The following is a 55,834-nucleotide window of genomic DNA, read 5'->3' on the forward strand; positions in this document are numbered from 1 at the left end:
GTTTCGCCAGTTCGACGTCGATGCGGACGACGATGGGCATCAGATCACCGCTTCCATGTCGGTGCGCAGCATCGTGGCCTGCCGCAGCAGGGCACGCATCACCACCATCAGGAGCCCCAGCACGGCGACACCCACCAACATCAGGAACAGCAGGAGGGGCAGCCCGGGATCTGTCGCTCCGAAACCGACGTAGAGAAAGACGCCCAACAGCACCACCCAGGCGGCGGCGATCGCCCACACGATCGCGTTCACCCACCCCATGGCGGCGTCGCTGAAGATGCGGTCGTTCCTGACCAGAGTGAGCAACTTCCAGGTCGACACGATCACCACCTGAATGCACAGCACCCAGAACACCGTGACGGCGGTCATCGGCCACCTGAGGTAGGCGAGGTCCGGGGACTCCTTGGCCATGTGCGCGAACTGGCCGGGCAGCGACATGGTCTGGAACAGGACCAGGATCCCGAACAGCAACACGAGGAAGACTCTGAGCGGGGCCACCGCTCGATGCTCGGTGAACATGCATCGACTATCGCTCGTAACCTATCGATTGTCAATCGGTTGCCCGCTGGCTGAGGTAGGTCAAGCGCGGGCGGCTGGCTCGGCGGGCGCGGCGGTGGGGCCGTCACCCGATCCGCCGCCGGGTGACTCGGAATGCGGGCCCCGCCACGTCGTACGGGTGGACGCGCGCAGCCGGCGGCTGATCACGGCGGCGTCCTGGCCGACCCAGCCGAGCAACGCGGATCCCCTGTTGCGCTGGAACGGCAGGCCGACGTAATACAGGCCGGGCACCGGGCTCACGCCGTCGACGTGGACGGGCAGCCCGTCTGCCGGGTCGACGGCGCCGGGCACCCGCAGCCAGCCGAAGTCGGCGCGGAAGCCCGTCGCCCAGACCACGACGGAAGGCGTCAGCTCCTGTCCGTCGGCCGTCCGCAGTGTTCGGCCCTGCGCGCCGGTCACGCGACCGACGACCCGGACACCCCGTCGGCGCAGGGCGCGCGGACCGGTCCCGATCAGGGGGTCCCGCGCCCGGATCCGCCGTCCCAGCCAGCCCTCGGCGGGGGCCCGTACCGCCCCGAGGACGTCCAGCCAGGTGAAGATGTCGACGCCGAAGGGGCGCTGCGGAAGGGCCGGCTGCCGCGTCCCGAGCGACAACGTGACGGACCGCGACGCCGCCAGCTCGGCGGCGATCTGCATGCCGGAGTTGCCGCCGCCCACCACCAGGACGGCGCCATCGGGAAGGTCGGCGGGGCGCTGGTACTGGACGCTGTGCAACTGGACCAGCTCCGCGGCCAGGCCATCGCTCAGCGCCGGGACATGGGGGACCTGGAAGGGACCGGTCGCCACGACCACGGCACGCGCCGTGCGGACTCCGTTGGCCGTGACAGCCTCGAAGGCACCCTCGGAGGTCCGACGCAGCAGCCGTACGGCCGCGCCGTGCTCGACGGGCAGGGCGTGGTGTTCGGCATAGGCCGCCAGGTAGTCCGCCACCTCGTCCTTGCTGGGGTAGTGGCCGGGCGGAGCGGGAAAGGGCAGCCCGGGCAGGGCGCTGTGCCGCGCCGGGGTGAACAGCCGCAGCGAGTCCCAACGGTTTCGCCACGCGTCCCCGACCCGCGTGCCCGCGTCCAGCAGAAGGACGTCGAATCCGGCGCGGCGCAACTCGTACCCCGCGGCGAGACCGGCCTGGCCCGCACCGATGATGAGAATTTCTGTCACGACATCCACGATTCCCCGGCGCCGCGTCCAAGGCTTGGACGAACCTGCTGACCCTCCCACCGCACCCCGCGCAGCAGCTCGGACGGCGCCAACCCGAACATGCTCCGGAACACCCTGGTCAGGTGGGAGGAGTCGGCGAAGCCGGCCTCGTGCGCGGCCTGCGTCAGGGACCCGCCCGACGACAACAGCAGCAGGGCCGCGCGCAGCCGTTCCCACCGCACGTAGGCACGGAACGGCAGCCCCAGCTCCTGCCGGAACAGGTGCGACAGCCTGCTCTCCGACAGGTGCACGGCTCGCGCCACCTCGCCGAGCCCCACCCTGCCGGGCAGCAGGGTAGGAACAAGATCCACCGCCTCGGCCACGGCGGCGTGTCGCGGGCGCGCGGTCGGGATCTCGCCCCTCACCACGGACCGGATCACGGCGTCGATCGCCTCCGCCGACGAGACGTCGCCGGCCGGGGGTGGTGGATGCGGATCCAGCCGCCACCGCGCGGCCGAAGCGGATCCCGATTCGCCGCGGTTGAGCAGCCGGCCGAGACTGGACACCGGGTCGATCAACGCGAGCAGGCCGTCCGCCGCACCCTGGACGACGGCGTGCGCGGTGTTCGCCGGAATCAGCGCCGCACGGCAGGAATGGTCGATGCCGTCGGCGCCCCGGAGCACCAGGACGGTGTCGCGGGCGACGAGCAGTTGCACCGCGTGGTGCGAATGCGTCCCGGCCGCACCGATCTCGCCGCGGTAGTAGATCCGGCCCGGCGCCAGCCCCACCCACCCCCGCCACGTGGCGTTCAACTCACCTGCTCCTTGCGCGTCGCCGGCACGGGACCACGGGTGCCGGCGCCTCGTCAACGCAGCGAGCGTACGCTCGGCCGCCGACCCCTGACGGTCACGTTCATCTGACCGGGCCGCAGAACCGGCTCGGCGTGAAGGGGCTGCCGGGTGCCGCGGTGGGCCGCCACACCGGATTCAACTCGATGGCGAGGGCGGGTGCGTGCCAGGCGGCCCCCAGCCGCTGGAGCAGACCGAACTCGCGGCGGCGGCGGTTGACGTCCTCGCCGGCGAGGAAGTCGGTCAGGTCGTCGGTGGCGTCCGCCCGGTCGATGATCTTGCCGTGGAAGGCCGACACCTCGACGACCGGGATATGGATCAACTGACCCGGTGGGGCCTCGGCAGCGGTCACCGTCGGCAGGAAGGCGATCACTCGTACGCCCTGGACGGGACACAACGTCTGGTACCGGTAGAAGGGCGCCTCGTCGAGCAGCGAGCGGATGAACGGCTCGTCCGGCGTGCTGGGTGCCGCGCTGCCGATGGTCGTCACATGGAACAGCGCCCGCAGCACCCACCCGGTCGCCAGCCCCCAGCCGGTGCTGGCGTCCGGCGGTGGATAGTACGTCCGCCCGGTGCGGACCAGCGGGCTGAACATCGCCAGCGCCCGCACCGGAGAGTCGGGCAGGTCCCGCAGGTAGGTGCGGGCCACCATCACTCCCTCGCTCTGCGCGACCAGGGCGATCGGCCGTCCGGTGCGCCGGTGTACCGCCTCGACCTGGAGGGCGAGCAAGTGGGAGCTGGACGTCAGTGACCGATGGGTGGCCCTCGGACCGTACGGCAGCGGATGCCCGCCCGCGCCCAGGCCGACGTAGGAGAACCGCTCCACGTTCGGATCCGTCGCAGGTCGGCCGTCGTAGGCGGAGTTGTGGCCGGCGAGCAGGATCACCGCGTACGGCACCCGCTCGGGCAGCAACCGGTCGAAGATCGGCGGTGTGAAGGGGGCCGCCTGCCGGCGGGGCTCGAAGAGCGCCTGCGCTGTCAGCGGGATGGCCAGGGCCAGCACCACCACGATCGGCACCACCGGCACCCGCCGCCACCGCACCTGTTTCTGGAGGACGGCTGCCCGCACCGTCCGGTTCCACAGCAGGCCGTTGACCGCGCCGGCGACCGCGGCAACGAGCGGCGTCAGGGCCTGCGGAGCGCTCCCCACCAGCCCGCCGGCCACGCTGATCACCACGAAGTCGAGCAGCGACCAGGCCACCAACTCGGCCGAGGGCAACCCGCGCCACAGGCCCCGGCCCACCGACATCCGCTGCAGGAAGGGAGCGAGCAGCACCATCGGGACCAGCGAGGCGAACAGGAACCAGGACAGCGAGGCCACCGACGCCGCGACCGAGTACGCGGCGAACGGCAGGACGAGGACCGCGCCCAACGCCGCCACTTCGAGGTTGCGCCGCAACAGCGCCCGGTACGGCGGCCGTGGGACGCGTGCCGGCCAGGCGAGGCCGACCAGCGTCGCGGACAGCACCCCACGCAGCAGGATCGCGCCCAGCAGTCCGGCCCAGAACGTCAGCCAGGAGTTGTGGTAGACCAGCAGCCAGCGCATGTCGTGGTAGGAGTCGTACGGCCAGACCGCCGAGATCTGTGGGGCGAGCCCCTTTGCCGTGACGAACCCGCTCGGCATGAGCACGAGCACCTCGGCCAGCGGGACCACCGCGGCGATCCCGAGGAGCGCCGCCAGCCGGCGCTGGGTCGATCGCACCAGTCCCCCTTCGGCACGCAACTCTTCGCCGACTTTCCCGCGTCGTGGCGCCAAGGGGGCGGTTTCGGAGGAATCGGTCCGTTCCCGGGCGTGGGTATTCGGGTCTGACGGCTCAGTGCGCGGGCGTTCCCGCGGCGGACTTGCCCTTGCGTCTGGTGCGTGCGGCGTACGCCCGGCGCATCTTGACGTAGTTGCCGCAGCCGGCCATGGAGCACCAGCGGCGGGCCTGGTTCCGGGAGGCGTCGTAGTACGCCCAGCGGCAGGTGTCGCGGGCGCACACCTTCAACCTCGTCCAGCTCTGCTCCGCACCGCATTGCCGGACGGCGTCCAGCAAGGCGGCCAGGGCCTGGTCGAGGGCGGTGTCGCGGGCGGCGACGAGGCGGTGTCCGCAGTCGGTGAAGGTCATCCGCACCGGCACGCCGGCCAGTGCCCGGTCGAGTCGTTCCAGCGCGGTGGCGTCGGCGGGATGGCCGGCGTGGCCGAGCAGCACCGCGCGCAGGCCCTCGCGGACGGTCACGGCGACGGCGAGGTCGGCCGCCCGCAACCGGGCGTCGGGTCGGAGCAGCCGACGTTGCGCGAACCAGTCCCGGAGCCGGTCGGGGGCGGTGAGCGACTCCTCGTCGACCTGCGGCTCGAAGGTGTTGACGAAGTCCCGGACCAGACGGGCGGCGGGCGGGATCACGTCCTCCTCGCTCATCGCACCCCCCTCGGTTCACACCAGCGTAGTGCCTTGACAGGTGTCACCACGTCTGTACACCATCAAAGTGTTTTTGCTGGTGTAGCAGGGACGCGACGAAGGCGGGGAAGGCCCGATGCCCACCACGCTCCGCGACGTGGCGCAGTTGGCCCAGGTGTCGGTGAAGACGGTCTCCAACGTGGTGAACGGTTACCCGCACGTCAGCGCCGGGATGCGCCGCCGCGTCGAGGCTGCCGTCGAGGCACTCGACTACCGTCCGAACCGCTCCGCCCGGACCCTGCGAACCGGGCGGACCGGAATGCTCGCCCTGATCGTGTCGGCGGCGGATCTGCCCGGGATCGGCGGGCTCGCGCGGGCGGTCGTCCGCGCCGCGGCAGGGCGCGGCTACCGCGTCGTCGTCAACCCGGTCGACTCCGACCCCGCACGCGCCGCCATCGCGAACCCTCCGCTACCTGTCGACGGCTGCCTCCTGCTCGCCGACCTTCCGGCCGCGCCGGGCGTCGGCGGGCTGCCCCTCGTCCGGCTCGGCCGGCCCGCCCCCGGCGGTCACGTGGACCGGGTCGGCATCGACCACGCCCGGGCCAGCCGGGACGCCACCGCACACCTGCTGGGCGCCGGCCGGCGGCGCATCGCCGCCATCGACGCCGGACCGGGCGAGCCGTCACCGACACCGCCGGGCATCCAGGGGTACGCCGACGCCCTCCGCGCCGCGGGCCTCGCCCCGCTCCCCGGCCACCTCCTACGGGCGCCGTCCCACCAGCGCGCCGACGGCTACCGGGCCGCCCGTACGCTGCTGGCCCAGCACCTGCGCCCGGACGCCGTCGTCTGCGCCTCGGACGCCCTGGCGGTCGGCACCCTGTGCGCCGCGTTCGACGCCGGCGTGCGCGTCCCGGAAGACCTCGCGGTCATCGGCGTCGGCGGCAGCGAGGAGGGGCGTTGGACTCGGCCGGCGCTCAGCACCGTCTCCGCCGACACCGGGTTCATCGCCCGCCAGGCCGTGGCCCGGATCGTCGCCCGCATCGCCGAGCCGCACGCCGCCCCGGTCGACGTGGTGGCGCCCCACACCCTGCTGCTTCGGGCGAGTACGCGGAGGGCCGACCGGTCCGGGATGCTCCACGCCTCGCGCTGATCCCGGTGTCAGGGCTGCCGTCGCCGCACGGCGGCCCCGTGCACCTCCTCACGGAACCGACGGCGGTACGTGGTCGGGGTGACGCCGACGACCCTCAGGAAGGCACGACGCATCGTCTCGGCCGAGCCGAAACCGCAGAGACGCGCGACGGAGGTGACGCCGGCATCTCCGGTTTCGAGGAGTTCCCGGGCCGCGTGCACCCGGATCAGCTCGACGTACCGGGCCGGGGTGGTGCCGAGCTCGCGGCGGAACAGTCGGGTCAGCTGGCGCTCGCTGACCGCCGCGCGGGCCGCCATGGTGGCGAGGCTGTGTTCGGCCGACGGTCGCGCCTCGACCGCGTCGAGCACCCGGCGCAGCACCGGCCCCCTCGCGGGCCCGGGGCCGGGCAGGTCACGCTGCGCCTGGCCACCGGGCCGGTGGAGAAACACGACCAGGTGTCCGGCAACGGTGCGCGCCCGGTCGACACCGAGGTCCTCGGCCACGAGGGCGAGCGCGAGGTCGATGCCCGCGGTCATCCCCGCCCAGGTCAGGTACGGGCCGTCGCGGACACAGGTGACACCGGGCCGCACCGCTACGCGGGGAAACCGGGCCGCCAGGTCGCCGCAGGCGGCCCAGTGGGTTGTGGCCCGCCGGCCCTCCAGCAGACCCGCCTCGGCCAACACCAACGCGCCCGTACAGACCGACGCCACCCGCCGTGCCGACCGACCGATCCGCCGTACCTGCTCGACCACGGTGGCGGGTGGACGGTTGCCGGCCGTCGTCGGACAGCCCGCGACCATCAGCGTGTCGACCGGAGTACGGACCTCGGGCAGGGCCAGGTCGACCCCCATCCACACGCCGACGTCGGTACGCACCGGCCGCCCGTCGGGCGATACGAGCCGCGTCCGGTAGCCGCCGGAGCCGCTCAGGACCTGGAGCGGCCCCGCCACGTCCAGCAGGACCGCACCGTCGTACACGACGAGGAACACCTCACGCCCGTCATCTGCCGCCATACCTACAGGTCCGATGCGCCGGCCGGCTGGTTCCCCGGGACAGCTTCATTTCGCCGTCCGGTGGGTCGGCGTCGGCCGGCAACGGCACCGGACCGCCTGATGCGGACCGGATCCCCTCGGATCCGGACCAGCCGCACCGGCCCGGGAACCACGGCGGTGGCCGGGCCGACCAGTGCGACATGCACGGACATCAACCGAAGAACCGCTCGACCGTTCCATGTCGAACCACCAGGAGGTCATGAATGTCGGCGATGGACGTCAACCGGCGGACGGTGCTGCGGGCCGCGGCCGCTGGCGGGGCGGGCGTGGGCCTGGCCGGCACCGGCCTGGCCGCCCCGGCCTCGGCCGGGCAGCGCACCGACTCCAGCGGGCCGGCCCGGAAGCTGCGCATCGCGATCCTGCTCTTCGACGGGGTCACGGCGGTGGACGCGATCGGCCCGTACGAGGTGCTGTGCCGGATCCCGGGCGCCGACGTGATGACCGTCGGCAGGCAGGCCGGCCGGGTGCGGACGGACACCGGGGTGCTCACGCTCGGCGTCGACCACACGCTGAGCCAGGTAGGCAGGGCCGACGTGCTGCTGGTGCCCGGGGGAAACGTTCGCGACGTGCAGGCGGACCCCGAGACGATCCGATGGATCCAACGGCTCCACCGGCACACCACGTGGACCGTCTCGGTCTGTACCGGATCCCTGGTGCTGGGCGCGGCCGGCCTGTTGCGCGGGCTGCCGGCCACCACGTACTGGGGTCTCAAGGCCGAACTCGCTCAGTTCGGCGCGACGTTCGTGCCGGGCCGCTTCGTCGAGGCAGGTCGGATCATCACCGCGGCCGGCATGTCCGCCGGGATCGACATGTCCCTGCATCTCGCCGCGAAGCTCGCCGGCGACCGGATCGCACAGGCCCTGCAACTGGTCGTGGAGTACGACCCCCAACCACCGTTCGACACGGGCAGCCCCGACAAGGCCGGTCCGGAGCTGACCCGCCTGGCACTGCGGCTGCTCAGGAACTCCGGCGCCCGCTGACCCGGGGTCTGGGGAAGCGGGCCGGTCAGGGCGCCGGATCGCGCTGTTCGAACCGGACACTGCGCAGGATCGAGACCATCGTCTGGCAGTACTCCGCCCAGTCGGCGAGGCTCAGGCTGGTCAGGCGTAGGACCAGGGGGTACGGCGCGTCGGGCAGGGGCACGACCGCCTGGACGTGGGCGACCGGGACGACGGCCGGTTCCGGCTGCGCGCCGAGCCGCGTGGGGATCGGCGTGCTGGAACCAGCCAGCACGACCACCGCCGGACCGCACGGCAGGACCCGTCGCTCCACCCGCTGGTACGGGCCCGCCTCGCGCCGTCGACCGCCAGCCTTCTCCTGCTGTACGGCGTCGTCCTCGCCCCCGCCCAGGCTCCACGCCCGCTCCATCCTCGTTCGACTGCCGCGACATGGTACGGCCACCGCTACGGCAGTCCGGTTAAGGATCATGACCGGCGTGCGAGGTCGAGACACCGCCAACAGCGAGGCTCGAACGGTGGTGCGGTGGCGGACCCGCAAGATCATCATAATATGATCTTGGGCTTGATTCACGTCGGTGGGCGCACGGCGGGCATGCCCGCGTCCCCGCATCGTCAAGCACTACGAAGGAGAGCCCCTCTTGCGTCTTCGCGTTGCAAAGGTCGCGCTGCCGCTCGTCGCCGTCGCGCTGCTGTCCGCCTGCGGCGGTGGCCAGGCCGAAACTGGTGACGACAGTGGCACCGGCATCCCGAAGTCCCCGGAAGATTCGTACGCGGCGATCATGAAGGCCATCTACGCCGCCGACGGGCCTCGGGTGTGCTCACTGATGACTCCCGACGCCGCCGACAAGTTCATCAGGGAGATGAGGCGGTGGAAGGACGCCGAGGGCACGACCTGCGAGGGGGTGGTGGACTCCTTCGCCAGCCAGCAGTCGGGTCCGCCGCCGAAGGAGTGGGGGCCCACGATGTACGGCAAGGTCGAGTACCCCAACCAGTTCTTCGCCATGCTGGAGAACTGCCCGACGGACGCGAACGGCGACTTCCAGCCGAACTTCGCCGCGGTGACCTGGAAGAAGCAGGACGGCGGCTGGATCATCACAGAGTTCGACATCAGCACCGGCTGCGGAGGCTGAGGCCGCCGGCCGGTGTCCGGCCTGGACCGGTCCGAGGCCGACCAGGACGTCAGGTAGGAGCGCCGGCTCTCTCGTGCGAGCGGGCCGGCGCTCCTACCGTCCCTGGACACGCTCGTCCATCGGCCCGGCGGGCGCGGAAGCCAGGGCCGGTGATGCCGCACGGCTCCCCCGGCACATCACCATGCCGGACAGCGCCGACCGTCCCGCCGCAGGGCGAACCGTCACGCCCGCATGACAACCCGATCCGCCTCCTTCCCCCGGCGGCACGCTGGGCGGGGGTGGCGGACGAAGGGTCTGGACGGCCCGGCGGGGTCAGGGCAATACTGGCTGGCCGGTCCTTACGTGGCCGGCGCCCGGAGGGCGGGGGCGGGAAGTGGGATGAGAATGCTGCGTGGGCTCGGGATCGGCGAGCAGGACGAAGCGGTCTACGTGGAGCTGCTGCGCCGCCGCCGGGCGACCGTCGCGGATCTCACGGAGGCGGTGCAGATGGCGGCGCCGGCGGTGACAGCCGCGATGGCGCGACTGGTCGCGCTCGGCCTGGTCACCGGTGACGACGGCGGCCTGCACACCGTCGTACCGCCCGACGTCGGGCTCGGCACCCTCATCGTCCAGCGTCAGGCCGCACTGCAACAGGTCCAGGGCCGGCTGGGGGAACTGGTGCAGGTGTACCGGACCGGGGCGACCTCCACGGTGGGTGAGGTGGAGGCGCTCACCACCCCGGAGGAGCTCGCCACCTGGATCGACAACATGGAGCGGGGCGCCAAACGGGAGATCATGGCGTTCTTCCGGCCTCCGTACGTGCTGGACGGCGACCTCGATGTCTCCACCGACGTGCCCGCCTACCGTTACGTGTACGAGCGCGCCGCCCTCGACGATCCGCGTACCCCCGCCGAGATCGGCAGGTTCCTCAAGAGCGGGTACGAGATCAGGATCGCTGCCGAGCTGCCCAGCAAGATGATCATCGTGGACCGGGAGACGGTGCTGCTGCCGATGCTGCCCGACCAGACGAGCGTCCATCCCGGATTCCTCCTTGTGCGGGGTCAGGCACTGGTGCACCTGCTGGTGGCGCTCTTCGAGCGGGTCTGGCAGGCGGCCACGCCGTTGCGGCTCACCGCCACGGGTCTCGCCGAGGGGTCTCCCGCGTGGGACGACGTCGACGTCGCGCTGCTGACGTACCTGCTCTCCGGGATGCCGGACAAAACGGTGGCCAGCCGGCTCGGGACCAGCGAACGCACGGTGCAGCGCCGGATCCAGCGGCTGATGAAGCTGGCCGGGACCGACAGCCGCATGCAGTTGGCCTGGTACGCCGCCCGGTCGGGGCTCATCTCGCCCTGACCGGGAATGCCGGTCGTCCCCGCCCGCGCCGCGGGCGGGGACGACCGTGGGACGGTTATCCCCGCAGCTTGTAGGCGCGGGTCACGGTCTGCTCGACGGTGTTGCCGTCAGCGTCGGTGGCCTGCACCCGCAGGGAGACGAAACCGTTGGTGTCGGCCAGCGCCGGGCTCTTGACGGTGCCCTTGACGGTGGCGCCGCCCGCGGCGGTGACGGTCACCTGCTGCCAGGTGGCGCCGTCGTCGTAGGAGGCCCACAGCTTCGCCTCACGGATCCGCGGGCCGGCCAGGCCCTTCGGGTACCAGAAGTCGAGGCTGATGTCGGTCGTCGACTGCGCCTGCACGCTGTTGTCGAGATCGACGTCGACGTCGTAACCGACCGACAGCACCGGCAGAAGCGCCCGGTCGCCGTCCCGCTGGGAGTGGAACGTCCAGGCGGTCTTCACCGTGGTGGAGGTCGTCCACCACGGCTGGTCCCGCCGTACGTCTGTCACCACGCGGTACTCGGCACGCTCCGGCGTCATCGGGAAGGCCACCGCCGCGGCCGGAGCGGACCCGAGCAACTGGCCGTCGCGGTACACGGCGGTCAGTACCTTGTCGGTGTTGTTGGGGACCGTCCACAACTGGCCGGTCGCCGCGTCCAGGAGGCCGGTGTTCAGCACGACGCCCACGTCGCCGATCCGGGCGGCTCCCTCCGGGTGGTCGGCGGGTATGGCGGACCGGACGACCGGCTTGTTCCATGCCCGGGTCAGCCGCTGCCTGGGCTCGAACACCGACGGGAGCGTCTGCTGGAAGCCGGGGATCGACTCCCACACGCCGGCCGGTGCCATGATCTCCCACGTCGGCCGGCCGGCGGTGACGTATTCGGTGAGGGACCTCGGCATGGTCGTCCGGATGAAGGTCATGACGATGAAGGGCTGCAGCGGCGAGGTGAGGAGCCGCGCGTATCCGGCTTCGGTGCCGGGCGTCGAGGCGTGGAAGGACGTGTCGACCGTGGCAAGTTCCTCGGCGCTGACCTGGTAGCGCTGGTCGGCCGAGATGCCGTGCTGGTACTTGAGCAGCTCGTAGGAGTACGGGCTCACCGCCGTCCCCTTGAGCTGGATCATGACGTCGCCTCGGCGGGCGAGACCGGCCAGTCGAGCGCCCTGCTCGCCGGAGAGGGTCATGGCCGGGATGGCGGTCGGCGCCGTCCGGTAGACGTCGGTACCCCACTGGGCGGGGACGTCGTTGTAGATGATGATCATGCCAGCGCCGGCCGCCGCCGCGTTCGCGATCTGCTGCGACGGGGTGACGTCGTCGCTGCGCCGTACCAGCGCCAACGTGCCCTTGACGGACTTGCCCGCGTAGTCCTGCGGTCGTCCGATGCCGGCGTCCACCACGCGCAGGACCTGTGTGCCGTCGAAGCGGGCGGAGCCGACCCAGCCGCCGACGTACTCCGGCGTGATCGGGAAGGCTCCGGGACCGACCAGCTGCGCCTCCAACGACGGTGCGGTCAGCGTCCAGGCCAGCCGGTGCTCGAGGTTTTCGTCCTTGAGCTGCGACGGGATGGCGTGCAGCTTCGTGTGGCCGTTGAATTCGGTCTGGAGCCCGTACATGCGCGACTTGTCGTCCTTCAGCAGCGACATCCCCAACCGGACCCGCTGCGGCTGGCTCGGCTTGGGCGTCTGGATGCCGACCTGGCTCGACTTGCTTCCGTCAAAGGTGATGGTGCGGTCGGAGTCGACGAGCACGCCCGATTCCGCGCCGTAGACGTGGTCCCGGACCTGCTGGTAGTCGGGGGTGAACCGGTAGGTCCCCGACGCGAAGGCGTACTCGCCGCGGGGCAGCCTCAGCTCCAGGGTGCCCTCGGCGCCGAGGATGAAGTGGATGTCGACGGGCCCGGGATTGTCGAGATCGAAGACCCAGATGCTGCTGTAGGTGGACGCCGGCGCCTTGCCGTCCAGGTCCGTCAGCTTCACGCTCACGTTGAAGCGCTCCGGGTCCCGGACGAAGCCGACCGCCGTCGTCACGACCGTCCCGCCGTCGGCGGAGGCGGCAGTGACGTGCGCGCCGTACGTCCCGACCGGCACCACGCCGCTGTTGGCGGTGACCGTCACGTCGGCCGTGCCGCGGGCCGGCACGGTCACCGTGTCGGCGCCCAAGGTCAGCGCTCCGGCCGGCAACTGCCCGACGCCCTTGGTCGTCAGCGCGAGGGTGACCGGCTGGTCGCCGTCGTTGACGTAGGTGATCTGCTTGGCGACCGGGGCGGTCGACTCCCACGCCTGCAGGCCGAAGTCGACCACGCCGGGCCCGGACACGGTCTGCCGCACGGCGCGGCTCACGTCGGTGCGGCCGGCGCCCTAGGCGTACACCGAGGTGTCCGCCGTGGTCTTCGCCGTGCTGACCAGCTGGCCCTTCAGCCGCGCCGGAGTCCAGTCCGGGTGCTGCTGGGCCAGGATCGCGGCCGCACCCGCCACGTGCGGGGTGGCCATGGAGGTGCCGCTGGCGGCGGTGTAGTGGTCGCCCGCAGGGGTGCCCATGCTGGTGCCGGCCGCCCGGGCGGCGACGATGTTCGAGCCGGGGGCGGTGATCTCCGGCTTGAGGGCGCCGCTGGCGAGCGGGCCACGGCTGGAGAAGGAGGTGACCGCGTCGGTGCGGTCCACGGCGCCGACGGTCAGCGCCGACGCGGCGATGCCGGGCGAGCCGACAGTCGTCGCCCCGGGCCCGGAGTTCCCGGACGCGATGGTGAACAGCACGCCCGTCTCGGCCGTCAGCTGGTCGACCGCCTCGGCCATCGGGTCGGCTCCGTCGCCGGCCGTGCCGCCCAGGCTCATCGAGACGACCTTCGCACCCGAGTGGGCCGCCCAGTCCATCCCGGCGATGATCCACGACTCCTCGCCGCCGCCCGCGTCGCTGAGCACCTTGCCGACGAGGAGTTGCGCGCCGGGCGCGACGCCCTTGTATCTGCCGCCGGAGGCCGCGCCCGTGCCGGCGATCGTGGCGGCGACGTGGGTGCCGTGTCCGTGCCCGTCCTGGACGGACTCACCCGGCACGAAGCTCTGGCTCTCAGCGATCTTGCCAGCCAGGTCCGGGTGGTTCAGGTCCGCGCCGGTGTCCAGCACGGCGACCTTCACGCCGGTGCCGTCGTATCCGGCGGCCCACGCGGCCGGCGCGCCGATCTGCGGCACGCTCTCGTCGAGCAGGGCGTGCACCTTGCCGTCCAGCCAGAGCCGCTCGATGCCCCCGGCGAGCCGGGCCCTGGGGGTACGGGCCTTGGCGGTGTCGTCGTCGACCGCCTCCCAGAAGGTGGCGGCCTGCTTCTTGTCAGCGGCGATGGCGGCGCCCCGGACGCTGGGCAGGCTCCGCTTCATCCGGCTGCCGGCGGGGGCCGACCGTACGGCTGCCTTGGCCGTCCCGGCGGGGTACCGCACGATCAGCGGGATCGCCGTGGCGTGCGCGTCGTCGTAGCCCTGCGCGATCAGGCCCGTGACGTTGAACAGGCGCCTGTCCACCTGGCCGGACGCGATGAGCGGCTCGACCGCCAACGGTACGACGTAGACGTCGGTGCCGACCGAGTAGGTGCGGAAGTTGCCGACCGGGCCGTCGTGCGGGGTGACGGTGATCGCCGGCTTGCCGCCCTGCGTCGTCACCGTGACCACGTCACCGGTGACGAGGGTGACCCGTGCCGCCTTCGACGACGGAGGTACGGCGGCGGTTACCTCGCCGGCAGGCGCCGGCGGCTTGCCGTGCGCGCCTGCGCCGACGGTCGCGACGAGTGTCGCGGCGAGCGCGACGCCGAGCAGCGTCGATCTTCTGGTTCGCATTGACCTGGCCCCTCCTTCTGCCGGTACCTGAGGTCCGTACCGGTGGGGCAAAGCTTCGTGAAGGCGGGGCGACCGCGCTACGGCTGCGCCTGGCGAACACTGGACATGTCAGGTCGCCGCCACAGCTGATCGGAGGGTGCGCATACATCGCTACCGCCCCGTGACCACCGTCGGCTGGCGCGCCGACGACCGGCGCGGCGGGGCGCTAAGGGCGTGGATCCCGTCCGCGGGGCGGCGGTGGCGGGGTCGGTTCGCTGGGGCGGACCCGCCAGGAGACGGCGTCCGTCGCGGCGATCCCGGCGAGGATGACGACGGCCACCACGGCGATCAGGATCGGCGGAAGGAACGCGACCACGGGCGCCAGCGCGACCAGCAGGAGCAGTCCGATCACCCGGGACAGGGCGACCCGGCTGAAGGACAGGTAGTCGAGTCGGGCCCGGCCGGCCAGGTAGATCGCCGGTCCGCAGAGGATGACGGCGGACCAGGCGAGGTTGGGCCCGGCGAACGGGTGGGTGATGATGATTTCGTCGCCGACCGAGCTGAGCACGATGCCGCCGGCCATGAGCAGGTGGGCGTACGAGGCGGACCGGCTGAACACCGCCGGCGTGGTGCTCGCCGCGATCACGGCCGGGAGCAGCAGCCCGGCCCGGTAGAAGTAGATCCGCCACAGCAGCGTGGTGATGGCGAACGTCAGGATGAACGCGATCACCCGGTCCCGCTCGAAGCCGAGCCCGGCGAACTGTCCGCCCGCCGCCAGGATCGACTCACCGAACGCGACGATCATGATCTGCTGGTAGCGCTCGGCGAGATGCTCCGCGGAGACCGCCTGCGTGGTGATCCGGGCCGGACCGAGCTTGGGCAGCCGGAAGTCCAGCCGACTCATGACGTACCCGAGGACGGCGGCGACGAGCCAGATGACCACCCGGGCGTTGCCGTCGGTGAGCGCGCCCGCGATCCACAGCACTCCGGAGATGCAGGACCAGATGAACTGCTGCAGGGAGCCGATCGTCACTTCCTGGCCGTGCATCGCGACCGTGACGAACAGGGTGCGGCCGACCTGGATGAGGACGTAGGCGGCGGCGAAGATCATGCCGTCCTCGGCGAACGCCTCGGGCACCGCGCCCGCCATGATCAGGGTGCCGAGCATGATCGGGATGATCACGAGTTGGATCGCGGGCTGGGCGGGGTTGAGGCGGTTGGTGGTCCAGGCGGTGAAGACCCAGACCCACCAGAACGCGGCGAGCAGGATCCCGGTGTGCAGCGCGCCGAGCCAGGTGAGGTCGCTGAACAGGGTGTGGGACAGCCGGGTCAGCGCGAAGACGAAGATCACGTCGAAGAAGAGCTCGACGTAGGTGGCGCGCTGGGGCTCGGCGTGATCCCTCCTGAGGTCGCGCGGGTTGCCGGCGGTCATCGGCACGCCCGTTCCGTCGGTTCTGCGCAGCCTGCCATCAGTCGTACCGTGCGCCGCGCCGCCGTCGGCCTGGCTCACGCCGACGCATGTCGAACACCCGCGCCTCCCGCTCTCCGCAACCACTGCGGCGACATGCATGCCGGGTGGGTTGGCCTGTCCGGTCCTGTGCCGCGCGTCGACGGCCGAGTCCGGCGCGCCGGTCGAGGGGAAGTGCAGGTCACCCGGGGCAGGTCAGAAGGGTGTGACGTCCGACCGGAGGGCCTGCCGGTCAGGGTACATCGGACGGATCGGCCGGCACGGCGCGATTGACAGCATCCGATGGCTCAGCGTCGGGGAGGGTGGGAGCGTCGGTGGGGTAGAGGCCGGCGACGAAGCCGTACACCTGGTCGCCGGACCGGGGGATCTGGGCGAACCGGCGGGCGAGTTCCTGGACCTGCGCCCAGAAGTTGCGTACCTCCTCGACGGGAATACGGGCGTGCACGAGGGTGCACCGCAGGTCGTCGGCCGCGTGGGCGGCGGCCGACTCGGCGGTCGCCTGCGCGAGCCCGTTGATGGCGGCCACGACCTGCTTGTCCTCACTGCGGCTGAGCGCGCCGACGTAGAACGTACGGGCGACCCGGCCGTAGTACCGCTCCTCGATCGCCCGCACGCGGCGGGTGCGGACCACGCGCAGGAGACCGACGTCGACGAGCAGGTTCACGTGGTAGGCGACGCTGCTCTTGGGGCGGTCGACCGCCCGGGCCATCTCGGTGACCGTGGCGGCGCGCTCGAGGAGCAGCTCCAGGAGGGTGTCGCGCAGCGGGTCGGCCAGCGCACGCAGCTGCTCGGGCGCGGTGACCACGAGCATCTCGTCGAGGTCGTAGTCCGGGATCCGCTCATTGACCGACATTTCTCGACCGTTCTAAAATTGTGGATCGTTTGATCCTCGCCGTCCGATGTCAGGAGTGTAGAGATGGCCGAAGTCGTGCTGTTCCACCACGTGCAGGGGCTCACCGACGGGATGCGCGCGTTCGCCGAGCAGTTGCGCGCCGGCGGCCACACGGTGCACACGCCGGACCTGTTCGACGGCGAACGACCGGCGACCCTCGAGGACGGGCTCGCGCTGACCCGGCGCATCGGGGGTGAGGTGCTCGACGAGCGCGCCGACCGAGCCGTGGCCGACCTCCCCGGGACGCTGGTCTATGCCGGCTTCTCCTTCGGTGCCGCCACGGCCCAGCGGATGGCCCAGACCCGGCCCGGCGCGCGCGGCGCGCTGCTCTACGAAGCCTGCCTTCCGATCACCGGCGAGTGGGCCGTCGGGCCGTGGCCCACCGGGGTCCCGGTGCAGATCCACGGCATGGACAAGGACCCGTTCTTCGCGCTGGAGGGCGACATCGACGCCGCACGCGAACTGGTCGCGACGGTCGGAGCCGACCTGGGCGAGCTGTGCGTCTACCCGGGCGACCAGCACCTGTTCGCCGACAGCTCGCTGCCGTCGTACGACGCGGAGGCGACGGCGCTGGTGGTGCGGCGATCGCGGCAGTTCCTCGACCGGGTGGGCTGACCCGCGGGGGGCTCAGCCCTGCCCGCCCCGGCACAGGGTCGACGGGCCGTCGGGCGCGCTGTCCCGGTACGCCTCCGAGTCTAGGACCGGCGCGTAACCCAGGTCGCGCCGGGCCGCGTCGAGGTCGAAGACCGCCCGGGTGTTCGCCGAGGTGATCGTGTACGCCCCGAAGCCGACGTCGGCCCGCAGCGCGCGGCGTACCGCCTGGCCCAGGTCCGCCGGGCCGAGCCAGGTGTCGAACCAGCCCTGCGTCGGCGGCACGGGACGGCAGCCGCCGAGGCGCAGACAGACCACGGAGAGGGCACCCGAGTCCGCGTACACCCGGGCGGCGGCCTCGCCGAAGACCTTGGTGGCGCCGTAGCGGCAGCACGGGTGGGGTGGCCACGAGTCGCGTATCGGACCGGCCGCGGGCCGGGCGGCCGGTGGGTGGTAGCCGCCGAGGACGTGGACGGAGCTGGCGAGCACCACCCGGCGTACGCCCGCCTCCGCCGCCGCCGCCAGGACCCGGGTCGGCACCTCGACGTTGGGGCCGTGCAGCCGGTCCCAGTCCTCGCCCGGCCGCGGGTTCCCGGCCAGGTGCACGACCGCGTCCACCCCGGCGCAGAGCCGCTCGGCGAACCCCCGGTCGGCGAGGTCGCCGGGCAGCACCTCCGCCGGCCCGACCGGCTGCGGGGCGCGCAGGTCGGTCAGCCGCAGCTCGTGTTCCCCGGCGAGTTCGGGCACGAGCAGCCCGGCCACCCCGCCGGCCGCGCCGGTCACCAGTACCCGCATCCCGGTCACCAGTTCGCGAAGGAGCCGTCGCGGCGGTGGTAGACCGGCAGCGGGGCCGGACCGCGGTGGTCGAGCCGGCGGGCGGCGGCGAGGTCGAGCTCGATGCCGAGGCCGGGCCGCTCCGCCGGCGTGATCCGGCCGGCAGTCAGCACGGGACCGGCGGTCAGCACCGGCGAGGGCGGGAACTCGGGCCACGGCTGCTCCTGGACGGAGACGTTGGGCAGGACCAGGTTCAGGTGGGCGGAGGCGGCGGCGGTGACCGGGCCGAGCGGGTTGTGGGTGGCCAGGTTGATGTGGTGGACCTCGGCCATCGCCGCGATCTTGCGGGCCTCCGTGAGCCCCGTGTTGGCCACGTCGACGCGGGCGTGGTCGATCAGCTCACCCTCGATCAGCGGCCGGAACTCCCACTTCGTGCCGAGCTGTTCACCCGCCGCGAGCGGGACCGCGCTGCGTTGGCGCAGCATCCGGTAGCCGTCGAGGTGTTCGCTGCGCAGCGGGTCCTCGATGAAGTACGGCCGCAACGGCTCCAACTCCCGGCACAGCGTCACGGCCTGCGGGGGCTCCAACCGGGTGTGTACGTCGAGCAGCAGCTCGACGTCGTCGCCCAGCGCGGCGCGGAGCCGTTCCATGGTGGCGACGGTGTGCCGCAGGGCGCTCCGCTGGTCGTACTCGCCGCCGGCGTCCGGGCTGTTCGCCGGCACCCGCAGGTGGCGCCATCCGGCCGCCACGAGCCGCTCGGCCTCGGCCACCGTCGCGGCCGGGTCCCTGGCCTCGCCGACGCGGACGTGCACATAGCATTCGACGTGGTCCCGGGAGGCGCCGCCGAGCAGTTGGTGGAGCGGGACGCCGAGCGTCTTGCCCCGCAGGTCCCACAGCGCCACGTCGATCGCGGCGAGCACGGAGGCGAGCACGCCGGTCGCCGGGAAGAACCCCGACCGGGAGAGGAACTGCCAGAGGTGTTCGATCCGGCTCGGATCGGCGCCCTCCAGTTGTTCGGCGAAGTCCTCGACCGCGCCGCGGACGGCCCGCCAGCGGGAGCGCATGCCGACCTCGCCGACGCCGTACTCGCCGGAGTCGGTGTGCACAACCACCAGCAGCATGGCGCTCGTGTCCTGCGGCACGGTCAGCAGCTCCAGGTGGGTGATCTTCACTTCGTCCCCCAGGTGTTCGTCGGCGGCCCGTCGATCCCGACCTCGACGGCGAAGATCCGGCCGCTGTCCGGCGCCGCCCGCCGGGTCGCCTCGTCCAGCCCGAGCCAGGCCGTGGTCACCACGAGGGTGCCGGCGACCAGGCAGACGGCGGTCGGCCGGGGCACCGGCAGCCGCACCCGGGCCAGCGGGGTGCCGTCCGGGGCGAAGCGGCGGACGCACCAGCCGTCCCACATGGCCACCCAGAGGCAGCCCTCGGCGTCGACGCAGAGCCCGTCGGGGGTGGCGTCGTCGCAGTCGACGAGGATCCGCGGGTCGCCGGCCTCGCCGGTTGCCGGGTCGTAGCGGTAGCCGGTGAGTCGCCGACGCCGGCTGTCCACGTGGTACAGCGTCTCCCCTGCCGGGTCGAACCCGAGCCCGTTCGCGCAGCCGATGCCGTCCAGCACCGTCGCCACCGAGCCGTCCGGCTCCAGCCGGTAGAGCGCGCCGGACCAGGGGTCCGCGCCGCCCAGGATCTGGCTGCCGGCGAGGAACCGGCCGTACGGGTCGCAGCCGCCGTCGTTCATCTGGGTGCGCGGCGCGGCGACGTCACCACCGAGCGGGCGCACCGTGCCGTCGGCCGAGACGTGCCGGAACCCCCGCCCGGCCGCCACGACCCAGCCCTTGCCGGCGGCGGCGAGCGGCGCCACGGCCCCGGTCGCCGCCCCGACGTCGTACCCGGCCAGCACCTCGATCCGGTCGCCGCCGAACCGCCCCCGCCACAGCCGACCGGCGCGGATGTCCACCCAGAGCAGTTCACCGGTGCGCGGATCCAGCCGCGGCCCCTCGCCGAGTTCGTAGCGCTCGGCGGACACCGGGTGTGCGAGCAGGGTGTCAGGACTTGACGGCACCGGCGATCCCCTCCACGAACGTACGCTGCAGGAACAGGAAGATCGCGATGATCGGCAGCAGGCTGATGGTCGCCGCGGCGGCCAGTCCGCCCCAGTCGGTGGCCTCCTGACCGAAGAAGCTGTACATGCCGACGCCGAGCGTGCGCAGCTCCGGCCGGCCCAGGGTGAACACCAGCGGGATGAAGAAGGCGTTCCACGCCGCCATGAAGTTGAACAGCGCCACGGTGCCGATCACCGGCTTGGCCAGCGGCAACATGATCCGGAAGAAGATGCGCGGGTAGCCGGCGCCGTCGATCCGGGCCGCGTCCTCCAACTCCTGCGGCATGCCGGCGAAGTACCCCATGAACAGCAGGATGGGTACGACGTGCGCCGGCCCGGCGGTGGCCAGCACCGCGCCGAGCAGCCCGTTGCTCAGCCCGAGCCCGTCGACCAGCTTGAAGATCGGAATGATCGTGTAGCCGTGCGGGATGAACATGGTGGCGATGAGCAGCCCGACGATCACCTTCTTGCCGGGCAGGTCGCCGCGGCCGAGGGCGTAGCCGGAGGTGGCGGAGACCAGCAGGACGATGGCCACGGTCGTGAGGGAGAAGACGACCGTGTTGGACAGGTAGGTGCCGAAGTGCGCCGTGTCCCAGGCCCGACTGAAGTTGTCGAAACTCCACTCCTTCGGCAGCACCGAGAGCCCGCCGAGGAAGACCTCCCGCTCCGACTTGAAGGCCGTGGAGACCATCCAGACGAAGGGGTAGATCCAGATCAGGCAGAGCGGCACCAGCAGCAGGTGCCAGAGGTGCATCCGACGCATCAGCGGCTCCCCTTCAGGTACTGCCGGCGCAGCAGCGGTGCCTGCAGCGCCGTCATCACCAGCGTGATGACCCCGAAGACCACGCCGGCGGCGCAGGCGAAGCCGTAGCGGGGCGCGTTGAGTTCGGGGTTGAAGGCGTACCGGTAGATGTAGGTGGCGACCACGTCGGTGGCGTAGTTGGGGCCGGCCTGCGTCATCGCCTGCACCAGGTCGAACGGGTTCATGCTCTTCTGGAAGGTGAGCAGCAGGATCACCACGCCGATCGGGGCGATCACCGGGAGGGTGACGTGCCGCAGCGTCTGGCGCCCGTTCGCACCGTCGACCTTCGCCGCCTCGTACAGGTCCTCGGGGACGGTCTGCAGCGCGGCGAGCCAGTAGACGAGGGTGATGCCGAAGCCCTTCCACACGTCGACCGCCATGACCGTCGGCAGGGCCGACGACTCGGACAGGAAGGTCACCGGCGAGTCGACGATCCCGGCGGAGCGCAGCACCTCGTTGACGAACCCGCCGGCCGGGTCCAGCAGGACCGCGAAGACGATGCCGACCACCGCCGTGGTGGTCACCACCGGCAGGAACAGGAACAACCGGTAGAGGTTTCGCCCGCGCAGCCGGCGGCTGTTGAGCAGGATCGCCACGAGCAGCGCCAGCGGCATCTCGACGCAGATCGCGGCCAGGGAGAAGAGGAACGAGTTGCGGAAGGCGTGCCAGAAACGCTCGTTGCCGAGCACCTCGGTGAAGTTGGCGAAGCCGACCCACTCGGTGGCCGGGCCCACCCCGTCCCAGTCGAAGAACGAGTACCACCAGCTCGCGACCATCGGCCAGAGTGTGAAGGCCACGAAGAGCAGCAGCATCGGGGCGAGGAAGACGTACTGCCAGGCGTGTCGGCGCAGCTTGCCGGGGCGGCGGCGCCGGGCGGCGGCGGGAGCGCGCCGGGGTGGCGCCGCCGCCGGTTCGGCGGCGCCACCCGGGGCGACGGTGGGGGTGCTGGTCACTTCTGGCTCGGGGTGAACGGCTGCAGCGGGTCCCAACCCGGGAAGGTGAGGTCGGCGCGCGAGGCCTGCACTCCCTTGCCCGCCAGGGTCTTGATCTGCTCGTCGATGAAGGCGTCGAGCTTGCCGTTGAGGTTCGCGGCGGCCGGACCGAAGGGCTGGTTGCGCAGGATGGCCGGCAGGGCGATCTCGGACCACTGGAGATCCTGCTTGCCGCGGATGGCCGCCATCAGCTGCGCGCCGCCCTTGCTGGCGAGGACCGGGTTGGGGATGAGCCGCACGGTCTGCGCGGCGACGTCCATGATCGCCTTCTGGTCCGCGTTGTTCGCCGCCTTGTCCTGCCAGGCGCTCTCCAGCGCGGTGAGGGTGCCGAACTTCTCGTAGTACGCCCGGTGGAACTCCTTGGAGGCGAGGAAGTCCATCACCTTCCACGCCTGCTCGGGGTGCTTGGACTGGGCCGACATGGACCACAGCGGGCTGAAGCTCGCCGTCTGTCCCGAGTAGCCGCCACGCCCGGCCGCCGGCACGGGCACGGCCGCGATGGTCATGTCGAGCTGCGGGTTCAGCTTGCGGACCTCGTTGATCTGGAACGGAGAGGCGAGGAACATCGCCAGCTCGCCCTTGGCGAACGCGGTGTGCACCTTGCCCGCGTCCGTCCAGGTCTCCCAGCCCGGGGTCATGCTCTTCGCGGCGTGCATCCGCCTGAGCAGGTCGACCGCCGCGGCGAGCGACGGGTGGGTGACGGCCGCCCGGCCGGTGCGCAGGTCGATGCCGTTGTCGATCGAGGCCGGTCCGGCGGTGTGCTGGAGCATGCGGGCCAGGACGCTCTTGCTCCACGGGCCCGCGAAGCCGAACGTCCTGCCCCCGCCGGCGCGGGTGATCGCGGCGGCGGCCTGCTCCAACTCCTCCCACGTCTTCGGGGCGGCGGTGACCCCGCCCGTCTTCGCGGCGGTGTTGTTCACCAGGAGGAACCGCACCACGGACCACTTTCCCCAGACCAGCGGCAGCGTGTAGAGCTTGCCGTCGCGGTGCAGTCCGGACGTGGCGGGGTCGAGGCTGCCCTCGGGGAACCGGGCCTTGAACTCGTCGGTGACGTACTGGTCGAGCGGCGCGATCCAGCCGCGTTCGAAGATGCGGTCGAAGCCCTGGTCCTGGGCGCGGAAGACGTCCGGCGCGTTGCCCTGCTGGAAGCTGAGCTCGATGGCGTTGATCTGCTGGTCGCTCGGGTTCTCGATGACCTGGACCTTGATACCCGGGTTCTTCTCCTCGAACAGGTCGAACTGTTCGCGATAGAACTGGGAGGCGCCGGAGGGGTCGGGCACCAGCATGACCTTGATCGTCACCGTGTCCCCGCTGGACCCGTCGCCACTGCCGACCAGGTTGCACGCGGTGGTCAGCCCGCCCGCCGCGGTCGCGGCCGCACCCACGCCCAGGATCCGCAGCAAGGACCGGCGGGTGAGCTCTGGTTGCTTCATGTCCTACTCCTGTTCGATCACCGGTTGGCGGAGCCGCTCGGCCAACGAGGGCGAGGCTTCGGTCTGTGTTTCGTCGCGGTGAAGAGCGTGTTGAGGACAGTAGCTTCACCCACCACCTTGTGCAATAGGCATCCGCCATGTGGGTCAGCAACGCATGAAGGCCGGGAGCTGCCCAGGACGAGGGCGCGGTCCGCCCGGCCGAAACCGCGGCGACGTGCCGGATCCGCTCGACCTTCCGCCGGACGTCGCCGCCCTCGCGGCCGTCGCGCGACCACACCCGGACTCCCTCGGGCCAGGAGCGCTCCTGCAGGGGCTCCAAGGGGGCCGAGCATGCATACTCCCGCCAACAGACACCCTTGACACCGGAATTGATTGCATTAACTATCCATTTCATGGATGTGAAGCCCACAGTATCGAGGCGGCATCGTTCTTTACTCACCCTCTTCCTCGTCCTCGCGGCCCTGGTGCTGCCCTCCGGGGCGGCCGTCGCGGCGCCGACCACCCAGGACCAGGCTCCGTTCGCCACCCCGTTGCGCGAGACCGACAAGCCCGACCTGCGGATCCGGCAGGTGGCCACCATCGAGGGCGACCACCACCGGATGATCTTCCACCACGCCACCTGGCGCGGCGGGCAGACGTACCTGCGGGACATCCGGGTCCGCACCCCCGGCGGCTGGCTGCCCGTCACCGACACCGAGCGACGCTTCGACGAGCAGTGGCTCGTGCTCAGCGGAGCCGACGGCACCCCGACCGACTACTACAGCTCCATGAACCCCGGCTGGGTCGGCTTCACCGGACTCCGCACCGTCGACAGTCGCACCGTCGAGCTGCGGACCGGGGCGCCCGGGGCGTACGAACTGACCGTCCGCTGGTCGGTCGCGGGCGACAACCCCGAGGCGTCGTGGACCCTGACCGCCCGCCGCGCCGACAACTTCGTCGTCGGCTACCAGTCCCTCGACGTCACCTCCTTCGGCGACGTCGACGAGGTGCTCTGCGGCAGCCGTCAGCACGCCCGGGTCGTCTACGGCGCGGAGGCGCTCAGCGCGTGGGAGCTGATGACCCCGGCCTGCCTGATGGAACGCACCGTCGCCGGGCAGCAGGTGACCAGCGGGGTCTACGCACCGGCCGAGGTGATCCCCTTCGAGCACCAGCGCGAGGCCGGCGCGGACGGGCAACCGTTCGGGATGAGCCTGCGCAACGAGAACGGCGGCATCCAGCCGGTCGCCTTCGCGCCGCAGGTCGGCCGGCTCTCGCCACTTGAGACCGGGCAGCAGCACCGGTTCACGTTTGGCGTCTACGCTCGGCCCACGACGATGTACCAGGCGTACACGCAGTTGACGCGCGACGAGTACGACTACTCCGCCTACCGGCGCAACATCTACGACACCTCGCTGACCGAGACGGTGCACAACCTGGTCGACCTGACCATGCGGGACACCGAGGCCGACGACAGCGAGACCTACCAGCGTTCCCTGTCGGGCTGGTGGGACCGGGCGAAGGGCTTCGTGGACACGGAGAACGACCGGGCGGTGCGCACCGCCACCAGCGGCGTCCTGCTCGGCGCCTACTACCTGACCGGTGACCGGGAGCTCTACGACAAACGGGCGCGACCGTCACTGGAGTACCAGGTGTCCCGTAACGGGATCGGCTGGACCCCGATCAAGCAGAACCCGGTGTACGGCGACACCAACGCCTGGCGCGTCGGCAGCGTGGCCGGGGATGCCTCCACCCTCGTGCCGCTCTACCAGCAGACCCGCGGCCAGGTGGCCGGCCTGCACGAACTGGCCCTGAAGTCGATCGAGGAGCGCGTCCGCAAGGACAGCCGGACGCCGGTCAGCACCCCGCTCGCGGCGTGGCGACTCACCGGCAACCCGGCGTACCTGGCCGAGGCGAAGGCCGAGGCGGACCGCTACATCACCGCCCAGATCGACCCGCCGTACACGACGAACATCGCCGAGAACGGCTTCCAGTTCAACTACTCCAAGGGCTGGATCGAGTTGCTGGAACTGTACGAGGAGACCGGCGACAAGCGTTACCTGAACGCCGCCTACACCGAGGCGAAGCGGTTCGTCACGCAGACGATGGTGCGCCCGGTGCCCGAGGGCACCATCACCGTCAACGCCGACGGCTGGATCGACGCGCAGGTGGACCGCTGGAACCCCGCCGTGACCTACGACTACCCGAAGAAGGACGTGCCGGCCGAGGAGGTGCCGGCCTGGATGGTCTCCACCAACGGCATGACCTTCGAACAGCTCAGCACCTACAAGATCGCAGCGGGTCGGGAGAACCCCGGCGGCGGCCTGGTGATGAACCCGATCTGGGCGCCGTTCCTGCTGCGGCTCGCCGCGCACACCGACGACCGGCTGCTCGCCGACGTGGCGCACAACCTCGTCGTCGGCCGCTTCACCAACTACCCCGGCTACTACTACCGTGAGTTCACCGCGGCCCAGATGCGCCCGGACTTCCCGCTGACCGGCCCCGCCGGACTCACCTCCATCTACTACCACCACATCCCGGCACAGCTCGGGCTGGCCATGGACTACCTGATCTCCGAGCAGACGTACCGTTCGCGCGGCAAGATCAGCTTCCCGGCCGTGTTCGAGACCAACTACGTCTACTTCAAGTCCCACGTCTACGGCCACCAGCCCGGCACGTTCTACGGAGAGGACGGCGTCTGGCCGTACCTGCCGAAGGGCATCGTCGACGTCGCCGACCCGCAGCTCAACTGGGTCACCGGGCACGGCAACAAGAGCCTCTACCTCAGCCTGACCAACGAGGCGACGGGCACCTCCCGCAGCGTCGTGCGCTTCGACCCGAAGGTCAGCGGGGTGCGGCCGGACCGGGCGTACAAGGTCGAGGTGATCCGGGACAACGGCTCCCGGACCGTCACCACGATGCACGGGGCGACCCTGCCGGTCACCGTCTCCGGTCGGGGCATCACCGCGCTGGTCGTCCGCGACGTATCGGTGCCGGACGTCGCCCACCAGGTCGGCGGCGGGCAGCCCGACGCCGGACCGGACAGCTACCACTTCGACGACGCGAGCCCGATCGGGACCGCCCGGGGGATGCTGCTCCCCCGGCCGGACGGCACCGGCTACGACGCCTACCTGCAGGCGGCGACCGAGGCGCCGACGACCCTGCACTGGTCGACCGACGGCGGCGCCACCTGGCACGAGCAGGCCGACCGGATCTACCCGAACGAGTGGACGATCCCGGTCGAGGACCTCGACACGCCATTCACCTATCGGATCAGCACCGCCGCGGCGGGAACCGACGAGGCGACGCTGCGCCTGCCGCCCGCGGTGACCGGCCGCTGCACGGCCGCGGCGCCGGTCTGCGGCGCGGTGACCCCCGCCTCGCCCGACACCACGCCCGGCGACACCGTGGGGCTCACGGTGACCGTCCGCAACGACGGTTCCGCCGCCCTCCCGGACCCGGTCGTCGCGCTGGACCTGCCGGCCGGCTGGTCGGCCCGGCCGACGGGGGCGCAGCCATCCACCGTGCCGGCCGGGGCCACGACGACCTGGCGCTACGAACTCTCCGCCCCGCCCGACGCCGCCGGCACCGTGGCGCTCAAGGGGACGGTGAAATGGAGCGGCGGCGAGGTGACGCTCGCGGCCGGACGGCTCACCGTCCGGCCGCCGACCAGGGTGAGTGCCCTCGTCGCGGCACCGGCGGAACTCGCCGAGCCGGGTGACGCGACCACGGTCACCGCCAGCGTGCTCAACGTCGGCCCGGCCACCGCCCGGGGCACGCTGCGCCTGACGCCGCCGGCCGGCTGGACGATCTCGCCGGCGAGCGTGCCGTACGAGGTCGCCGCCCGCGGAGAACGCGCGTACACCTTCACCCTCACCTCACCGTCCAGCGCGGAACGCGACCGGGCGTACCAGGTGACCGCGGCGATCGACGGCGGCGCCGCGACCACGGCGCAGGTACGGATCGCCAGCGAGGACGTCATCGTCACCACGCAGGACATCCGTCCCCGGTACACGGAGACCGGTGAGTGGCTCGCCAGCGGCCTGGCCGGATACAAGGGGCTCCCGTCGCGCTTCAGCGCGGAGGGCAAGCTCGGCGGCACCGCCACCTGGCGGCCGGCCCTGACCGAGGCCGGGTGGTACGAGGTCGCCGTCTGGTACCCGTCCAACGCCGACACCACCAGGGAGGCCGACTACCTGGTGCGGCACCGCGACGGGGAGACGCCGGTGCGGGTCGACCAGCAGCAGGACGCGCGCACCTGGCGGGTCCTCGGGACCTTCCCGTTCGCCGCCGGCGAGGACGGCTTCGTCCGGATCACCGTCGACGACCCGGCCTTCCACCGGGTCAGCGCCGTCCGGTTCCGCCCGGTGGATCCGGCCGTGGTGCAGCCCCGGATCACCGGGCTCTCCGCCGACGCGGTGGCGGCACCGGGGGGCAGCACCACGGTCACGGCCACCATCACCGCGACCGCGATGGCGGGCGCGAGCGGCTGCGCCGCCCTCGGCCTGCCGGAGGGTTGGACCAGCACCCCGGCGTCCATCCCGGTCGCGCTGGCACCGAACGCCGCACAACAGGTGAACTTCACGATCACGGCTCCGCCCGGCGCCAGGGTCGGCGCGCTGCACGAGGTGGCCCTGCACGTGGCCGGGGCGGTCGGGCGGACGGCGGTACCCGTCGGGACGCCGGACCCGGCGGCGGCGGTCGTCGTCGACGACGGCCAGGACGGCTACACCGAAACGGGCGGCTGGACCGCCAGCACGCTCAAGGGGTACGCCGACAGCACCACCCGCGTCGCCGGCGGCGGCACGGGCGCCGTCGCCACCTGGCGGCCCAGGCTGTCGGCCGGCGCCTACCGGGTCAGCGTGTGGTATCCGACGAACTCCACCACCACCACCGCGGCCACCTACCGGGTGGTGCACACCGCCGGCACCGACGCCCGGACGGTCGACCAGACCAAGGACGCCGGGCAGTGGCGGGTGCTGGGCGCGTGGCACCTCGACCCGGCGACCGCCACGGTGAGCCTGTCGGCGCAGCAGGTCGGCCATCACCGGGCCGACGCCGTCCGGTTCGAACCGGTCGTCCCGGCGCGGACGCCCGGCTGCTGACCAGGGTGCGGGCCGCCGGTCGTGACGGTCGGCGGCCCGCACGCCACGCGATGTATGATCCGTAATCTGGATTACACTCCTACGCTTTGAGGGATGGGCAGAATGCCACGCTCCACCACCCGCGAGGTCGGCGGCGGCACGCAGAGTGTCGAGCGCGCGCTGTCGCTGCTGTGCGCGTTCACCGAGGAGCACCCGGAGCGGCGCGTCTCCGAACTGGTCCAGCTCACCGGGCTGGGCCAGTCGACGGTCTCCCGGCTGGTCGGGACGCTGGAGGCGCTCGGGTTCGTCACCCACGACCAGCGCAGCGGGCTCTACCGGATCGGGCCGACGGTGGTGGGGCTGGCGGGCGTCGCGCTCAACCAGTCGGCGGTGCACCGCCAGTCCCGGCAGATCACCCAGGACCTCGCCGGCGAGTTGGGTCTCGGTGCGAACATCGCCGAGCGCCACGGCAGCGAGCTGTTCTACCTCTGCAACTTCGAAGGCCGGCTCGCCCCCCGCTCGTTCACCCTGGTCGGCCGCCGGGCCCCGCTGCACGCGACCGCCCTGGGCAAGGCGCTCCTGTCGGACCTCACCGCCGAGGAGATCGAGTCCCTGATCGGGACGCGCTATCCGGCGTACACCCCGAAGACCGTCGCCGACCTCGACGGGCTGCTCGCCGCGATCGGCGAGGGGCGACGGCGCGGCTACGCCACCGAACTGGAGGAACTTGCCTTCGGCCGGGCCTGCCTGGCCGCGCCGATCCGGGACCGCTCGGGCAAGGCCGTGGCGGCCCTGTCGGTCTCCGGCCCGCTCTCGGCGATGGACCTACCGAGGCGCCAGGACGAACTGGCCATGAAGGTCATCGAACAGGCCGACCAGATCTCCACCGGACTCGGCTACCACGCCAGCGCCGCCCCGCTCTCCGCCGTCGTCTGACGGCGGGAGCCCGTCCACACGGCGACGGTGGAACCCTCTCACCGGGGTTCGGCGCCGCCGACGGCCGGCGGCAACGAGGCGAAGCCTCGCGCGGCGACCAGGGCGACCAGCGCCGCCGGGGCGCTGGGCAGGAAGAAGGGGATGGCGACGGGTACGGCGACGAGCATCGCCAGGACCAGCAACGCCACCGTCGCACCCAGGCCGAGCGTCCACAGCGGAGTGCGCGCCGCCGTCAGGGCGGCGAGCCGCCAGGCGGTGGTGGCCGGCACGTCGAAGTGCGCCAGCACCGGGGGCAGGTACGCCAGCACCACCAGATACACCAGCCCGAGCACGGCCACCGCGCCGGCGAGCGGCGTGCCCCGCACGGCGAACAGATAGAACACGAACACCCACACGGTCAGCAGCGGCAGGCCCAGCCGGACCTGCGAGCGCCCGAACTCCGCCCGCCAGTGCCGCCAGAAGTCGCGCCACAGCCGCGGATGCCCGCCCCGCTGGTAGTCCCGCAACAACGCGAAGAGCGCCACGGTGGCCGGTGACAGGCCGGCGACCACCCCGCCGGCGAGCACCCCGGCCAGCCACAGCAGGTTCAGCCCGGCCAGCCTCGGCGGCCAGTCGAGCAGCCGGTAGAGGCGGGCGTACCGCCCGCCGACCGGCACGGGCGGAGTGGTCACGGCGCCAACTCGGCCAGGCGCTGCCGCAGGTCGGCCCGGGCGTAGGCGGCGGGCGACGCGATCGACAGTCCGCCGTCGACTGGCAGCACCACCCCGGTGATGCCGCTGGCGGCGTCGGAGGCGAGGAAGTGCACCGCCGCGGCGACCTCCTCGGGGCGCAGCGTCCGCCCGATCGGGTAACCCCCGGCGGCGTCGGGCAGCCACTCGGCACCGACGATGCCCGGCGCCACCGCGTTGACCCGGATCCCACGGGCGCCGTAGTCCAGCGCGACCTGGCGCACCAGGGCCTCCACCGCGCCCTTGGCCGCGGCGTAGGCGGCCACCCAGGGGGCGGCCAGGAACGCGTTCACCGAGGAGACGGCGACCACCGCCCCGCCGGCCGGCAGCAGCGGCAACGCCGCGCGCAGCGGGAAGAAGAGCGTGTCCAGGCAGCCCGTCAGGGCGGCCCGCCACTGCTCGTCGCTGGTGCGGTGGGCCGGCGCGACGGGCATCGCCCCGGCGGCGGCGACCAGCACGTCCAGCCCACCCAACCGCTCCCGCGCCGCCTCGACGGCGGCGGCGGCCCCGTCGGCGGTGGAACAGTCGCCGGTGAGGTCGGCGACCAGGCTCGGTTCGCCCGCCGGCTCCAGGCCGTAGCCGACGACCCGGTCACCGGCGGCGGCGAAGCGCGCCGCGATGGCCCGGCCGATCGGGGTCGACGCGCCGACCAGCAGTACGCGCCTCACCGCGAGCCCCACGTGCTGTGTCGGGCGACCGCCTCGGCGTCCACCGAGACCCCCAGCCCGGGGCCGGTGGGCAGTGGGATCGCGGTCGGCGTCGGCTCGATCGGCACGGTGAGGATGTCGTTGACCCGGTCGAAGAGGGTCGGGTGCCACTCGAAGGCGACCAGGTTCACGCAGGCGGCGGCGACGTGCAGACCCGCGGCGAGGGCCAGCCCGAGCCCGGCCGAGTGGTGCGGGGCCACCGGCAGGTGGTGGGTCTCGGCGTACTGGGCGATCGCCAGCCCCTCGGTGATCCCGGTCCGTCCGATGTCCGGTTGCAGCAGGCCCGCGGCCCGGGCCGTCACGAACGGCTGGAACTCCCAGCGGTGCCGCAGGCTCTCCCCCAGCGCCACCGGCACGTCGACGCGGGCGGCCAGGTCGGCGTGGCCGGCGACGTCCTCGAAGGCCAGTGGCATCTCCAGGAACCAGCCGTCCCGGTCGGCCAGGCCACGGCCGAGCCGGACCGCGTCGGCCAGGCCGTAGACACCGTGGACGTCCACGGCGACCTGCAGGTCGGGGTGGACCTGGCGCAGCGCCGCCACGGTCGCCAGGTCGGCGTCCACGCCGTACCCGAGACCGAGCTTGACCCGCCGGACCCCCTGCCCGACCCAGTCCCGGGCCTGCGCGACCCGGTCGGCGTCGGTGCGGCCGGGCAGCCCGGAGACGTACGTCGGGACCGCGTCGTGGAACGCGCCACCGAGCAGCTCGACGACGGGGCGGCCGGCCAGCTTGCCGGCGAGGTCCCACAACGCGATGTCCACGGCCGCGATCGCGTCGGCCTGGTGGCCGCCGAGGTGCCCCCGCTCGCGCATCAGCTCGCCGAGCCGGTGCCGCAGCGGGCGCACCCGACGCGGATCCGCGCCGAGCAGCACCGGCGCCAGGAGCCGGCGGACGATCTCGCCGGGCACCTCGGGGGCGACCGGGGCGAGTGCCTCCCCCCAGCCGGTCGTGCCGTCGTCGGCGGTCAGCCGGACCACGAGGGTCTCCCGCTGGTTGCCGTAGACGCTGGGCCAGGGCGGTCGCGTGGCGTAGGCGCGGGGCGCGCCGTCCGGGCGGCCCAGCGCCAGGGGGTAGACGTCCACCGAAACGATCTTCGTCATGGCGATCAGCCTCTCACGGCCGCCAGGCCGGTAGCGGGGCGTGCCGCAGTATCGCGTCGAGCGCGGCGCGGCTGCCGGCGTCCAGCGGCACGGCGGGGTCGCGCACGAAGGCGGACTCGATGATGCCCCGGCGCACCAGCACCTCCTTGTGCACCGCCCAGGCCAGGCGGGGCTGCATGCCGAAGCGGACCAGCGGCAGCAGCCTGTTGAACGCGGCGTGGGCCGCCTCCTGCCGGCCGGCCCGCCAGTCGGCCAGGATCGGCGCGAGCACGTCGGTGAACTCGCAGGCCGGCATCGTGCCGACGGCGCCGCGGGCGTACTCCTCGAGCACGAAGAAGGCGTTCTGGCCGCCGAGCACGTCGAACTCGCCGTCGGTCGCGGTCACCACCTCCCCCACCTTCGGCGCGGTGGGCGGGGTCTCCACCTTCACCGACTCGACGCCGGGCAGCTTGCTCAGCTCCACGACCAGGGCGACCGGCATCGTCACTCCGGTCGCCGCCGGCGCGTCCTGCACCATCACGTGCAACCCGCTCGCCTCGGCGACGCCGCCATAGAAATCGACGAGTTGCCCGCCCGCGGGCTTGGCCAGGTACGGGGGCAGGACCATCAGGGCGTCCGCACCCCCGTCCCGCGCCGCCAACGCCAGTTCGACGGCGGTGGCCGTGCTGGTGCCGTTGATCCCGGCGACCAGCGGCACGTCCGGGCCCGCGACCGCCCGGGTCTCGGTCAGGATCGTGGCCCGCTCGGCAGCGGTGAGCGCGAACCCTTCGCTGGCCATGCCGAAGACGGCGAGCCCGTCCGCGCCGGCAGCGAGTTGGAACTCCACCAGCCGGCGCAGGCCCGGCACGTCCAGTGCGCCGGCGTCGTCGAACGGGGTGGCGAGGATGGGGACCAGCCCGCGTACGCGGGCCCGGGGCTCGAGGGTGCTCAACTTTCCTCCGCGAGGGCGCTGACAGTGGAAACGTCCACCTCGACGCCGAGACCGGGTCCGGCCGGTACGGCGAACCCGTCCGGCCCGCCCGGCAGCGGTGCGGTGAGGATCCGCTGCCCGACGTCGGTCGTGGTGGGTTGGTACTCGAAACAGCTGAGGTTCTCCGCGGCGGCGCTGACGTGCAGGCCGGCGGCGAGCGCGACACCGAGCCCCACCGAGTGGTGCGGCGCGGTCGGTACGTGGTGCGCCGCGGCCAGCTCGGCGATCGCCATCGCCTCGGTGATGCCGGTGCGGGCGACGTCCGGCTGGACCAGGCCGACGGCCCGCTCCCGCAGCCAGGGCAGGAACTCGTACCGGTGACGCATCGCCTCGCCGACGGCGACCGGCAGGTCCGTGCGGCGGGCGAGGTCGGCGTGGCCGGCCAGGTCCTCCGGCGCCAGGGGCGCCTCCAGGAACTCGACCCCGCCGATGGCGGTCAGTCCGCGCGCCAACCGGATCGCGGCGGCCAGGTCGTACGTCCAGTGCGCGTCCACCGCGAACCGCACCTGCGGCGCGGCGGCCCGCACCGCCGCCACGCTGGCCAGGTCGGCCGCCACCCCCTTGCCGAGGTGCAGCTTGATCCGCTCGACGCCCTTCGCCGCCCACTCGGCGGCCAGCGCCGCTCGGCCCGGGTCGTCCCGCTTGGGCAGCCCGGAGACGTACGTCGGGACGTGCTCGCGGAACGCGCCGCCGAGCAGCTCGTGCACGGGCAGCCCGGCCAGCCGCCCCGTCAGGTCCCAGAGCGCGATGTCGACGGCGGCGAGCGCGTCGCCCTGGTGCCCGCCGAGGTGTCCCCGCTCCCGCATCAGATCGCGCAGCCGCGCGCTGAGCGGTCGCACCCGTCGCGGGTCGGCCCCGACGAGCGTCGGCGCCAGGAGCCGGCGCACCACCTCCGCGGGGACCTCCGGGGCGACCGGCGCGAGGGCCTCGCCCCAGCCGCTGACACCCGACTCGGTGGTGAGCCGGACCAGCAGCGTCTCGAAGCGGGGCGAGTAGAGGCTGCGCCACGGGGGGCGCACCGCGTACCCGGGAGGGTCCGGGTCGGAGGATTCGTCGGTGGGGCCGAGATACCGCTCGGGGTTCGGGAGTTTGAGGACGAAACAGTCCACCGCTGCGATCCGTGGCCGAGTCATCGCCACTCCACCCCTCACCCTTGTCTGCCACATTACGGAAGTAGATTCCACACTACGGGTTGCATGTTCGTCAAACCCCCGTCCGGATGCTCGGAATGGTCGAGGCAAGGCCCGGCCCAGCGGCATCAGCCGCGAGCGTCCGGCGCAGCAGTTCGGCCGCGGCCATGCGGTCCGGAAGGCCGGCGGTGTCGCCGGCCCGGGCCACCACACCGGCGGCGAGGGCGCTGCCCAACCCGGCCGCGGCGGCCGGCGAGGCGCCGCGCAGCCGGCCGGCCAGGTAGCCGCCGGCGAAGGCGTCGCCGGCCCCGACCGGATCCACCACCGTGGTCGCCGCACTCGGCAGGTGCACCGGGGCTCCGGTCGGACCGGCGTGGTGGCAACCGTCCGCGCCGGCCTTGAGCACCGTCTCGCCGACGCCCGCGGCGGCCGCGGCGGCGAAGACCTCCTCCGCGTCGTCCGGGTCGCGTACGCCCAGGACCGGCCCGGCCTCGTCGGTGCCGAGCAGCAGGACATCCACGTACCGCAGCAGCGCCCGCACCGCACCGGCCTGCCGGTCGACGTCGCCGAGAGCGGGACGCAGGTTGGGGTCGAGCGCCACCGCGACGCCCCGACCCCGGGCGGGGTGCAGCACCGCCTCGACCGCCGCCCGGGGAGCCGCACCGAGGGCGAGGGTGATCCCCGAGACGGCGACGAGCCGCGGCCGGGCGGCGAGCAGCCTCGCCGCGTCGGACGCGTCGAGGTGCGCAGCCGCCGATCCGCCCCGGTAGTAGTAGACCCGTCGACGCCCGTCCGGCCGGGCGTCCTTGAGGTACAGGCCGGTCGGGTGCCCCGGGTCGACGGTCACCAGCGAGGTGTCCACGCCGGCGGCCGCTGCCGCCGTGAGCACCCGGGTGCCGAGCGGGTCCGCGCCGACCCGGCTGCAGAAGGCCGCACGGACGCCGAGCCGTGCGGCGGCCGTGCAGAGGTTCAGTTCGGCTCCCGCGACGTGCACTTCGAGGGTCGCGGTGTCGGCGAGCGGTTGGCCGGGTGGCGGCTGGAACAGGGCCATCGCCTCGCCCAACCCGACGATCTCCAGCCCGGGCGCCGAGGCCGAAGACTGATTCCCGGCGGCCACCGGGCCGCTGCGTTCCGAGGCCGCCCCAGCGGCACTATGGCTATCGTAATGCATAATGCGGGATACGTTGCCACATCCCGGGAGACGCTTCCAGAGAGAAGAGGATCGGCATGGCATCAGGGCACGAGACGCGGGACGCCATCCCTCTCGGCCGGGTGATCGCCATCATCCGGCTGTCCGAGCCCGACGCGGCGGTCCGCGCCGGCCGGGAACTGGCCGAGGTGGGCCTGGACAGCGTCGAGGTCACGCTCACCACACCCCGGGCGCTCGACGCCGTCGCGACGCTCCGGGGGGAGTTGGCCGGCTCGTGCCGGGTCGGCGTCGGCAGCGTGCGTACCCCCGCCGAGGTGAGCGCGGCCACGGAGGCCGGCGCGGAGTTCCTCGTCACGCCCACCACCCGGGCCGAGGTGCTCGCGCAGGCGAAGGCGGCCGGGACACCGGTGGTCTGCGGCGCGTTCACCCCGACCGAGGTCGACGTCGCCTGGTCGTCGGGTGCCGCCCTGGTCAAGCTCTTCCCGGCCGGCGTCGCCGGCCCGCCGTACGTCCGGGAGCTGCTCGCCCCGCTGCCCGACGTGCCTCTCGTACCGACCGGCGGCGTGACGCCGGACTCGGTGGCCGAGTGGGCGGCGGCCGGAGCGGTCGCCGTCGGTGCGGGCGGGGCCCTGGTCAACGCCGCCGAGGTCGCCGCCGGCGACTGGGCGGCGTTGCGGCGCCGCGCCCGGGCGTTCCTCGCCGCCGCCACGGCCGCGCACTGGCCCGACAGGTAGGGCGGCGGCCGTCGAAGGTGATCAGGCGGCGGGCGGGGCGACCGCGGGGTAGCCGTACAGGTCGAGCAGCCGGCCCCGGGCCGCGTGCAGCCGGTCCACCACCACGCTCATGAAGCGGGTGGTGAGCTGCCGGCCGAGCGCGTCGTCGGACTCCATCAGCCGGCGCACCCCCGGGGCGGTGAACTCCACCGCCGTGCTGCGCTGCGCCGCCACCGCCCCGAACTGCCAGCGGTACGGCGGGAACAGCCACGACCAGCCGAGCACCCCGCCCGGTCCGATCGTCTCGATCTCCACGTCGCCCCGGCCGGGCACCGGGAAGTCGAGCGCCACCTGGCCGGCGCGGACCAGCCAGAAACGCTCCGCCGGTTGATCGGCCCGGAACAGCCGGTGTCCGGGGTGCCACACCACCGGCCGGGCGTATCCGGCCAGCCGGGGCAGCCACGGCTCGGGCAGGCCGGCGAGGAACGGGTGCGCGCGGAGCACGTCGAGTGTCGTCATGCGGGTGCCCCTTTCGTCGGGAGGACGCGGCGGTGGCGCGGTCCCTGCGACGGTCGGTCGTCCTGCCTCCCAGTACACCGCGCCGTGTCCCTTGGCGACAGGGCCGTTGGTCCCGGCCCGCGCGGACGAACCGCCCTGGTCGGCCCGTCCCCGACGGAGCGAGGGTGGAACCGGGACGATGCGCCGGAACGGCGCCGCGGCAGGGCGGAGGGGTGACGTGGGAACGTCCGGGGAACGGCGAGGACGGGGGCCCAGCGGTGGCCGTTGACACCTCGACCAGGCCGGCGACCGGGCTCAGTTCGGCGGAGGCCGCCGCCCGCCTGCGGGCCGACGGCCCGAACGCGGCGGTCGCCCCGCCCCGCCGGCACCTGGCCACCCGGGTCCTGCACCAGCTCACCGACCCGCTGGTGGCGCTGCTGCTGGCCGCCGCCGTGGTCACCACCGTGCTGCGGGACTACCCGGACACCGCCGTGATCGTGCTGGTCGTGCTGGTGAACACCGCCATCGGCGTGGTGCAGGGGGTCCGCGCCGACCGGGCGATCGCCGCGCTGGACCAGCTCGCGGCGCCCACCGCCCGGGTCGTCCGCGACGGGCGGGACCTGGTCCTGCCCGCCGCCGACCTGGTCCGGGGCGACCTGGTGCGGGTCGAGGCCGGCGACGTGGTCCCCGCCGACCTGCTCCTGGCCGAGGCCGCCCGGCTGACCCTCGACGAGTCGGCGCTGACCGGCGAGTCGGTGCCGGTGGGCCGGGCCGCCGGCGAGGAGGCCAGCGCGGGAACGGTGGTCACCACCGGGCGGGCCACCGGCACGGTGGTGCGCACCGGCGCCGCGAGCGCGCTCGGCCGGATCACGGCCCTGGTGGCGTCCACCCGGCCCGCCGCCACCCCGTTGCAGCGCCGTCTCGCCGGGCTCGGCCGGATCCTCGGCTTCGCCGCGGTGGTGCTCTCCGGGCTGGTGTTCGTCGTGGGCGTGGTCGGCGGGCGGCCGGTGGTCGACATGGCGGTCACCGCGGTGAGCCTCGTGGTGGCGGCCGTGCCCGAGTCGCTGCCGGCGGTCGTCACCCTCGCCCTGGCCCTCGGCGCCCGCCGGATGGCCGGGGCGCGGGCGATCCCCCGGCGGCTGCACGCGGTGGAGACGCTCGGCTCCGTCACCGTGATCGCCTCCGACAAGACCGGCACCCTCACCGAGGGCAGGATGGCGGTGCAGCACGCCGTCACGGCCGACGGCTCCCGCTACGGCGTCACCGGCACCGGCTACGCGCCCCGGGGGGCCGTGCACCACGGGGGCGAGCCGGTGGCCGTACCGGACGAGCTGCGCCGCCTGGCGCGGGCCGGGCTGCTCTGCAACGACGCCACGCTGGCGCCGCCCACCGACGAGCGGCCGGAGTGGGCCGCGGTGGGCGACCCGCTGGAGGCGGCGCTGGTCACGTTCGCCGCCCGCTGCGGGCTGGAGCCGGAGACCACCCGCGCCGCCTGGCCCCGGGTCGCCGAGCACCCCTTCGACCAGGAGCTGCGCCGGATGACCACGGTGCACCGCTCCTGCGACCGCCGGTACCTGGTGGTGTGCAAGGGCGCGCCGGAGAACGTGCTGGTCGCGCCGCTGGTTGACGCCTCCGCCGAGGAGATCGCCGAGCTGTCGGCCGCCGCGCACCGGCTGGCCGCCGAGGGGCTGCGGGTGCTCGCGGTCGCGTCCGCCGTGGCCGACGCGCCGCCGGCGGACCCCGCCCGGCCGACCGGGCTGCGGCCGGTGGGGCTGGTCGCCGTCGGCGACCCGCTGCGCGCGGGGGCGGCCGACATCGCCGGCAGCTTCGACGACGCCGGGGTCCGGCTGGTGCTGGTCACCGGCGACCACCCCGCGACCGCCGCGGCCATCGGCGGCCAGCTCGGGCTGTGGCGCGAGGGCGACCCGCTGGTACGCGGGGACGACGGCGACCCGGCGCGGGCGCACCCGCAGGCGCGGGTGTTCGCGCGTACGCAGCCGGACCAGAAGCTCGACATCATCGCCGGGCTGCAGTCCCAGGGCCACGTGGTGGCGATGACCGGCGACGGGGTGAACGACGCTCCGGCACTGCGCCGCGCCGACATCGGCGTGGCGATGGGCGGCGGCACGGAGGTCGCCCGGCAGGCCGCCGACCTGGTGCTCGTCGACGACGACCTGTCCACCGTGGCCGCGGCGATCGGCGAGGGCCGCCGCATCTACGACAACATCCGGCGGTTCCTGCGCTACGCCCTCTCCGGGGGCGTCGCCGAGATCGCGGTGATGCTGCTCGGGCCGCTGTTCGGGCTGGCCGTGCCGCTGCTGCCGGCCCAGATCCTCTGGGTGAACCTGCTCACCCACGGCGTGCCGGGTGTGGCGCTGGGCGCGGAGCCGGCGGAGCCGGGCACGCTGCGCCGGGCGCCCCGCTCCCCCTCCGAGTCGGTGCTCGGGGCCGGCCTGGGCCGGGACGTGCTGGTCACCGGCGCCCTGATCGCCGCCGTGGTGCTCGGCGCCGGCGTGGCCGCCGCGCACGCGGACCGGCCGTGGCAGTCGGTGGTCTTCGTGGTCCTCGGCCTGGCCCAGCTCGGGGTGGCGCTCGCGGTCCGGGCACCCCGGGCGGGCGGCGCCCGGCGTGGCAACCGCGCGCTGCCGGTCGCGGTGGCGGTCTCGGCGCTGCTCCAGATCGCCGGGGTGCTGCTGCCCCCGCTGCGGGAACTGCTCGGCACGGAGCCGCTCGGCGCGGTGGAGCTGCTGGCCTGCGCCGCTGTCAGCGTGCTGCCCGGGCTGGTGCTGCGGCTGGCCCGCCGACCGGTCGACCCCGCCACCGGGTCGTCGCGCACCGAGCCGCACGGCGCGGTCACACCAGCCGTGGTGGGCGGGCCCGGCCAGGGCACGCGGGCGGCGGGCGACCCGGCCGTGACCGTCGGAGCGGCGGATCGGGACCAAGGTCCCGACGGCCGGGACGGGCGCCTCTGACCGGTAGCGTTCGGGCAGAGCAGGATGAAGGTGAACAAGGAGGAATCATGACCAGCAACACCGGTGCCCCCGTCGTGGTGGGTGTGGACGGTTCGGCCGCCGCACTCGACGCGGTCCGGGCGGCGGCGCGGGAGGCGGCGCAGCGGCAGCGCCCGCTGCGCGTGGTGCACGCCTTCATCTGGCCGTTGACCCGCGTCCCGGTCGACCCGGTGCCGGGCGCGCCGACCGGTGCCGGCCTGCGCAACCAGGCCGAGCGGTACGTCGCCGAGGCGGTCGCCGAGGCCGGCAAGGCCGCCCCCGAGGTGGCGGTCACCGGCGCGGTGGTCGACGGCGCGGCGACCCCGGTCCTGCTCGACGAGTCCCGGGACGCCGCGCTGGTGGTGCTCGGGCACCGCGGTCTGGGCGGCTTCGCCGGGCTGCTGATCGGCTCGGTGACCGTGCAGGTCTCCGCCCACGCGCTGTGCCCGGTCCTCGTGGTGCGCGGCGAGCCGCGCGCCGACGGTCCGGTGGTGGTGGGCGTCGACGGCTCCGCGAACTCCACCGAGGCCGTCGCGTTCGCCTTCGAGGAGGCGTCCCGCCGGGGCGCCCCGCTGCTCGCGGTGCAGGCCTGGCTCTTCCCCTCACCGGTCGGTCCGGGCGACATCCTGCCCCTGGTGTACGACCTGGACGCCTACGCCGCGGAGGAGGAGCGCGTGCTCGCCGAGTCCGTCGCCGGCTTCGCCGAGCGCTACCCGGACGTGCCGGTGCGGCACCGGCTGGTCCGGGGCTCCCCGGCCCGGGTGCTGGTCGACGAGTCGAAGGCGGCCCAGCTGGTGGTCGTCGGGGCGCGCGGGCGGGGCCCACTGAGCGGGCTGCTGCTCGGCTCCGTCAGCCACGCCGTGCTGCACCACGCGCACTCCCCGCTGGCGATCGTGCGGCACCCGAAGCGGGCCGACGCGTCCTGACCTTCCCGGCCACCCCCCTTCCCGTCGCGTCGGCCGCTCCCCCGGCCGCCGCGACGGGACCCGGTGGAAGGCCGGTGCGCCGGCGCAGCGTCGACAGCCGACGCGCCGGGCGCGCCGGGTGGTCGGCGGGCGCGGTGACAGGTCCGGTTCGGCGGGTGGCGCGTCGGGGAAATCCGGGTGCGCCGGTGGAGCCGCGTCGACAATGACCTGATCGACCTCTGGGAGAGCTGATGAATCGACCCGTCGTGGTGGGTGTGGACGGATCGCCGTCGAGCCTGGTGGCGGCGGAGCAGGCCGCCCGGGCCGCCGTGCTGCGGTCCCGCCCCCTGCACCTGGTGCACGGCTACCTGCATCCGCTCGGCTACGGCGTGCCGGTCAACCCGTACGACCTGGGGTTGCCGGCGCCGACCGAGCAGGGGCAGAAGATGCTGGAGCAGACGGCCGCCGACCTCGTGGAACGCTGGCCGGGGCTGGCCGTGGAGGTACGCCAGGTCGCCGGCGGGCCGGGCGCGACGCTCGTCGAGGAGTCCCGGCGGGCGGAGCTGGTGGTGGTGGGCAGCCGCGGCCTGGGCGGTTTCACGGGGCTGCTGCTCGGCTCGGTCGGTACGCAGGTGGCCGCGCACGCACACTGCCCGGTGCTGGTGGTCCGCCCGGCCGAGGATCCGATCCCGGTCGACGGGCCGGTGCTGGTCGGGGTGGACGGCTCGGAGCCCGCCGAACTGGCCGTCGGGTACGCCGCCGACGAGGCGACCCGGCGCGGGGTCGGGCTGGTGCTGGCGCACGTCCGGCCGCCGGGCGGGGAGCACCGGGTGCCGGACGAGGTGGCCGGGACGCAGGCCGCCACGCACGCGGAGTCCGCCGAGCTGCTGGCCACCGCCGGGGCGGCGGTGCGCGGCAGCCACCCCGGGCTGGCCGTCGAGGAGCGGGTGCTCCGGGCGGAGAAGCCGGAGCAGGCGCTGATCGAGGCGAGCGGCGAGGCGGCGCTGGTGGTGGTCGGCTCGCGGGGCCGGGGCGGGTTCGCCGGGATGCTGCTCGGCTCGGTCAGCCAGGCCCTGGTGCAGCACGCGCACTGCCCGGTGCTGGTCGCCCACCCGTACGGCCACGCCCGCTGAGCCGGCGCGGACCCGCCGGCCCACGACGGGCCGGCGGGTCGGCGGGTCGGCGGCGGTCAGTGGTCCCGGCCCCCGAGCAGTTCCTCGAAGCTGGTGGTGAGGGCGAACGGGTCGGCGGGGCCGGCGGCCGGCGGGCGTCGGTGGATCTGGTCGGCCAGCTCACCCCCGGCGCGGGCGATCCGCGCGCGCAGCGCACCGTCGGCGCCGCCGTCGGACCAGTCCTCGGGCGCGGCGAAGACCGCCGTGGGCACCACGACCGACCGCAGGTAGGCGAACATCGGCCGCAGGGCGTGCTCCAGGGCGAGCGAGTGCCGGGCGGTGCCGCCGGTGGCGCCGACCAGCACCGGCCGGTCCGCCAGCGCGCCCGAGTCGACCAGGTCGAAGAAGGACTTGAACAGCCCGTTGTACGACGCGTTGAAGATCGGCGTGACGGCGATCAGCCCGTCCGCGCCGGTGACCGTGTCGAGCACCTCCCGCAGGGCGGGCGGCGGGAAGCCGGTGAGCAGGTGGTTGACGATGTCGTGGGCGTGCTCGCGCAGCTCGACGGGGCGCACGTCCACGTCGTCGCCCCGCCGCGCCAGCTCGTCGCGGGTGGCCGCGGCGAGCTGGTCGGCGAGCAGTCGCGTCGACGAGGGCTGACCGAGCCCGGCCGACACCACGGCGAGGGTGCGGCGGGTCATCGGCCGGCCTCCGTGCCCGCCCCGGCCTGCTCGGCGGCGGCCCGCAGCGACGCGTGCGTCGGCGCCTCGGGCACGTGCGCCGGGCGCAGCGAGTCGAACTCCTTGCGCAGCACCGGGACGACCTCCTCGCCGAGCAGGTCGAGCTGCTCCAGCACGGTCTTCAGCGGCAGGCCGGCGTGGTCCATGAGGAACAGCTGGCGCTGGTAGTCGCCGACGTAGTCGCGGAAGCCCAGCGTACGGTCGATGACCTGCTGCGGGCTGCCCACGGTCAGCGGGGTCTGCGCGCTGAACTCCTCGAGCGACGGGCCGTGGCCGTAGACGGGGGCGTTGTCGAAGTACGGCCGGAACTCCCGCACGGCGTCCTGCGAGTTGCGCCGCATGAACACCTGCCCGCCCAGCCCGACGATGGCCTGGTCGGCGGAGCCGTGGCCGTAGTGCGCGAACCGCTCCCGGTAGAGCCCGACCATCCGCTGGGTGTGCTCCTTCGGCCAGAAGATGTGGTTGGCGAAGAAGCCGTCGCCGTAGTAGGCCGCCTGCTCGGCGATCTCCGGGCTGCGGATCGAGCCGTGCCAGACGAACGGCGGCACGCCGTCGAGCGGGCGCGGCGTCGAGGTGAACGACTGCAGCGGGGTGCGGAAGCGGCCCTTCCAGTCGACCACGTCCTCGCGCCAGAGCCGGCGCAGCAGGTCGTAGTTCTCGATGGCGAGCGGGATGCCGTTGCGGATGTCCTGGCCGAACCACGGGTAGACGGGCCCGGTGTTGCCGCGCCCCATCATCAGGTCCACCCGGCCGTCGGCGAGATGCTGGAGCATCGCGTAGTCCTCGGCGATCTTCACCGGGTCGTTGGTGGTGATCAGTGTGGTCGAGGTGGACAGCAGCAGGCGCTCGGTGCGGGCCGCGATGTGTCCCAGCATGGTGGTGGGCGACGACGGCACGAACGGCGGGTTGTGGTGCTCGCCGGTGGCGAAGACGTCCAGGCCGACCTCCTCGGCCTTCAGCGCGATGGTGACCATCGCCTTGATCCGCTCATGCTCGGTCGGCTCGCGACCGTTGGTCGGGTCGACCGTGACGTCGCCGACGGTGAAGACTCCGAACTGCATGACCAGCTCCTCGCGTTGTTCCGGCCGGGGCCGGTGCGTTCCCGTTTCGCACCGCACAACATATTTGACGAGTCAACTATTCCACGCGCGAAGGCGACCGTGGTGGGCGCCGTCACGCCGGCAGGCGGGGCGAGCGGAGGCTCAGCGGCTGCGCGGGACGTGCCGGCGGTAGGCGCTCACCGTGGGGTCGCCGGCGATCCAGAACCGCCAGGGGACGTCGTGTGCCCCCGTCACGCCCACCCTGGGGCCGGCGGCCACCGACTCCGCCGGCACCGGCCGGTCGGCCGGGCGCAGCCGGACGGGGCCGTCGCCGAGCAGGTAGCGGCCGTAGACGCCCTTGTCGATGCCCAGCGCCGCGCAGAGCCGGGCGGGCCCCCGCGCGAGGTCGACGTCCCGCCGCACGGCAGTGCGCCGGGCCCGGGCGACGTCGAGCCCGTCGACCACCCCGCCGGCGCGCAGCAGCACGGCCGACGCCTCCCCGTCCGGCCCGGTGACCACGTTCATGCACCAGTGCATGCCGTAGGTGAAGTAGACGTAGGCGTGCCCGGCCGGCCCGAACATCACCGCGTTGCGCGGGGTGCGGCCCCGGTGGGCGTGCGACGCGGGGTCGCCGGCCGTGCCGGCGTACGCCTCGACCTCGGTGATCCGGACGGTGACGCCGCCGGCGGCGAGCAGGCAGCCGAGCAGGCCGCGCGCGGCCGGCACCACGGGCCCGGAGAGCAGGTCGGCCAGCCCCGCGAGGTCGGCGGGACGGCGGTCGGAGGACGCCACCACGGACCCGACCCTATCCGGCCCCGGCACCGCTTCGTTCCGACGCTCAACGGCTCGGCATTTCAACTATCCGTTGACAACCAATCGTTGACATGATGGGGTCGGGCCATGACCGACTCCTTCACCACGCCCGACGCCGGCCGGGCCCGGGCGCACCGCACGTACGACGCGCTGCACCGCATCACCGAGCGGCACGCCGGCACCGAGACGCGCCGCCGCCGCCACACCAACCCCTACGTCCCGGACACCTACGAGGCGGTCGCGCTGGTCACGGCGCTCGCCGCCGGCGGGGCGGAGGTGGAGCCCGGGGAGGAGCGGGTCGACGACGCGGACCTCGTCGCGGCCCTCACCCTCGTGCCGCACCTGCGCGCCGAGGTCGACGCCATGGAGGCGGGGCTGCTGACGCTGGCCCGCGGCCGCGGGCTGACCTGGCAGCAGATCGCGTACGGACTCGGGCTGGGCAGCGCGCAGGCCGCCAAGCAGCGCTTCGAGCGCCTCTCCGCCCGCACCGCCGCCACCGACTGACGCCCCCGATGGGCCAGACTGGGCGCGGGATCGGTGTCGAGGAGGACGCGATGACGCGCGAGGAGATGCTGGCGTACTGCCTGGGCAAGCCGGGCGCCTGGCTGGACCAGCCGTGGGAGGGCGACGAGGTGGTGAAGGTCGGCAGCCGGATCTTCGCCTTCCTCGGCTCTGCCGGCGGCGACGACCCGACGGTCGGGGTGAAGTGCGGCCCGACCCGGGAGATCGCCGACGAGTGGCTGCACCGGCACCCGGGCGACGCGCGAGCCTCACCGTACATCGGGCGCTCCGGCTGGAACACGCTGCGCCTTGCCGGCGGGATCGACGACGAGGAGCTGACCGAGGCGGTCGACGCGTCGTACGACGCGGTGGTGGCGAAGCTGCCGAAGCGGGAGCGGCCGACGGCGTGAGCCCCGCGCGGCGCCGGTCGCGCCGCGCGGGGTCACGCACTCAGCGCGGCACGACCCGCTCGGCGGCCCACTCCCGCCAGCCGGCCAGCTTGTCCGCGGCGGCGGCGAGCTGGTCGGCAACCGGGCCGGGGCCGGTCGAGCCGGGGGTGGTCCGGGCGGCGAGCGCCGACCGGACCGAGAGCACGTCCCGCACGGACGGGTCGAGGTGCTCGCTGACCGCCGCGAGGTCGGCGTCGGAGACCTCGTCGAGGGCGCAGTCCCGGGCCACGCAGAGCGCCACCAGCTTCCCGGTGATCTCGTGCGCGTCGCGGAACGGCACGCCCCGGCGGACGAGCCAGTCGGCCACCTCGGTGGCCAGCGAGAAGCCCACCGGCGCCGCGGCGACGAGGCGGTCCACCCGGACCGTCATCGTGGAGATCATCCCAGCCAGGGCCGGCAGCAGCAGCTCCAGGGTGTCGACCGCGTCGAAGGCCGGCTCCTTGTCCTCCTGCATGTCCCGGTCGTAGGTCATCGGCAGGCCCTTGAGCATGGTGAGCACGCTCATCAGCCCGCCGACGAGGCGGCCGGACTTGCCCCGGGCCAGCTCGGCGATGTCCGCGTTCTTCTTCTGCGGCATGATCGACGAGCCGGTGGCGAAGGCGTCGTCCAGCTCCACCCAGCCGAACTCCTGCGACGTCCAGAGCACCACCTCCTCGCCGAGGCGGGACAGGTGCACCCCGACCATCGCGGTGACGAAGAGGAACTCGGCGACGAAGTCCCGGTCGGCCACGGCGTCCATGGAGTTGGCGAAGGACGTGCGGAAGCCCAACTCCTTGGAGACGGCCACCGGGTCCAGCGGCAGGCCGGAACCGGCCAGCGCGCCCGCGCCGAGCGGGCTGATCGCCGTGCGGTGGTCCCAGTCGCGCAGCCGTTCCAGGTCGCGCAGCAGCGGCTGCACGTGGGCGAGCAGCCAGTGCCCGAAGGTGACCGGCTGGGCGTGCTGGAGGTGGGTCATCCCCGGCGCGGCGGTGTCCACGTGCCGCCCGGCCTGCTCGACCAGCGCCTCGGCCAGCTCGACCAGGCGCGACGCCACGCCCCGGGCGTGGTCGCGCAGGTAGAGCCGCAGGTCGGTGGCGACCTGGTCGTTGCGGGACCGGCCGGCGCGCAGCTTGCCGCCGAGGCTGCCGAGGCGCTCCAGCAGCCCGCGCTCCAGCGCGGTGTGCACGTCCTCGTCGTCGACGGTGGGGCGGAACTGCCCGGAGGCGCAGGCGGCCTCCAGGTCGTCCAGGGCGGCGAGGATGCGGCCCAGCTCCTCCGGGTCGAGCAGGCCCGCGCCCGCGAGGACCCGGGCGTGCGCCCGGGAACCCGCGATGTCGTACGGGGCGAGGCGCCAGTCGAACTGCACGCTCACCGACAGCCGTGCCAGGGCCTCTGCGGGGCCGCCGGCGAACCGGCCGCCCCAGAGGCTGGTGCGGTTGGTGGCGGCGCTGTTCTCGGTCAGGCTCTTGTCGTCCACGCCGCCCATTGTGGTGCCCACGATCTTCAGCCGCCCAGCCGGGCGTCCCGCGCGGCGGCCATCTTGCTCGGCAGGCCCCAGAGCTGGACGAAGCCCTTGGCCAGGGACTGGTCGAACGTGTCGCCGGTGTCGTAGGTGGCCATGCCGAAGTCGTAGAGGCTGGCCTCGGAGCGCCGGCCGGTGACGGTGGCCCGCCCGCCGTGCAGGACGAGCCGCACCTCGCCGCTGACGTGCCGCTGCGCGTCGTCGATGAACGCGTCCAGGCTGTTCTTCAGCGGGGAGAACCAGAGGCCGTCGTAGACCAGCTCGCCCCAGCGCTGGTCGACGCCGCGCTTGAACCGGGCCAGGTCCCGCTCCACGGTCACCGCCTCCAGCTCCTGGTGGGCGGTGATCAGCGCGATCGCGCCCGGCGCCTCGTACACCTCGCGGCTCTTGATACCGACGAGGCGGTCCTCGACCATGTCGAGCCGGCCGACGCCCTGGGCGCCGGCGCGCCGGTTGAGCTCCAGGATCGCCTGGTACGGGGTGACGGTCTCGCCGTCGATCGCCACCGGGACGCCGGCGTCGAAGGTGATCACGACCTCGTCGGCGTCGCGCTCCTGCGCCGGGTCGGCGGTGTACGAGTACAGGTCCTCGACGGGTGCGTTCCAGATGTCCTCCAGGAAGCCCGTCTCGACGGCGCGCCCGAACAGGTTCTGGTCGATGGAGTACGGCGACTTCGCCGACACGTCGATCGGCAGCCCCTTCTCCTCGGCGAAGGCGATCGCCTTGTCCCGCGTCCAGGCGAAGTCCCGGGCCGGCGCGATGATCTTCAGGTCGGGCGCGAGCGCGCCCAGGCCGACCTCGAAGCGGACCTGGTCGTTGCCCTTGCCGGTGCAGCCGTGCGACACGATGGTGCCGCCGTGCTTGCGGGCCGCGGCCACCAGGTGCTTGACGATCAGCGGCCGGGACAGCGCGGAGACCAGCGGGTAGCGGTCCATGTAGAGCGCGTTGGCGCGGATGGCCGGCAGGCAGTACTCGGCGGCGAACTCGTCGCGCGCGTCGACCACCTCGGACTCGACCGCGCCGCAGTCCAGGGCGCGCTGCCGGATGGCGTCGAGGTCCTCGCCGCCCTGCCCGACGTCGACCGCGACCGCGATCACCTCGGCGCCGGTCTGCTCGGCGAGGTACGGGATGGCGACGGAGGTGTCGAGCCCTCCGGAGTAGGCAAGTACGACCCGCTCGGTCATGGTGTGGTGCTCCCTTCAACGTTCTCTTCCCGGCGGGCCCAGCCGGCGAGCTTGTCGCCGAGCGCGGCCCCGCCGACGGCCTCGCGGGCCACGACGAGGATGGTGTCGTCGCCGGCGATGGTGCCGACGACCTCGGGCAGGCCCGCTCGGTCCAACGCGCTGGCCAGGTAGTGGGCTGCGCCCGGCGGGGTGCGCAGCACGGCGATGTTGCCGCTGGAGTCGACCCCGTTGAGCAGCTCCCGCAGCAGCCGGACCAGCCGGGCCGGCGCCGCCTCGGCGTCGCGCAGCGGCCGGTGGCCGTCCTCGGGGATCAGGTAGACGGCCCGCCCGTCGCCGCCGCGTACGGTCACCGCGCCCAGCTCCTTGAGGTCGCGGGACAGGGTGGCCTGGGTGACCTGGATGCCGTCGCCGGCGAGCAGGTCGGCCAGCTCGGTCTGCGAGTGGATCGCCTTGTCGCGGATCAGCTCGACGAGGCGGGCGTGGCGGGCGGCGCGGGTCAGCGGGGCGGTCATGGAGTCTCCCTGGTCGCGGCGGCGCCCGGCGCCGCCGCGTCCGGGGCGGCGGGCGCGGCCCCGAGGAGGAACGTCAGCAGCGCCTTCTGGGCGTGCAGCCGATTCTCCGCCTGGTCGAACACGGCGCTGTGCGGGCCGTCGAGCACCTCGTCGGTGATCTCCTCGCCCCGGTGCGCGGGCAGGCAGTGCAGCACGATCGCGTCGGGCGCGGCGTGGCCCAGCAGCGCGGCGTTGACCTGGTACGGCAGGAAGGGGGTGATCCGGTCCAGGCCGTCCGACTCCTGACCCATCGAGGTCCAGGTGTCGGTGGCGACCACGTCGGCCCCGGCCACCGCAGCGACGGGGTCGGTCAGCGCCTGCACGGAGCCGCCGGTGCCGGCGGCGATCTTCTCGGCCCGGGCGAGCACCTCCGGATCGGGGCCGAAGTTGGCCGGCCCGGCGACCCGCACGTGCATCCCGGCGGTCGCCCCGGCCAGCAGGTACGAGTGGGACAGGTTGTTGGCGGCGTCGCCGACGTAGGCCAGCGTCCGGCCGGCGGTGCCGCCGCAGTGCTCGCGGACCGTGAGCAGGTCGGCCAGGAGCTGGCAGGGGTGGAACCCGTCGGTGAGCGCGTTGACGACCGGCACGGTCGCGGCGGCGGCGACCTCGGCGATCCGGTCGTCGCCGTGCGTGCGCAGCACGATCGCCGCGACGTAGCGGGAGAGGACCCGCCCGGCGTCGCCGAGGGTCTCGCCCCGCCCGAAGTGGGTCACCTGGGTGTCCACCACGAGGGGGTGCCCGCCGAGTTCGGCGATGCCGACGTCGAACGAGAACCGGGTGCGCAGGCTCTGCTTGTCGAACAGCACCGCCACGGACCGGGGGCCGGCCAGCGGCCGGTGCCCGAACCGGTCGGCCTTCATCCGCGCCGCGAGGTCGAGCACGGCCGACTGCTCGGCGGGGGTCAGGTCGTCGTCCCGCAGGAAGTGCCGGATCATGCGCTCGTCTCCGTCGTGGTCGCGGTGGTCGCGGCGGCCGGGCTCTCGCCGGCGGCGGCCGGGGTGGTGCCGGCGGCGGCCGGGGTGGTGCCGGCGGCGGCCGGGGAGGTGCCGGCGGCGGCCGGGGAGGTGCCGGCGGCGGCCGGGGAGGTGCCGGCGGCGGCCGGGGAGGCCGCGTCGAGGGCCGCGGGAAGAGCGGCCAGGAAGGCATCGACCTGGGCGGCGGTCAGGATCAGCGGCGGGGCGAGCCGGACCACGCCGGGCTGCACCGGGTTGACCAGGAAGCCGGTCTCCCGCAGCGCCTCGGCGAGCACCTTCGCCACGGGCGCGGCGAGCACCACGCCGAGCAGCAGGCCCGCGCCGCGTACGCCGTCGACCAGCGGGTGGCCGAGCGCCTCGATGCCCCGGCGCAGCCGCTCGCCGATCCGCTTGACGTGGTCGAGCAGCCCCTCGTGCGCGATGGTGCCCACCACCGCCAGGGCGGCGGCGCAGCTGACCGGGTTGCCGCCGAACGTGGTGCCGTGCATGCCGGGGCCGAGCAGGTCGGCGGCCCGGCCGAAGGCCAGGCAGGCGCCGAGGGGCAGCCCGCCGCCGAGCCCCTTGGCCAGGGTCACCACGTCGGGCTCGACGCCCTCGGCCTGGTGGGCGAACCAGTGCCCGGTGCGGCCGATGCCGGTCTGCACCTCGTCGAGCACCAGCAGCGCGCCGTGCCGGGCGGTGATCCGCCGGGCGGCGGCCAGGTAGCCGGCCGGCGGGACCACGACACCGTTCTCGCCCTGCACCGGCTCCAGGATCACCATGGCCGTGGCGTCGGTGACGGCCGCCTCCAGCGCGGCGACGTCGCCGTAGTCGACGTGGCTGACGTCGCCGGGCAGCGGGCGGAACGGGTCGGCCTTGGCCGGCTGGCCGGTCAGCGCCAGCGCGCCCATGGTCCGCCCGTGGAAGCCGCCCCGGGTGGCGACCACGTGGGTGCGGCCGGTGAGCCGGGACAGCTTGAACGCCGCCTCGTTGGCCTCCGCGCCGGAGTTGGCGAAGAAGACCCGGCCGGACCGGCCGGCCAGGGCCAGCAACAGCTCGGCCAGGGCCACCGGCGGCTCGGCGACGTAGAGGTTGGAGACGTGCCCGAGGGTGGCGACCTGCTTCGACACGGCGGCCACCACGGCCGGGTGGGCGTGGCCGAGGGCGTTGACCGCGATCCCGCCGACCAGGTCGACGTACTCCCGGCCGGCCTCGTCGACCACGACGGCGCCGGAGCCGGAGACGAGGGCCAGCGGCGGCGTGCCGTAGTTGTCCATCATCGACTGCGACCAGCGCTCGACGAGCGTGCTCATGACGGAATCACCATTGTTCCGAACCCTTCCGAGGTGAAGACCTCCAGCAACGTGGAGTGGGCGACCCGGCCGTCGACCACGTGCGCGGCGGGCACCCCCTGCCGCACGGCCCGCAGGCAGGCCTCCATCTTGGGCACCATGCCGCTGGACAACGACGGCAGCAGCTTCGCCAGGTCGTCGGTGGTGATCTCGCTGACCAGGCTGCCGGTGTCCGGCCAGTCGGCGTAGAGGCCGGGCACGTCGGTGAGGACGACCAGCTTGCGGGCGTCGAGGGCGACGGCGAGCGCGGCGGCGGCGGTGTCGGCGTTCAGGTTGTGCAGCACGCCGTCGGCGTCCGGCGCGACGGTGGAGATCACCGGGATCCGCCCGGCCGCGATCAGGTCGGTGACCGCCGAGACGTCGACCGACTCGACGTCGCCGACCTGCCCGACGTCGACCGGCTCCCCGTCCACGTAGGCGGGCCGCCGCACGGCGGTGAACAGGCCCGCGTCCTCGCCGGAGAGGCCGACCGCGAACGGGCCGTGCGCGTTGATCAGCCCGACCAGCTCCCGGCCCACCTGGCCGACGAGCACCATCCGGACCACGTCCATCGCCTCCGGGGTGGTGACCCGCAGGCCGCCCCGGAACTCGCTGGCGATGCCGAGCCGGCCGAGCATGGCGGAGATCTGCGGGCCGCCGCCGTGCACCACGACCGGCTTCAGGCCGGCGTAGCGCAGGAAGACCATGTCGGCGGCGAAGGCCCGTTGCAGTTCGGGGTCGACCATGGCGTTGCCGCCGTACTTGACCACGACGGTCGAGCCGGAGAAGCGGGCCAGCCAGGGCAGGGCCTCGATCAGCGTGGCGGCCTTGGCCTGGGCGCGGGTGAGGTCGGTGGTGAGGCTCATGTCGAGTAGGCCGAGTTCTCGTGCACGTACGCGTGGGAGAGGTCGTTGGTCCAGATGGTGGCCTCGGCGTCGCCGGCGTGCAGGTCGATCCGGATGGTGACGTCCCGCCCGGTCAGGTCGACCTTCGACCGGTCCTCGGCGGCGGCGCCGGAGCGGCACACCCAGACGCCGTTGACCGCGACGTCGACCGCGTCCGGCTCGAAGGCGGCGGCGGTGGTGCCGACGGCGGCGAGGATCCGGCCCCAGTTCGGGTCGTTGCCGAACAGCGCGGTCTTGACCAGGTTGTTGCGGGCCACCGACCGCCCCACCTCGACCGCGTCGTCCTCGCTCGCCGCGCCGACCACGTCGACGGCGATCTGCTTGGTGGCGCCCTCGGCGTCGGCGACGAGCTGCTGGGCCAGGTCGTGCGCGGCGGCGGTGACCGCGGCGGTCAGCTCGCCCGGCGTCGGCGCGATGCCGCTCGCGCCGCTGGCCAGCAGCAGCACCGTGTCGTTGGTCGACATGCAGCCGTCGGAGTCGACCCGGTCGAAGGTGACCCGGCACGCCTCGCGCAGCGCGGCGTCGAGGGCCTCCGGCCCGGCCACCGCGTCGGTGGTCAGCACGCAGAGCATGGTGGCCATCGCCGGGGCTAGCATGCCGGCGCCCTTGGCCATGCCGCCGACGGTCCAGCCGCTGCCCCGCGCCACCGTGGTCTTGGGGCGGGTGTCCGTGGTCATGATGGCCTCGGCGGCCGCCGGGCCGCCGTCGCGGGACAGGCCGCGGATCGCGGCGCGTACGCCCGGGAGCAGCTTCTGCATCGGCAGCCGCTCGCCGATCAGGCCGGTCGAGCAGACCGCCACGTCGCTGGCCCCGAGCATCAACCGGGGGCTGGCCGAGGTGAGCGCGGCGGCGGCGTGCTCGGCGGTGGCGTGGGTGTCCTGGAAGCCGGCCGGACCGGTGCACGCGTTGGCCCCGCCCGAGTTGAGCACCACGGCGCGGACGACGCCGCCGCGGACCACCTGCTGGGTCCAGAGCACCGGCGCGGCCTTGACCCGGTTGGCGGTGAACACGGCGGCGACCCCGGCGTCCGGGCCGTCGTTGACGACCAGCGCGACGTCGCTCGCGCCGCTGGACTTGAGTCCGGCGGCCACCCCGGCCGCCCGGAACCCCCGCGGAGTCGTGACACTCATGGTGCGATCCCCCAGACGGACAGGCCCGTCGTCTCCGGCAGGCCGAACATGAGGTTGGCGTTCTGCACGGCCTGGCCGGCGGCACCCTTGCCGAGGTTGTCCAGCGCGCTGAGCACGATGGTCCGGCGGGTGTCGACGTCGACGGTGGCCTGCAGGTGGCAGGAGTTGGAGCCGAGGGTGGCGGCGGTGTGCGGCCAGGTCCCCTCGGGCAGCACGTGCACGAAGGGCGCGTCCGCGTACGCCTCGGCGAGCACCGCCCGCGGGTCCACGCCCCGGGCCGGCACGGCGGTCACGGTGGCCAGGATGCCCCGGGGCATCGGCGCGAGCACCGGGGTGAGCGACAGGCCGGTCGCCCCGGTGGCCTGCTTGATCTCCGGCACGTGCTGGTGGGTGCCGACGCGGTAGGGCGACAGGTCCCCCATCACCTCGCTGCCGAGCAGGTGCGGCTTGGCCGCCTTGCCCGCGCCGGAGGTGCCGGAGGCCGCGACGACCACCACGTCGGCCGGGGCGGCGGCGCCGGCGGCGATCAGCGGGGCGAGCGCGAGGGTGATGGCGGCGGCGTAGCAGCCGGTGTTGGCGACCCGGGTGGCGCCGGCGATCAGCTCCCGCTGGCCGGGCAGCTCGGGCAGGCCGTAGGTCCACTGCCCGGCGTGCGGGCCGCCGTAGTAGTTGGCCCAGGCATAGGGGTCGGCGAGCCGGTGGTCGGCGCCGAGGTCGACGACGCGGACCTCGGGCGGGAGCTGGGCCGCCAGGGCCGCCGACTGGCCGTGCGGCAGGGCCAGGAAGACCAGGTCCGCGTCGGCCAGCGCCGTCGCGTCCGTCTCGCCGAGGACCAGGTCCAGGCCGGCGAGCTGCGGGTGTACGACGTCGAGCCGGTGCCCGGCCTGGCTGTGCGCGGTGGCGGCGACCAGGTCGAACTCCGGGTGCCCGGCGACCAGGCGGATCAGCTCGCCCCCGGCGTAGCCGCTCGCCCCTGCTACCGCAACTCGGATACCCATACTCACCTCCGCATGACTATGCAGCGAAGGTTAGCAGCGATGATCGGCGGCTGCAAGTTCATACAGACTTCTGTATGCGCATGATGAGCGGCGCGTCCGGGCACGGGAGACCGGGACGGAGCCGGACACGGGGACGGCCCCCGCCCGGCGAAACCGGACGGGGGCCGTCGACGTCCAGGCGTCAGGCGCCGCGCAGGGTGGCGCCGCAGCGTTCCGCGGCCCGGGCGACCGCCGCGTCCCGCGCGGCCACCGCCTCCTCCACGGTCAGCGTCCGGTCGGGGGCCCGGAAGGTGAGCTTGTACGCCAGCGACTTCCGGCCCGCCCCGAGCTGCTCGGAGGCGTACACGTCGAACAGGCGCACCCCCTCCAGCAACTCGCCGGCGCCCTCGACCAGGGCGCGCTGCACCTGCGCCGCCGGGACCGACTCGTCGACCACCAGCGCCACGTCGATCAACGCCGGCGGGAAGCCGGAGACGACCGGCCCGGACGCCACCGGGGCCGCCGGCAGCGCGTCCAGGTCCAGCTCCAGGGCGCTGGTCCGCCGGGGCAGCTCCAGCGCCGCCACGACCGCCGGGTGCAGCTCGCCGGCGTGCCCGACCACCGTGCCGTCGACCAGCAGCTCCGCGCAGCGGCCGGGGTGCCACGGCGCGTACTCGGCGGCCCGGACCTCGACCCGGTGCGCGGGAATGTCGGCGGCGGCGAGCACGTCCCGGCCGGCCTCCACGGCGTCCGCCCAGCCGGCCGCCCGGCCCGCGCCCCACCAGCCGGCCGGCTCGATGTCGCCGGTCAACACGACGGCGACGTGCCGGGGCTGGTCGGGCACCACGGCGTCGGCGGCGGCGAACTCCTCGTCGCTGGGTCGCCGGTCCACGCCCATCGCCGGCGGGCGGCCGGCGCCGGGACGCGGGTGGAAGACCGCGCCGATCTCGTACAGGGCGAGGTCGCGCTGGCCCCGGCCGAGATTGCGCTTCACGATGCCGAGCAGCGGGCCGAGGAGCGTGGTGCGCAGCAGCGGCTCCTCCTCCGACAGCGGGTTGGCCAGCCGTACCGCCTGCCGGCGCGGGTCGCCCTCGGGCAGGCCGAGCTGGTCGGCCAGCTCCGGGGCGACGAACGGGTGCGCCAGCACCTCCACGTACCCGCGCTCGGCGAGCGACCGGGCCACGGCCCGGCGGCGACGCTGCTGCCAGGTCAGGCCGCGGCCGGGCGGCGCCGTCGGCAGCACCGACGGCACCCGGTCGTACCCGTCGAGGCGGACCACCTCCTCGACCAGGTCCGCCGGGTCGGTCAGGTCGGGCCGCCAGGTCGGCGGGGTGACGGTGAGCGCCGCGCCGTCGCCGGCGGCGACGCCGACCTCGCCCGGGTCCTCGCCGAGCCGGTCGGCGCCCTGGGCGACGGTGCAGCCGACCTGCTCCAGCAGGGCCACCACCCGCGCCGGCGGGTAGGTCACGCCGATCCGCCGGGTCGGCAGGTCGACCGGCAGGACCACCGGGGTACGCGGCCGGACGTGGTCGATGTCGAGGATCTCGTCCCCGGCCGTGCCGCCCGCGTGCTCGGTGAGCAGCCGGACCGCCCGCGCGATGGCGACCAGCGGCAGGGCCGGGTCGACGCCCCGCTCCCACCGCTTCGCCGCCTCGCTGAACAGCCTGTGCCGGCGGGCCGTGCGCCCCACCATCACCGGGTCCCAGTGGGCGGCCTCGAAGAGCACGTTCGTCGTCCCCGCGACGACCTCGCTGGTCTCGCCGCCCATCACGGCGGCGAGCGAGATCGGGACGCCGGCGCCCTCGCCCACGAGGGGGTTCGGAAGCCCGGCGTCGCAGATCACCATGTCCTCGGGCGCGAGCGCGCGGGTCACCCCGTCCAGCGTGGTCAGCTTCTCCCCCGCCTCGGCGCGGCGGACCACCAGCGGCCCGGCGATCCGGTCGGCGTCGAAGGCGTGCATCGGCTGGCCCAGTTCCAGCATCACGTAGTTGGTGATGTCGACCGGCAGCGAGATGCTGCGGATGCCGGCGACGGTGAGCCGCCGCTGCATCCAGCCGGGGGTGGCCGCCGTCGGGTCGACGCCGCGCACGAGGCGGGCGGCGAAGCGGTCGCAGCCGACCGTGTCCCGCACCTCGACCGGGTACGCCGGGGCCTCCGTGCCGCCGGGAGCGGGCGCCAGGCCCGGGTCGCGGAACGGCACGCCGAGGGTGTGCGACAGCTCGCGGGCGAGGCCACGCAGGCTCATCGCGTACCCCCGGTCGGGGGTGATCTCCAGCTCGACCACGACGTCGTCGAGCCCGACGACCGGCCGCGCGTCGTCGCCCGGCTTGGCCGGGGTGTCCTCGGGCAGCACGATGATGCCCGAGTGGTCGTCGCCGAGGCCCAGCTCCTTCGCGGAGCAGATCATGCCGT

Annotated in this window: 50 protein-coding genes (2 of these 50 only partly in view); 13 read left to right on the forward strand and 37 right to left on the reverse strand. The window is 73.7% G+C overall.

Features of this window, described 5'->3' with window-relative positions; genetic code table 11:
* From ACZ6Q9_RS22325 to ACZ6Q9_RS22350, 6 genes are all read right to left on the reverse strand, one after another.
* Window positions 1-40, reverse strand: partial view of a helix-turn-helix domain-containing protein gene (locus ACZ6Q9_RS22325; protein ID WP_091094605.1) — the 5' end (the start) only. Its footprint begins 167 nt before the window's first position; 40 of the gene's 207 nt are visible here — the first part of the coding sequence; its start codon is at window positions 38-40; the stop codon falls past the left edge of the window.
* Window positions 40-519, reverse strand: a complete 480-nt coding sequence (locus tag ACZ6Q9_RS22330; protein WP_396829508.1) for a DUF2975 domain-containing protein — start codon at window positions 517-519, stop codon at window positions 40-42. The genes ACZ6Q9_RS22325 and ACZ6Q9_RS22330 overlap by 1 nt, the downstream gene beginning before the upstream one ends.
* Window positions 520-579: 60 nt before the next feature.
* Window positions 580-1,713: a flavin-containing monooxygenase gene (locus tag ACZ6Q9_RS22335; RefSeq protein WP_396829507.1), complete on the reverse strand. Its 1,134-nt coding sequence runs from the start codon at window positions 1,711-1,713 to the stop codon at window positions 580-582.
* The gene (locus tag ACZ6Q9_RS22340) at window positions 1,710-2,504 is read right to left on the reverse strand and encodes a helix-turn-helix transcriptional regulator (protein WP_396829506.1); all 795 of its coding nucleotides are present in this window, start codon (window positions 2,502-2,504) and stop codon (window positions 1,710-1,712) included. Before ACZ6Q9_RS22340 ends, ACZ6Q9_RS22335 begins: the two co-directional genes overlap by 4 nt.
* A gap of 100 nt (window positions 2,505-2,604) precedes the next feature.
* Window positions 2,605-4,242, reverse strand: coding sequence for a hypothetical protein (locus ACZ6Q9_RS22345; protein WP_396829505.1), 1,638 nt, complete (start codon window positions 4,240-4,242; stop codon window positions 2,605-2,607).
* Between the two features lie 112 nt (window positions 4,243-4,354).
* The gene (locus ACZ6Q9_RS22350; RefSeq protein ID WP_396829504.1) at window positions 4,355-4,939 is read right to left on the reverse strand and encodes a CGNR zinc finger domain-containing protein; all 585 of its coding nucleotides are present in this window, start codon (window positions 4,937-4,939) and stop codon (window positions 4,355-4,357) included.
* Window positions 4,940-5,054: 115 nt separating this feature from the next.
* On the opposite strand from ACZ6Q9_RS22350, the gene ACZ6Q9_RS22355 reads away from it, so the two are divergent.
* Window positions 5,055-6,068: a LacI family DNA-binding transcriptional regulator gene (locus ACZ6Q9_RS22355; protein WP_396829503.1), complete on the forward strand. Its 1,014-nt coding sequence runs from the start codon at window positions 5,055-5,057 to the stop codon at window positions 6,066-6,068.
* An 8-nt stretch (window positions 6,069-6,076) separates the two neighbouring features.
* On the opposite strand, the gene ACZ6Q9_RS22360 is transcribed toward ACZ6Q9_RS22355, so the two are convergent.
* Window positions 6,077-7,060 (reverse strand): GlxA family transcriptional regulator, encoded by a 984-nt coding sequence (locus ACZ6Q9_RS22360; protein ID WP_396829502.1) that lies wholly within the window; start codon window positions 7,058-7,060, stop codon window positions 6,077-6,079.
* 242 nt (window positions 7,061-7,302) lie between these two features.
* Between ACZ6Q9_RS22360 and ACZ6Q9_RS22365 the strand changes: the two genes are divergently transcribed.
* On the forward strand, window positions 7,303-8,079 hold the full coding sequence (locus ACZ6Q9_RS22365; RefSeq protein ID WP_396829501.1) for a DJ-1/PfpI family protein: 777 nt from the start codon (window positions 7,303-7,305) through the stop codon (window positions 8,077-8,079).
* A gap of 25 nt (window positions 8,080-8,104) precedes the next feature.
* Here ACZ6Q9_RS22365 and ACZ6Q9_RS22370 read toward each other — a convergent pair whose 3' ends face one another.
* Window positions 8,105-8,467, reverse strand: a complete 363-nt coding sequence (locus ACZ6Q9_RS22370) for a hypothetical protein (RefSeq protein WP_396829500.1) — start codon at window positions 8,465-8,467, stop codon at window positions 8,105-8,107.
* 229 nt (window positions 8,468-8,696) lie between these two features.
* On the opposite strand from ACZ6Q9_RS22370, the gene ACZ6Q9_RS22375 reads away from it, so the two are divergent.
* Both ACZ6Q9_RS22375 and ACZ6Q9_RS22380 read left to right on the forward strand, forming a co-directional pair.
* On the forward strand, window positions 8,697-9,188 hold the full coding sequence (locus tag ACZ6Q9_RS22375) for a hypothetical protein (protein WP_396829499.1): 492 nt from the start codon (window positions 8,697-8,699) through the stop codon (window positions 9,186-9,188).
* Between the two features lie 378 nt (window positions 9,189-9,566).
* A complete protein-coding gene (locus ACZ6Q9_RS22380) occupies window positions 9,567-10,523 on the forward strand; it encodes a helix-turn-helix domain-containing protein (RefSeq protein WP_396829498.1) in 957 nt (318 codons plus the stop codon).
* A gap of 55 nt (window positions 10,524-10,578) precedes the next feature.
* Here the strand turns inward: ACZ6Q9_RS22380 and ACZ6Q9_RS22385 are convergent, their stop codons facing one another.
* The 4 genes from ACZ6Q9_RS22385 to ACZ6Q9_RS22400 form a co-directional block, all read right to left on the reverse strand.
* Window positions 10,579-12,828: a PA domain-containing protein gene (locus ACZ6Q9_RS22385; RefSeq protein ID WP_396829497.1), complete on the reverse strand. Its 2,250-nt coding sequence runs from the start codon at window positions 12,826-12,828 to the stop codon at window positions 10,579-10,581.
* Between the two features lie 30 nt (window positions 12,829-12,858).
* Window positions 12,859-14,322: a S8 family serine peptidase gene (locus ACZ6Q9_RS22390; RefSeq protein WP_396829496.1), complete on the reverse strand. Its 1,464-nt coding sequence runs from the start codon at window positions 14,320-14,322 to the stop codon at window positions 12,859-12,861.
* 205 nt (window positions 14,323-14,527) lie between these two features.
* Entirely contained in the window at window positions 14,528-15,733 is a 1,206-nt protein-coding gene (locus ACZ6Q9_RS22395) for a low temperature requirement protein A (protein ID WP_396829528.1), read from the reverse strand.
* Between the two features lie 268 nt (window positions 15,734-16,001).
* Complete coding sequence (locus ACZ6Q9_RS22400) at window positions 16,002-16,622, reverse strand: helix-turn-helix domain-containing protein (protein ID WP_393456563.1); 621 nt, start codon at window positions 16,620-16,622, stop codon at window positions 16,002-16,004.
* 63 nt (window positions 16,623-16,685) lie between these two features.
* Between ACZ6Q9_RS22400 and ACZ6Q9_RS22405 the strand changes: the two genes are divergently transcribed.
* Window positions 16,686-17,276 (forward strand): dienelactone hydrolase family protein, encoded by a 591-nt coding sequence (locus tag ACZ6Q9_RS22405; RefSeq protein WP_396829495.1) that lies wholly within the window; start codon window positions 16,686-16,688, stop codon window positions 17,274-17,276.
* Window positions 17,277-17,288: 12 nt separating this feature from the next.
* On the opposite strand, the gene ACZ6Q9_RS22410 is transcribed toward ACZ6Q9_RS22405, so the two are convergent.
* The 6 genes from ACZ6Q9_RS22410 to ACZ6Q9_RS22435 are packed head-to-tail and all read right to left on the reverse strand — an operon-like array spanning window position 17,289 to window position 23,351.
* Window positions 17,289-18,047, reverse strand: a complete 759-nt coding sequence (locus tag ACZ6Q9_RS22410) for an NAD-dependent epimerase/dehydratase family protein (RefSeq protein WP_393456557.1) — start codon at window positions 18,045-18,047, stop codon at window positions 17,289-17,291.
* Window positions 18,048-18,052: 5 nt separating this feature from the next.
* Window positions 18,053-19,198: a mandelate racemase/muconate lactonizing enzyme family protein gene (locus tag ACZ6Q9_RS22415; protein ID WP_393456554.1), complete on the reverse strand. Its 1,146-nt coding sequence runs from the start codon at window positions 19,196-19,198 to the stop codon at window positions 18,053-18,055.
* A complete protein-coding gene (locus tag ACZ6Q9_RS22420; protein WP_396829494.1) occupies window positions 19,195-20,085 on the reverse strand; it encodes an SMP-30/gluconolactonase/LRE family protein in 891 nt (296 codons plus the stop codon). Before ACZ6Q9_RS22420 ends, ACZ6Q9_RS22415 begins: the two co-directional genes overlap by 4 nt.
* The gene (locus ACZ6Q9_RS22425) at window positions 20,069-20,887 is read right to left on the reverse strand and encodes a carbohydrate ABC transporter permease (protein WP_393456548.1); all 819 of its coding nucleotides are present in this window, start codon (window positions 20,885-20,887) and stop codon (window positions 20,069-20,071) included. The genes ACZ6Q9_RS22420 and ACZ6Q9_RS22425 overlap by 17 nt, the downstream gene beginning before the upstream one ends.
* A complete protein-coding gene (locus ACZ6Q9_RS22430; RefSeq protein WP_393263705.1) occupies window positions 20,887-21,879 on the reverse strand; it encodes a carbohydrate ABC transporter permease in 993 nt (330 codons plus the stop codon). Before ACZ6Q9_RS22430 ends, ACZ6Q9_RS22425 begins: the two co-directional genes overlap by 1 nt.
* Window positions 21,876-23,351, reverse strand: coding sequence for an ABC transporter substrate-binding protein (locus ACZ6Q9_RS22435; RefSeq protein WP_393456545.1), 1,476 nt, complete (start codon window positions 23,349-23,351; stop codon window positions 21,876-21,878). Before ACZ6Q9_RS22435 ends, ACZ6Q9_RS22430 begins: the two co-directional genes overlap by 4 nt.
* A 392-nt stretch (window positions 23,352-23,743) precedes the next feature.
* On the opposite strand from ACZ6Q9_RS22435, the gene ACZ6Q9_RS22440 reads away from it, so the two are divergent.
* Window positions 23,744-28,432: a golvesin C-terminal-like domain-containing protein gene (locus tag ACZ6Q9_RS22440; RefSeq protein ID WP_396829493.1), complete on the forward strand. Its 4,689-nt coding sequence runs from the start codon at window positions 23,744-23,746 to the stop codon at window positions 28,430-28,432.
* A 93-nt stretch (window positions 28,433-28,525) separates the two neighbouring features.
* Window positions 28,526-29,347 (forward strand): IclR family transcriptional regulator, encoded by an 822-nt coding sequence (locus ACZ6Q9_RS22445; protein WP_393263710.1) that lies wholly within the window; start codon window positions 28,526-28,528, stop codon window positions 29,345-29,347.
* 38 nt (window positions 29,348-29,385) lie between these two features.
* Here ACZ6Q9_RS22445 and ACZ6Q9_RS22450 read toward each other — a convergent pair whose 3' ends face one another.
* The 6 genes from ACZ6Q9_RS22450 to ACZ6Q9_RS22475 form a co-directional block, all read right to left on the reverse strand.
* Window positions 29,386-30,018 carry a YesL family protein gene (locus ACZ6Q9_RS22450; protein WP_393456539.1) on the reverse strand — a complete coding sequence of 211 codons (633 nt, stop codon included), beginning with the start codon at window positions 30,016-30,018 and terminating at the stop codon, window positions 29,386-29,388.
* Window positions 30,015-30,743, reverse strand: coding sequence for an SDR family NAD(P)-dependent oxidoreductase (locus ACZ6Q9_RS22455; RefSeq protein WP_393456536.1), 729 nt, complete (start codon window positions 30,741-30,743; stop codon window positions 30,015-30,017). The genes ACZ6Q9_RS22450 and ACZ6Q9_RS22455 overlap by 4 nt, the downstream gene beginning before the upstream one ends.
* Complete coding sequence (locus ACZ6Q9_RS22460; RefSeq protein ID WP_393456533.1) at window positions 30,740-31,879, reverse strand: mandelate racemase/muconate lactonizing enzyme family protein; 1,140 nt, start codon at window positions 31,877-31,879, stop codon at window positions 30,740-30,742. Before ACZ6Q9_RS22460 ends, ACZ6Q9_RS22455 begins: the two co-directional genes overlap by 4 nt.
* Window positions 31,880-31,892: 13 nt before the next feature.
* Entirely contained in the window at window positions 31,893-32,810 is a 918-nt protein-coding gene (locus tag ACZ6Q9_RS22465; RefSeq protein WP_393263716.1) for a dihydrodipicolinate synthase family protein, read from the reverse strand.
* Entirely contained in the window at window positions 32,807-33,982 is a 1,176-nt protein-coding gene (locus tag ACZ6Q9_RS22470) for a mandelate racemase/muconate lactonizing enzyme family protein (protein WP_396829492.1), read from the reverse strand. Before ACZ6Q9_RS22470 ends, ACZ6Q9_RS22465 begins: the two co-directional genes overlap by 4 nt.
* A 70-nt stretch (window positions 33,983-34,052) precedes the next feature.
* Window positions 34,053-35,096: a sugar kinase gene (locus tag ACZ6Q9_RS22475; RefSeq protein WP_396829491.1), complete on the reverse strand. Its 1,044-nt coding sequence runs from the start codon at window positions 35,094-35,096 to the stop codon at window positions 34,053-34,055.
* Window positions 35,097-35,206: 110 nt separating this feature from the next.
* On the opposite strand from ACZ6Q9_RS22475, the gene ACZ6Q9_RS22480 reads away from it, so the two are divergent.
* Window positions 35,207-35,863 carry a bifunctional 4-hydroxy-2-oxoglutarate aldolase/2-dehydro-3-deoxy-phosphogluconate aldolase gene (locus ACZ6Q9_RS22480; RefSeq protein ID WP_396829490.1) on the forward strand — a complete coding sequence of 219 codons (657 nt, stop codon included), beginning with the start codon at window positions 35,207-35,209 and terminating at the stop codon, window positions 35,861-35,863.
* Between the two features lie 21 nt (window positions 35,864-35,884).
* On the opposite strand, the gene ACZ6Q9_RS22485 is transcribed toward ACZ6Q9_RS22480, so the two are convergent.
* Complete coding sequence (locus ACZ6Q9_RS22485; RefSeq protein WP_350708868.1) at window positions 35,885-36,361, reverse strand: cyclic nucleotide-binding domain-containing protein; 477 nt, start codon at window positions 36,359-36,361, stop codon at window positions 35,885-35,887.
* Between the two features lie 257 nt (window positions 36,362-36,618).
* On the opposite strand from ACZ6Q9_RS22485, the gene ACZ6Q9_RS22490 reads away from it, so the two are divergent.
* The 3 genes from ACZ6Q9_RS22490 to ACZ6Q9_RS22500 all read left to right on the forward strand — a co-directional run bounded on the left by ACZ6Q9_RS22490 (window position 36,619) and on the right by ACZ6Q9_RS22500 (window position 41,368).
* Window positions 36,619-39,312, forward strand: coding sequence for a cation-translocating P-type ATPase (locus ACZ6Q9_RS22490; protein WP_396829489.1), 2,694 nt, complete (start codon window positions 36,619-36,621; stop codon window positions 39,310-39,312).
* 47 nt (window positions 39,313-39,359) lie between these two features.
* Window positions 39,360-40,256: a universal stress protein gene (locus tag ACZ6Q9_RS22495; RefSeq protein WP_393456520.1), complete on the forward strand. Its 897-nt coding sequence runs from the start codon at window positions 39,360-39,362 to the stop codon at window positions 40,254-40,256.
* Window positions 40,257-40,486: 230 nt separating this feature from the next.
* The gene (locus ACZ6Q9_RS22500; RefSeq protein WP_396829488.1) at window positions 40,487-41,368 is read left to right on the forward strand and encodes a universal stress protein; all 882 of its coding nucleotides are present in this window, start codon (window positions 40,487-40,489) and stop codon (window positions 41,366-41,368) included.
* Between the two features lie 56 nt (window positions 41,369-41,424).
* On the opposite strand, the gene ACZ6Q9_RS22505 is transcribed toward ACZ6Q9_RS22500, so the two are convergent.
* From ACZ6Q9_RS22505 to ACZ6Q9_RS22515, 3 genes are all read right to left on the reverse strand, one after another.
* On the reverse strand, window positions 41,425-42,048 hold the full coding sequence (locus ACZ6Q9_RS22505) for an FMN reductase (protein WP_350686777.1): 624 nt from the start codon (window positions 42,046-42,048) through the stop codon (window positions 41,425-41,427).
* The gene (locus ACZ6Q9_RS22510; RefSeq protein ID WP_393263730.1) at window positions 42,045-43,148 is read right to left on the reverse strand and encodes an LLM class flavin-dependent oxidoreductase; all 1,104 of its coding nucleotides are present in this window, start codon (window positions 43,146-43,148) and stop codon (window positions 42,045-42,047) included. Before ACZ6Q9_RS22510 ends, ACZ6Q9_RS22505 begins: the two co-directional genes overlap by 4 nt.
* A gap of 141 nt (window positions 43,149-43,289) precedes the next feature.
* Window positions 43,290-43,919, reverse strand: a complete 630-nt coding sequence (locus ACZ6Q9_RS22515) for a DNA-3-methyladenine glycosylase (protein WP_396829527.1) — start codon at window positions 43,917-43,919, stop codon at window positions 43,290-43,292.
* Window positions 43,920-44,027: 108 nt separating this feature from the next.
* Between ACZ6Q9_RS22515 and ACZ6Q9_RS22520 the strand changes: the two genes are divergently transcribed.
* Together ACZ6Q9_RS22520 and ACZ6Q9_RS22525 are read left to right on the forward strand one after the other, a co-directional pair.
* Complete coding sequence (locus ACZ6Q9_RS22520; protein WP_393263732.1) at window positions 44,028-44,444, forward strand: DNA-binding protein; 417 nt, start codon at window positions 44,028-44,030, stop codon at window positions 44,442-44,444.
* Window positions 44,445-44,494: 50 nt separating this feature from the next.
* Complete coding sequence (locus tag ACZ6Q9_RS22525) at window positions 44,495-44,851, forward strand: MmcQ/YjbR family DNA-binding protein (RefSeq protein WP_393263734.1); 357 nt, start codon at window positions 44,495-44,497, stop codon at window positions 44,849-44,851.
* A 40-nt stretch (window positions 44,852-44,891) separates the two neighbouring features.
* Here the strand turns inward: ACZ6Q9_RS22525 and argH are convergent, their stop codons facing one another.
* From argH to pheT, 9 genes are all read right to left on the reverse strand, one after another.
* Window positions 44,892-46,355, reverse strand: coding sequence for an argininosuccinate lyase (gene argH / locus ACZ6Q9_RS22530; protein WP_350709060.1), 1,464 nt, complete (start codon window positions 46,353-46,355; stop codon window positions 44,892-44,894).
* A gap of 17 nt (window positions 46,356-46,372) precedes the next feature.
* Entirely contained in the window at window positions 46,373-47,575 is a 1,203-nt protein-coding gene (locus ACZ6Q9_RS22535) for an argininosuccinate synthase (protein ID WP_393263736.1), read from the reverse strand.
* The gene (locus ACZ6Q9_RS22540) at window positions 47,572-48,087 is read right to left on the reverse strand and encodes an arginine repressor (protein WP_350708881.1); all 516 of its coding nucleotides are present in this window, start codon (window positions 48,085-48,087) and stop codon (window positions 47,572-47,574) included. The genes ACZ6Q9_RS22535 and ACZ6Q9_RS22540 overlap by 4 nt, the downstream gene beginning before the upstream one ends.
* Window positions 48,084-49,061 carry an ornithine carbamoyltransferase gene (argF, locus tag ACZ6Q9_RS22545; RefSeq protein WP_393456517.1) on the reverse strand — a complete coding sequence of 326 codons (978 nt, stop codon included), beginning with the start codon at window positions 49,059-49,061 and terminating at the stop codon, window positions 48,084-48,086. The genes ACZ6Q9_RS22540 and argF overlap by 4 nt, the downstream gene beginning before the upstream one ends.
* Window positions 49,058-50,392 carry an acetylornithine transaminase gene (locus tag ACZ6Q9_RS22550; protein WP_396829487.1) on the reverse strand — a complete coding sequence of 445 codons (1,335 nt, stop codon included), beginning with the start codon at window positions 50,390-50,392 and terminating at the stop codon, window positions 49,058-49,060. Before ACZ6Q9_RS22550 ends, argF begins: the two co-directional genes overlap by 4 nt.
* Window positions 50,389-51,276 (reverse strand): acetylglutamate kinase, encoded by an 888-nt coding sequence (argB, locus tag ACZ6Q9_RS22555; RefSeq protein ID WP_396829486.1) that lies wholly within the window; start codon window positions 51,274-51,276, stop codon window positions 50,389-50,391. Before argB ends, ACZ6Q9_RS22550 begins: the two co-directional genes overlap by 4 nt.
* Entirely contained in the window at window positions 51,273-52,445 is a 1,173-nt protein-coding gene (gene argJ, locus ACZ6Q9_RS22560; RefSeq protein WP_393456510.1) for a bifunctional glutamate N-acetyltransferase/amino-acid acetyltransferase ArgJ, read from the reverse strand. The genes argB and argJ overlap by 4 nt, the downstream gene beginning before the upstream one ends.
* A complete protein-coding gene (gene argC / locus ACZ6Q9_RS22565) occupies window positions 52,442-53,443 on the reverse strand; it encodes an N-acetyl-gamma-glutamyl-phosphate reductase (protein ID WP_357457717.1) in 1,002 nt (333 codons plus the stop codon). The genes argJ and argC overlap by 4 nt, the downstream gene beginning before the upstream one ends.
* 181 nt (window positions 53,444-53,624) lie before the next feature.
* Window positions 53,625-55,834 carry the 3' portion of a phenylalanine--tRNA ligase subunit beta gene (pheT, locus tag ACZ6Q9_RS22570; protein ID WP_393456504.1) on the reverse strand. The gene runs 370 nt beyond the window's last position, so only the last 2,210 of its 2,580 coding nucleotides appear in the window; its start codon lies off the right edge, out of view — the gene reads right to left on this strand; the stop codon is at window positions 53,625-53,627.

Source organism: Micromonospora sp. NPDC049139 (genome assembly GCF_055586845.1).

What these genes read in the sequence shown, in the direction of transcription:
- ACZ6Q9_RS22330 (WP_396829508.1), bottom strand. Translation starts at nt 519, where the DNA reads ATGTTCACCGAGCATCGAGCGGTGGCCCCGCTCAGAGTCTTCCTCGTG.
- ACZ6Q9_RS22350 (WP_396829504.1), bottom strand. Translation starts at nt 4,939, where the DNA reads ATGAGCGAGGAGGACGTGATCCCGCCCGCCGCCCGTCTGGTCCGGGAC.
- ACZ6Q9_RS22355 (WP_396829503.1), top strand. Translation starts at nt 5,055, where the DNA reads ATGCCCACCACGCTCCGCGACGTGGCGCAGTTGGCCCAGGTGTCGGTG.
- ACZ6Q9_RS22360 (WP_396829502.1), bottom strand. Translation starts at nt 7,060, where the DNA reads ATGGCGGCAGATGACGGGCGTGAGGTGTTCCTCGTCGTGTACGACGGT.
- ACZ6Q9_RS22365 (WP_396829501.1), top strand. Translation starts at nt 7,303, where the DNA reads ATGTCGGCGATGGACGTCAACCGGCGGACGGTGCTGCGGGCCGCGGCC.
- ACZ6Q9_RS22370 (WP_396829500.1), bottom strand. Translation starts at nt 8,467, where the DNA reads ATGGAGCGGGCGTGGAGCCTGGGCGGGGGCGAGGACGACGCCGTACAG.
- ACZ6Q9_RS22380 (WP_396829498.1), top strand. Translation starts at nt 9,567, where the DNA reads ATGAGAATGCTGCGTGGGCTCGGGATCGGCGAGCAGGACGAAGCGGTC.
- ACZ6Q9_RS22390 (WP_396829496.1), bottom strand. Translation starts at nt 14,322, where the DNA reads ATGCGAACCAGAAGATCGACGCTGCTCGGCGTCGCGCTCGCCGCGACA.
- ACZ6Q9_RS22395 (WP_396829528.1), bottom strand. Translation starts at nt 15,733, where the DNA reads ATGACCGCCGGCAACCCGCGCGACCTCAGGAGGGATCACGCCGAGCCC.
- ACZ6Q9_RS22400 (WP_393456563.1), bottom strand. Translation starts at nt 16,622, where the DNA reads ATGTCGGTCAATGAGCGGATCCCGGACTACGACCTCGACGAGATGCTC.
- ACZ6Q9_RS22405 (WP_396829495.1), top strand. Translation starts at nt 16,686, where the DNA reads ATGGCCGAAGTCGTGCTGTTCCACCACGTGCAGGGGCTCACCGACGGG.
- ACZ6Q9_RS22410 (WP_393456557.1), bottom strand. Translation starts at nt 18,047, where the DNA reads ATGCGGGTACTGGTGACCGGCGCGGCCGGCGGGGTGGCCGGGCTGCTC.
- ACZ6Q9_RS22425 (WP_393456548.1), bottom strand. Translation starts at nt 20,887, where the DNA reads ATGCGTCGGATGCACCTCTGGCACCTGCTGCTGGTGCCGCTCTGCCTG.
- ACZ6Q9_RS22435 (WP_393456545.1), bottom strand. Translation starts at nt 23,351, where the DNA reads ATGAAGCAACCAGAGCTCACCCGCCGGTCCTTGCTGCGGATCCTGGGC.
- ACZ6Q9_RS22440 (WP_396829493.1), top strand. Translation starts at nt 23,744, where the DNA reads ATGGATGTGAAGCCCACAGTATCGAGGCGGCATCGTTCTTTACTCACC.
- ACZ6Q9_RS22445 (WP_393263710.1), top strand. Translation starts at nt 28,526, where the DNA reads ATGGGCAGAATGCCACGCTCCACCACCCGCGAGGTCGGCGGCGGCACG.
- ACZ6Q9_RS22460 (WP_393456533.1), bottom strand. Translation starts at nt 31,879, where the DNA reads ATGACGAAGATCGTTTCGGTGGACGTCTACCCCCTGGCGCTGGGCCGC.
- ACZ6Q9_RS22470 (WP_396829492.1), bottom strand. Translation starts at nt 33,982, where the DNA reads ATGACTCGGCCACGGATCGCAGCGGTGGACTGTTTCGTCCTCAAACTC.
- ACZ6Q9_RS22480 (WP_396829490.1), top strand. Translation starts at nt 35,207, where the DNA reads ATGGCATCAGGGCACGAGACGCGGGACGCCATCCCTCTCGGCCGGGTG.
- ACZ6Q9_RS22485 (WP_350708868.1), bottom strand. Translation starts at nt 36,361, where the DNA reads ATGACGACACTCGACGTGCTCCGCGCGCACCCGTTCCTCGCCGGCCTG.
- ACZ6Q9_RS22495 (WP_393456520.1), top strand. Translation starts at nt 39,360, where the DNA reads ATGACCAGCAACACCGGTGCCCCCGTCGTGGTGGGTGTGGACGGTTCG.
- ACZ6Q9_RS22500 (WP_396829488.1), top strand. Translation starts at nt 40,487, where the DNA reads ATGAATCGACCCGTCGTGGTGGGTGTGGACGGATCGCCGTCGAGCCTG.
- ACZ6Q9_RS22505 (WP_350686777.1), bottom strand. Translation starts at nt 42,048, where the DNA reads ATGACCCGCCGCACCCTCGCCGTGGTGTCGGCCGGGCTCGGTCAGCCC.
- ACZ6Q9_RS22510 (WP_393263730.1), bottom strand. Translation starts at nt 43,148, where the DNA reads ATGCAGTTCGGAGTCTTCACCGTCGGCGACGTCACGGTCGACCCGACC.
- ACZ6Q9_RS22520 (WP_393263732.1), top strand. Translation starts at nt 44,028, where the DNA reads ATGACCGACTCCTTCACCACGCCCGACGCCGGCCGGGCCCGGGCGCAC.
- ACZ6Q9_RS22525 (WP_393263734.1), top strand. Translation starts at nt 44,495, where the DNA reads ATGACGCGCGAGGAGATGCTGGCGTACTGCCTGGGCAAGCCGGGCGCC.
- argH (WP_350709060.1), bottom strand. Translation starts at nt 46,355, where the DNA reads ATGGGCGGCGTGGACGACAAGAGCCTGACCGAGAACAGCGCCGCCACC.
- ACZ6Q9_RS22535 (WP_393263736.1), bottom strand. Translation starts at nt 47,575, where the DNA reads ATGACCGAGCGGGTCGTACTTGCCTACTCCGGAGGGCTCGACACCTCC.
- ACZ6Q9_RS22540 (WP_350708881.1), bottom strand. Translation starts at nt 48,087, where the DNA reads ATGACCGCCCCGCTGACCCGCGCCGCCCGCCACGCCCGCCTCGTCGAG.
- argF (WP_393456517.1), bottom strand. Translation starts at nt 49,061, where the DNA reads ATGATCCGGCACTTCCTGCGGGACGACGACCTGACCCCCGCCGAGCAG.
- ACZ6Q9_RS22550 (WP_396829487.1), bottom strand. Translation starts at nt 50,392, where the DNA reads ATGAGCACGCTCGTCGAGCGCTGGTCGCAGTCGATGATGGACAACTAC.
- argB (WP_396829486.1), bottom strand. Translation starts at nt 51,276, where the DNA reads ATGAGCCTCACCACCGACCTCACCCGCGCCCAGGCCAAGGCCGCCACG.
- argJ (WP_393456510.1), bottom strand. Translation starts at nt 52,445, where the DNA reads ATGAGTGTCACGACTCCGCGGGGGTTCCGGGCGGCCGGGGTGGCCGCC.
- argC (WP_357457717.1), bottom strand. Translation starts at nt 53,443, where the DNA reads ATGGGTATCCGAGTTGCGGTAGCAGGGGCGAGCGGCTACGCCGGGGGC.